Source organism: Microbispora sp. NPDC004025, from assembly GCF_053604425.1.
Genome location: NZ_JBSGHN010000015.1, coordinates 1 through 57671, shown reverse-complemented (window position 1 = coordinate 57671; position 57671 = coordinate 1). Strand labels below are relative to the sequence as shown.

49 protein-coding genes and 1 tRNA gene (1 of these 50 running past the window's edge) are annotated in these 57671 nt (G+C 70.6%); 5 read left to right on the top strand and 45 right to left on the bottom strand.

Annotated elements, in window-relative coordinates; translation table 11 throughout:
- The 9 genes from araB to ACWEQG_RS30660 all read right to left on the bottom strand — a co-directional run.
- Positions 1 to 1349, bottom strand: partial view of a ribulokinase gene (araB, locus tag ACWEQG_RS30700; RefSeq protein WP_452290033.1) — the 5' portion only. The gene continues 337 nt to the left of window position 1, outside the view; only the first 1349 of its 1686 coding nucleotides appear in the window; the start codon lies at positions 1347 to 1349; the stop codon falls past the left edge of the window.
- Positions 1350 to 1523: 174 nt separating this feature from the next.
- Positions 1524 to 2783: a multiple monosaccharide ABC transporter permease gene (gene mmsB / locus ACWEQG_RS30695; protein WP_363463244.1), complete on the bottom strand. Its 1260-nt coding sequence runs from the start codon at positions 2781 to 2783 to the stop codon at positions 1524 to 1526.
- Positions 2784 to 2788: 5 nt separating this feature from the next.
- Positions 2789 to 4318, bottom strand: coding sequence for a multiple monosaccharide ABC transporter ATP-binding protein (gene mmsA, locus ACWEQG_RS30690; RefSeq protein WP_452290031.1), 1530 nt, complete (start codon positions 4316 to 4318; stop codon positions 2789 to 2791).
- 53 nt (positions 4319 to 4371) lie between these two features.
- Positions 4372 to 5481, bottom strand: coding sequence for a multiple monosaccharide ABC transporter substrate-binding protein (gene chvE / locus ACWEQG_RS30685; protein ID WP_452290029.1), 1110 nt, complete (start codon positions 5479 to 5481; stop codon positions 4372 to 4374).
- A gap of 157 nt (positions 5482 to 5638) precedes the next feature.
- On the bottom strand, positions 5639 to 6628 hold the full coding sequence (gene yjfF / locus ACWEQG_RS30680) for a galactofuranose ABC transporter, permease protein YjfF (RefSeq protein ID WP_452290027.1): 990 nt from the start codon (positions 6626 to 6628) through the stop codon (positions 5639 to 5641).
- A complete protein-coding gene (locus tag ACWEQG_RS30675; protein WP_452290025.1) occupies positions 6625 to 7671 on the bottom strand; it encodes an ABC transporter permease in 1047 nt (348 codons plus the stop codon). Before ACWEQG_RS30675 ends, yjfF begins: the two co-directional genes overlap by 4 nt.
- The gene (locus ACWEQG_RS30670; RefSeq protein WP_363463235.1) at positions 7668 to 9179 is read right to left on the bottom strand and encodes a sugar ABC transporter ATP-binding protein; all 1512 of its coding nucleotides are present in this window, start codon (positions 9177 to 9179) and stop codon (positions 7668 to 7670) included. The genes ACWEQG_RS30675 and ACWEQG_RS30670 overlap by 4 nt, the downstream gene beginning before the upstream one ends.
- A gap of 348 nt (positions 9180 to 9527) precedes the next feature.
- The gene (locus ACWEQG_RS30665) at positions 9528 to 10532 is read right to left on the bottom strand and encodes an ABC transporter substrate-binding protein (RefSeq protein WP_363463234.1); all 1005 of its coding nucleotides are present in this window, start codon (positions 10530 to 10532) and stop codon (positions 9528 to 9530) included.
- A 76-nt stretch (positions 10533 to 10608) separates the two neighbouring features.
- Complete coding sequence (locus tag ACWEQG_RS30660) at positions 10609 to 11595, bottom strand: LacI family DNA-binding transcriptional regulator (protein WP_452290297.1); 987 nt, start codon at positions 11593 to 11595, stop codon at positions 10609 to 10611.
- Positions 11596 to 11850: 255 nt separating this feature from the next.
- Here ACWEQG_RS30660 and ACWEQG_RS30655 point away from each other — a divergent pair, with 255 nt between their 5' ends.
- Positions 11851 to 15621 (top strand): alpha-L-arabinofuranosidase C-terminal domain-containing protein, encoded by a 3771-nt coding sequence (locus ACWEQG_RS30655; protein ID WP_452290023.1) that lies wholly within the window; start codon positions 11851 to 11853, stop codon positions 15619 to 15621.
- A 237-nt stretch (positions 15622 to 15858) separates the two neighbouring features.
- Here ACWEQG_RS30655 and ACWEQG_RS30650 read toward each other — a convergent pair whose 3' ends face one another.
- The 8 genes from ACWEQG_RS30650 to ACWEQG_RS30615 all read right to left on the bottom strand — a co-directional run bounded on the left by ACWEQG_RS30650 (position 15859) and on the right by ACWEQG_RS30615 (position 23317).
- Entirely contained in the window at positions 15859 to 16893 is a 1035-nt protein-coding gene (locus tag ACWEQG_RS30650) for a LacI family DNA-binding transcriptional regulator (protein ID WP_452290021.1), read from the bottom strand.
- A 153-nt stretch (positions 16894 to 17046) separates the two neighbouring features.
- On the bottom strand, positions 17047 to 17937 hold the full coding sequence (locus ACWEQG_RS30645) for a DMT family transporter (protein WP_452290019.1): 891 nt from the start codon (positions 17935 to 17937) through the stop codon (positions 17047 to 17049).
- A gap of 220 nt (positions 17938 to 18157) precedes the next feature.
- Positions 18158 to 18967, bottom strand: a complete 810-nt coding sequence (locus tag ACWEQG_RS30640) for a dienelactone hydrolase family protein (RefSeq protein WP_452290017.1) — start codon at positions 18965 to 18967, stop codon at positions 18158 to 18160.
- A 151-nt stretch (positions 18968 to 19118) separates the two neighbouring features.
- Positions 19119 to 19781, bottom strand: a complete 663-nt coding sequence (locus ACWEQG_RS30635) for an SRPBCC family protein (RefSeq protein WP_452290015.1) — start codon at positions 19779 to 19781, stop codon at positions 19119 to 19121.
- A 74-nt stretch (positions 19782 to 19855) separates the two neighbouring features.
- The gene (locus ACWEQG_RS30630) at positions 19856 to 21229 is read right to left on the bottom strand and encodes a CynX/NimT family MFS transporter (RefSeq protein ID WP_452290014.1); all 1374 of its coding nucleotides are present in this window, start codon (positions 21227 to 21229) and stop codon (positions 19856 to 19858) included.
- 172 nt (positions 21230 to 21401) lie between these two features.
- The gene (locus ACWEQG_RS30625; protein WP_452290012.1) at positions 21402 to 21788 is read right to left on the bottom strand and encodes a hypothetical protein; all 387 of its coding nucleotides are present in this window, start codon (positions 21786 to 21788) and stop codon (positions 21402 to 21404) included.
- Complete coding sequence (locus ACWEQG_RS30620; RefSeq protein ID WP_452290010.1) at positions 21785 to 22138, bottom strand: hypothetical protein; 354 nt, start codon at positions 22136 to 22138, stop codon at positions 21785 to 21787. The genes ACWEQG_RS30625 and ACWEQG_RS30620 overlap by 4 nt, the downstream gene beginning before the upstream one ends.
- Positions 22139 to 22222: 84 nt before the next feature.
- The gene (locus tag ACWEQG_RS30615; RefSeq protein WP_452290008.1) at positions 22223 to 23317 is read right to left on the bottom strand and encodes a carboxylate-amine ligase; all 1095 of its coding nucleotides are present in this window, start codon (positions 23315 to 23317) and stop codon (positions 22223 to 22225) included.
- 145 nt (positions 23318 to 23462) lie between these two features.
- Between ACWEQG_RS30615 and ACWEQG_RS30610 the strand changes: the two genes are divergently transcribed.
- Complete coding sequence (locus ACWEQG_RS30610) at positions 23463 to 24848, top strand: Dyp-type peroxidase (protein ID WP_452290006.1); 1386 nt, start codon at positions 23463 to 23465, stop codon at positions 24846 to 24848.
- Positions 24849 to 24855: 7 nt separating this feature from the next.
- Here the strand turns inward: ACWEQG_RS30610 and ACWEQG_RS30605 are convergent, their stop codons facing one another.
- The 5 genes from ACWEQG_RS30605 to ACWEQG_RS30585 form a co-directional block, all read right to left on the bottom strand.
- Positions 24856 to 25650 carry a hypothetical protein gene (locus ACWEQG_RS30605; RefSeq protein WP_452290005.1) on the bottom strand — a complete coding sequence of 265 codons (795 nt, stop codon included), beginning with the start codon at positions 25648 to 25650 and terminating at the stop codon, positions 24856 to 24858.
- Positions 25651 to 25759: 109 nt separating this feature from the next.
- Positions 25760 to 25832: transfer RNA gene (locus ACWEQG_RS30600), tRNA-Ala, on the bottom strand.
- Positions 25833 to 25923: 91 nt separating this feature from the next.
- A complete protein-coding gene (locus ACWEQG_RS30595) occupies positions 25924 to 26559 on the bottom strand; it encodes a histidine phosphatase family protein (protein ID WP_363463222.1) in 636 nt (211 codons plus the stop codon).
- A 25-nt stretch (positions 26560 to 26584) separates the two neighbouring features.
- Positions 26585 to 26989, bottom strand: coding sequence for a ribosome silencing factor (gene rsfS, locus ACWEQG_RS30590; RefSeq protein WP_169984765.1), 405 nt, complete (start codon positions 26987 to 26989; stop codon positions 26585 to 26587).
- A 132-nt stretch (positions 26990 to 27121) separates the two neighbouring features.
- A complete protein-coding gene (locus ACWEQG_RS30585) occupies positions 27122 to 27643 on the bottom strand; it encodes an ArsR/SmtB family transcription factor (protein WP_363463221.1) in 522 nt (173 codons plus the stop codon).
- Between the two features lie 71 nt (positions 27644 to 27714).
- Here ACWEQG_RS30585 and ACWEQG_RS30580 point away from each other — a divergent pair, with 71 nt between their 5' ends.
- Complete coding sequence (locus tag ACWEQG_RS30580) at positions 27715 to 28944, top strand: MFS transporter (RefSeq protein WP_452290003.1); 1230 nt, start codon at positions 27715 to 27717, stop codon at positions 28942 to 28944.
- A 26-nt stretch (positions 28945 to 28970) separates the two neighbouring features.
- Here ACWEQG_RS30580 and ACWEQG_RS30575 read toward each other — a convergent pair whose 3' ends face one another.
- Together ACWEQG_RS30575 and nadD are read right to left on the bottom strand one after the other, a co-directional pair.
- Complete coding sequence (locus ACWEQG_RS30575; protein WP_452290001.1) at positions 28971 to 29438, bottom strand: hypothetical protein; 468 nt, start codon at positions 29436 to 29438, stop codon at positions 28971 to 28973.
- Between the two features lie 239 nt (positions 29439 to 29677).
- Positions 29678 to 30289 (bottom strand): nicotinate-nucleotide adenylyltransferase, encoded by a 612-nt coding sequence (gene nadD, locus ACWEQG_RS30570; protein WP_169984771.1) that lies wholly within the window; start codon positions 30287 to 30289, stop codon positions 29678 to 29680.
- A gap of 106 nt (positions 30290 to 30395) precedes the next feature.
- On the opposite strand from nadD, the gene ACWEQG_RS30565 reads away from it, so the two are divergent.
- Positions 30396 to 31415: a M48 family metallopeptidase gene (locus tag ACWEQG_RS30565; RefSeq protein ID WP_452290296.1), complete on the top strand. Its 1020-nt coding sequence runs from the start codon at positions 30396 to 30398 to the stop codon at positions 31413 to 31415.
- A gap of 47 nt (positions 31416 to 31462) precedes the next feature.
- On the opposite strand, the gene ACWEQG_RS30560 is transcribed toward ACWEQG_RS30565, so the two are convergent.
- Positions 31463 to 33031, bottom strand: coding sequence for a serine/threonine-protein kinase (locus ACWEQG_RS30560; RefSeq protein ID WP_452289999.1), 1569 nt, complete (start codon positions 33029 to 33031; stop codon positions 31463 to 31465).
- A gap of 170 nt (positions 33032 to 33201) precedes the next feature.
- Between ACWEQG_RS30560 and ACWEQG_RS30555 the strand changes: the two genes are divergently transcribed.
- Positions 33202 to 33870, top strand: coding sequence for a LuxR C-terminal-related transcriptional regulator (locus tag ACWEQG_RS30555; RefSeq protein ID WP_452289997.1), 669 nt, complete (start codon positions 33202 to 33204; stop codon positions 33868 to 33870).
- Between the two features lie 3 nt (positions 33871 to 33873).
- Here the strand turns inward: ACWEQG_RS30555 and ACWEQG_RS30550 are convergent, their stop codons facing one another.
- From ACWEQG_RS30550 to ACWEQG_RS30455, 20 genes are all read right to left on the bottom strand, one after another.
- On the bottom strand, positions 33874 to 35130 hold the full coding sequence (locus ACWEQG_RS30550) for a glutamate-5-semialdehyde dehydrogenase (protein ID WP_452289995.1): 1257 nt from the start codon (positions 35128 to 35130) through the stop codon (positions 33874 to 33876).
- 14 nt (positions 35131 to 35144) lie between these two features.
- Positions 35145 to 36275 (bottom strand): glutamate 5-kinase, encoded by a 1131-nt coding sequence (gene proB, locus ACWEQG_RS30545; RefSeq protein WP_452289993.1) that lies wholly within the window; start codon positions 36273 to 36275, stop codon positions 35145 to 35147.
- A 13-nt stretch (positions 36276 to 36288) separates the two neighbouring features.
- Positions 36289 to 37638 carry a GTPase ObgE gene (obgE, locus tag ACWEQG_RS30540; protein WP_452289991.1) on the bottom strand — a complete coding sequence of 450 codons (1350 nt, stop codon included), beginning with the start codon at positions 37636 to 37638 and terminating at the stop codon, positions 36289 to 36291.
- A 96-nt stretch (positions 37639 to 37734) separates the two neighbouring features.
- Positions 37735 to 37992 carry a 50S ribosomal protein L27 gene (rpmA, locus tag ACWEQG_RS30535; protein ID WP_030505847.1) on the bottom strand — a complete coding sequence of 86 codons (258 nt, stop codon included), beginning with the start codon at positions 37990 to 37992 and terminating at the stop codon, positions 37735 to 37737.
- A gap of 46 nt (positions 37993 to 38038) precedes the next feature.
- Positions 38039 to 38353, bottom strand: coding sequence for a 50S ribosomal protein L21 (gene rplU / locus ACWEQG_RS30530; RefSeq protein ID WP_030505848.1), 315 nt, complete (start codon positions 38351 to 38353; stop codon positions 38039 to 38041).
- A 188-nt stretch (positions 38354 to 38541) separates the two neighbouring features.
- A complete protein-coding gene (locus ACWEQG_RS30525; protein WP_452289989.1) occupies positions 38542 to 41430 on the bottom strand; it encodes an Rne/Rng family ribonuclease in 2889 nt (962 codons plus the stop codon).
- 103 nt (positions 41431 to 41533) lie between these two features.
- On the bottom strand, positions 41534 to 42262 hold the full coding sequence (locus tag ACWEQG_RS30520) for a TIGR03936 family radical SAM-associated protein (RefSeq protein WP_363472058.1): 729 nt from the start codon (positions 42260 to 42262) through the stop codon (positions 41534 to 41536).
- Positions 42263 to 42356: 94 nt separating this feature from the next.
- Entirely contained in the window at positions 42357 to 44279 is a 1923-nt protein-coding gene (locus tag ACWEQG_RS30515; protein ID WP_363472056.1) for a TIGR03960 family B12-binding radical SAM protein, read from the bottom strand.
- A 49-nt stretch (positions 44280 to 44328) separates the two neighbouring features.
- On the bottom strand, positions 44329 to 45210 hold the full coding sequence (locus tag ACWEQG_RS30510) for a phosphotransferase family protein (RefSeq protein WP_452289987.1): 882 nt from the start codon (positions 45208 to 45210) through the stop codon (positions 44329 to 44331).
- 55 nt (positions 45211 to 45265) lie between these two features.
- Positions 45266 to 46714 (bottom strand): hypothetical protein, encoded by a 1449-nt coding sequence (locus ACWEQG_RS30505; RefSeq protein ID WP_452289985.1) that lies wholly within the window; start codon positions 46712 to 46714, stop codon positions 45266 to 45268.
- Positions 46715 to 46768: 54 nt separating this feature from the next.
- The gene (locus ACWEQG_RS30500; RefSeq protein ID WP_452289984.1) at positions 46769 to 47017 is read right to left on the bottom strand and encodes a hypothetical protein; all 249 of its coding nucleotides are present in this window, start codon (positions 47015 to 47017) and stop codon (positions 46769 to 46771) included.
- A gap of 168 nt (positions 47018 to 47185) precedes the next feature.
- Positions 47186 to 48361 carry a rod shape-determining protein RodA gene (rodA, locus tag ACWEQG_RS30495; protein WP_452289982.1) on the bottom strand — a complete coding sequence of 392 codons (1176 nt, stop codon included), beginning with the start codon at positions 48359 to 48361 and terminating at the stop codon, positions 47186 to 47188.
- Between the two features lie 12 nt (positions 48362 to 48373).
- Complete coding sequence (gene mrdA / locus ACWEQG_RS30490) at positions 48374 to 50431, bottom strand: penicillin-binding protein 2 (protein ID WP_363473473.1); 2058 nt, start codon at positions 50429 to 50431, stop codon at positions 48374 to 48376.
- The gene (gene mreD / locus ACWEQG_RS30485; RefSeq protein WP_363473475.1) at positions 50428 to 50946 is read right to left on the bottom strand and encodes a rod shape-determining protein MreD; all 519 of its coding nucleotides are present in this window, start codon (positions 50944 to 50946) and stop codon (positions 50428 to 50430) included. The genes mrdA and mreD overlap by 4 nt, the downstream gene beginning before the upstream one ends.
- A gap of 3 nt (positions 50947 to 50949) precedes the next feature.
- Positions 50950 to 52170, bottom strand: a complete 1221-nt coding sequence (locus ACWEQG_RS30480; protein ID WP_452289981.1) for a rod shape-determining protein MreC — start codon at positions 52168 to 52170, stop codon at positions 50950 to 50952.
- 8 nt (positions 52171 to 52178) lie between these two features.
- Positions 52179 to 53210, bottom strand: coding sequence for a rod shape-determining protein (locus ACWEQG_RS30475; RefSeq protein WP_169984810.1), 1032 nt, complete (start codon positions 53208 to 53210; stop codon positions 52179 to 52181).
- A 219-nt stretch (positions 53211 to 53429) separates the two neighbouring features.
- Positions 53430 to 53840: a nucleoside-diphosphate kinase gene (gene ndk, locus ACWEQG_RS30470; protein WP_204055566.1), complete on the bottom strand. Its 411-nt coding sequence runs from the start codon at positions 53838 to 53840 to the stop codon at positions 53430 to 53432.
- 229 nt (positions 53841 to 54069) lie between these two features.
- Positions 54070 to 55593, bottom strand: coding sequence for a hypothetical protein (locus ACWEQG_RS30465; protein ID WP_452289979.1), 1524 nt, complete (start codon positions 55591 to 55593; stop codon positions 54070 to 54072).
- Positions 55594 to 55604: 11 nt separating this feature from the next.
- Entirely contained in the window at positions 55605 to 55955 is a 351-nt protein-coding gene (locus ACWEQG_RS30460; RefSeq protein ID WP_182907843.1) for a DUF4233 domain-containing protein, read from the bottom strand.
- Entirely contained in the window at positions 55952 to 57235 is a 1284-nt protein-coding gene (locus ACWEQG_RS30455; RefSeq protein ID WP_452290294.1) for a bifunctional folylpolyglutamate synthase/dihydrofolate synthase, read from the bottom strand. The genes ACWEQG_RS30460 and ACWEQG_RS30455 overlap by 4 nt, the downstream gene beginning before the upstream one ends.
- Between the last annotated feature and the right edge of the window lie 436 nt (positions 57236 to 57671).

Here is a 57671-nt window from a genome sequence, read left to right as displayed (position 1 = left end):
ACCGGCACCCCCGACGCCTCGAACGTCTCCACGATCGTCCGGGCGCCGAACGCGGTGGCCTCGATGAGCGCGCGGTAGACGTCCTCCGGGCGGGTGGCGAGCGTCTGCCCGACGATGACGCCGGACAGGGTGTGGTCGACCAGGACCGAGCGGTTGCCGCCGTGCCAGTCGAGCGCGACCAGCCCGTGCTGCCCGACCTTCTGCTCGGCGGCGAGGGAGGTCAGGTACTCGTGCAGGCCGATCCCCGCCTCCGCCGCCCGCTCCGCGTAGGAGGCGGGCACGCAGTTGTCCACGTACCAGGCGAAGATGTCGCCGACGGCGGACTGGCCCGCCTCGTAGCCCCACAGCCCGGGGACGATGCCGTCGCGTACGACGCCGCACATGCCGGGGACCTCGGCGAGCTGGTCGGAGCACATGACGTGGCAGGTCGAGGTGCCCATGATGGCCACCATCTGGCCCGGCCGCACGGCGTCGGCCGCCGCGGCGGTGACGTGGGCGTCGACGTTGCCGACCGCGACCGCGATGCCCTCGGGCAGCCCCGTCCACTCGGCGGCCCGCGCGGTCAGGTGACCGGCGAGGCCGCCGAGTGGAGCGAGATCCTGACCGAGCTTCCGGGTGAAACCGGAGAAGGCGGGATTGAGCGCGGCCAGGAAGTCCTCGGACGGGTAGCCGCCGTCCTGGTGGATGGCCTTGTACCCGGCGGTGCAGACGTTGCGGGTCTCCACCCCGGTGAGCTGCCAGATGATCCAGTCGGCCGCCTCGATCCAGCGGTCGGCCCGGTCGTACAGCTCCGGGTCCTCCTCCAGCAGCTGCAGGCCCTTGGCGAAGGCCCACTCGGAGGAGATCTTGCCGCCGTACCGCGGCAGCCACGACTCGCCGCGCTCGGCGGCCAGCGCGTTGATGCGGTCGGCGTGGGGCTGCGCCGCGTGGTGCTTCCAGAGCTTCGGCCAGGCGTGCGGCCGTTCGGGGAACTCCTCGCACAGCGGGTGGCCGTCGGCGGTGGCGGGCAGGATCGTGCAGGCCGTGAAATCCGTGCCGATGCCGATCACCTGCTCGGCCGGGACCTGGGCCGCGGCCAGCGCCTTCGGCACGGCGTGCCGCAGCACGTCGATCCAGTCGGCCGGCGACTGCAGGGCCCAGTCGGGGCCGAGACGGACGCCGGAGCCCGGCAGCGCGTCCTCGATCACGCGGTGGGCGTACTCGTGGACGGCGCCGCCCACCTCCTCGCCGTCGCTCACCCGCACGACGACCGCACGCCCGGACAGCGTGCCGTAGTCGACGCCGATGACATAGCGGTTGTTGTTAGCGTTCACATTGAACTCCAGGGACTTTGGGGGCGTCCGGATCATGTCCAGGGGCTTCGGCCTCACCACCAAGCCGGCTCTCAGGAGCAGGTGTTCTTCGCGGTGGGTCCCGCGCTGCTCCCACCAGCACCTCGATGCGATGACGACCTGCGTGCTGCAGAGCGGTGCTCCCGGCGTCGATCCTGCCCTCGATAGGTTTCCTGTCGGCGACTTATTCGATCAGCGTGAGGCACCTGCCCTGCGCTTGGTCCACACGTCGAACGCCACGGCGGCGAGCAGGACGGCGCCCTTGACGAGCATGACCCGCTCACTGGGCGAGCCGATCAGGGACATGCCGTTGTTGATGACCGCCATGATCAGACCACCTGTGATCGCACCCACGACCTTGCCGACGCCGCCCTGAACGGCCGCGCCGCCGATGAAGGCCGCCGCGATCGCGTCCAGCTCGAAGCTGTTGCCCGCCGTGGGACCCGCCTGATTGAGCCGGCCTGCGAAGATGACGCCGGCGATGGCCGAGAGCACGCCCATGTTGACGAAGATCCAGAAGACGACGGACTTGACCTTCACACCGGACATCACGGCCGCCTGCAGGTTGCCGCCGATCGCGTAGATCTGCCGGCCGAACACCGTGCGGTTGGCCATCAGCGAATACCCCAGCACGAGCACGGCCAGCAGCACCAGCACCCATGGCAGGTTCTTGAAGCGGGCGAGCTGCACCACGACGAAGAGGATCAGCGCGGCTCCGGCAGTCATCTTCAGCGCGAACAACACAACGGGCTCGACCGTCTGGCCGTAGCCCTTCCGGGCATTGCGTGTGCGCCACTGCGCCATGACCATGCCGGCGATCGCGACCAGGCCGATCAACAGGCTGAACAGGTCCGCGCCGCCGAGCGGACCGAGGCCGACGTTACCGAGGTAGCCGTCGGTGAAGCCGTTCGCCAACGTGCGGACCTGGTCAGGGAACGGGCCGATGCCCTGGTTGCCCAGCACGGTCAGGGTCAGCGCCCGGAACAGCAGCATTCCGGCCAGAGTCACGATGAACGCGGGGATGCCGAAGTAGGCGATCCAGTATCCCTGCCAGGCCCCGATCAGCCCACCGGCGACGAGCGTGATCAACAGGGCCAGCGGCCAGGGCGTGCCCATGTTCACCATGAGCACGGCGGCCAGCGCTCCGGTGACCGCGACCACCGAGCCGACCGACAGGTCGATGTGCCCGGCGATGATGATCAGGATCATCCCGATCGCGAGGATCAGGACGTAGGAGTTCTGAACGATGATGTTGGAGATGTTCTGCGGCTGGAGCAACGCGCCGTCGGTCAGCACCGAAAACAGCACAATGATCAACGCGAAGGCGATGTAGATACCGCTCGAGCGCAGGTTGATCGACAGTCCGCCGAGCGACACCCGTCCCGGCTGCCGTGGCGATCCCCCGTCGCCCTTGGCGCCGACCTGTACGTCGGCGGGCGTGATGCTGCTCATTCGAGCTACTCCTGTCCCTTGGTCATGAGATACATGAGGCGTTCCTGCGTGGCTTCCCCGCGCGGCACTTCCCCGGTGACGCGCCCCTCGGAGAGCGTGTAGATGCGGTCGCACAGGCCAAGCAGCTCAGGCAGCTCAGAAGAGATCACCAGTACGGCCTTGCCCTGGTCGGCCAGACGGTTGATGATCGTATAGATCTCGTACTTCGCGCCGACGTCGATGCCCCTCGTGGGCTCGTCGAGGATGAGCACGTCCGGCTCGGTCAGGATCCACTTGGAGAGCACGACCTTCTGCTGGTTGCCGCCGCTCAGCTTGCCGACGACGCTGTTGACGCCGGGCGCCTTGATGTTCATGCTCTTGCGGAACTGCTCGGCGACGCGGAATTCCTCGTTCTCGTTGACCCACCCGCGCCGGGACAGGCCCCTGAGCCCGGCGGCGCTGACGTTCCGCTTGATGTCCTCGATGAGGTTGAGGCCGTACCTTTTGCGGTCCTCGGTGGCGTAGGCGATGCCGTGCTTGATCGCGTCCTGGACGTTGCGGATCTCGATCGGCTTGCCGTCCTTGAAGATCCTGCCGGCGATATGGGTCCCATACGTCCGCCCGAACACGCTCATCGCCAGCTCGGTGCGTCCGGCGCCCATCAGCCCCGCCAGCCCCACGATCTCCCCGCGGCGCAGTCTGAGCGAGGCGCCGTCGACCACCTTCCTGCCGGGCTGGCTGGGGCTGTAGACCGTCCAGTCCTCGATCCGGAACGCCTCCTCGCCGATCGCCGGCTCCCGTGCGGGGAAGCGGTTGTCGAGAGCGCGGCCGACCATGCCCGAGATGATGCGGTCCTCGGTGACCTCGTCGCCGGCCATGTCGAGCGTCTCGATCGTGCGGCCGTCGCGGATGATCGTGACGGCGTCGGCGATGGCGATCACCTCGTTGAGCTTGTGCGAGATGATCACGCAGGTGATGCCCTCGTCCCTGAGCCCGCGCAGCAGGTCGAGCAGGTGCGCCGAGTCGTCGTCGTTGAGCGCCGCGGTCGGCTCGTCGAGGATGAGGAGCTTGACCTCCTTCGACAGCGCCTTGGCGATCTCCACGAGCTGCTGCTTGCCCACGCCGATGTCGGAGATGAGCGTCGTCGGATTCTCGCGCAGGCCGACCCGCTTCGTCAGCTCGCCGGCCTCGTAGTTGGTACGGTTCCAGTCGATCACGCCGCGTTTGGCGCGCTCGTTGCCCAGGAAGATGTTCTCGGCGATCGACAGCTGCGGGCTGAGCGCCAGCTCCTGGTGGATGATGACGATGCCCGCGTGCTCGCTGTCGCGGATGCCGCCGAACTCGCAACGCCTGCCCTCGAAGGTGATCTCACCTTCGTACTCGCCGTGCGGGTAGACCCCGGACAGCACCTTCATCAGCGTCGACTTGCCCGCGCCGTTCTCGCCGCAGATCGCGTGGATCTCGCCCCGCCGCACGGACAGGTTGACGTCCTGCAGCGCCTTCACTCCCGGGAACGTCTTGGTGATCCCGCTCATCCGCAAGATGTGCTCGGTCATATGCCCCTCGCTCAGGGAGGGCCCGGAAAGACGCCTCTCCGGGCCCTGATCCCCTACTTGAGCTGGTCCTCGGTGTAGTAGTTGCTGCCGACGAGGACATCCTTGTAGTTGCCCTTGTCCACGATCACCGGGTCCAGCAGGTACGACGGGACGACCTTGACGCCGTTGTTGTAGTCCTTCTCGTTGTTCACCTCGGGCTTCTCGCCCTTCAGCACCGCGTCGGCCATCTTCACGGTCTGCTCCGCGAGGTTGCGGGTGTCCTTGAAGATGGTGGAGTACTGCTCGTCGCCGATGATCGACTTGACCGACTGAAGCTCGGCGTCCTGGCCGGTGACGACCGGGTACGGCTTGCCGTACCCGGAGCTCTTCAGCGCCGACAGGATGCCGATGGACAGCCCGTCGTACGGGGAGAGCACGCCGTCGACCTTGGTGTCGCCGGTGTAGGTCTTGGTGAGGATGTCCTCCATGCGCTTCTGCGCGGTGGCAGGGTCCCAGCGCAGAATGGCGGCCTGCTTGAAGTCCGTCTGGCCGCTCTTGATCACCAGCGTGCCGTCGTCGATCTTCGGCTGCAGCACCGACATGGCGCCGTTCCAGAAGAAGGTCGCGTTGTTGTCGTCGGGCGAGCCGCCGAACAGTTCGACGTTGAACGGGCCCTTCTTGCCGTCCTCGACGCCGAGGCCCTTCAGCAGCGACGTCGCCTGCTGCACGCCGACCTTGAAGTTGTCGAAGGTGGCGTAGTAGTCGACGTTCGGGCTGTTGCGGATGAGCCGGTCGTAGGCGATGACCGGGATCTTGTTGTCCGCGGCCTGCTGCAGCTGCGAGGTGATCGCGGTACCGTCGATCGAGGCGATGATCAGGAGCTTGGCGCCCTTGGTGATCTGGTTCTCGATCTGGTTCGCCTGGGTCGGGATGTCGTTCTCCGCGTACTGGAGGTCGACCTGGTAGCCCAGCTTCTCGAGCTGCTGCTTGACGTTGTCGCCGTCGTGAATCCAACGCTCGGACGACTTCGTCGGCATGGTGACGCCGATCAGGGCGCCGGCGTTGCCGGCGGCGGTGGACGCCGAGGCCTGGGCATCCACCGTCTTCTGGCTGGAGCCGCAGGCCGTCATGGTCACGGCGACCGCGATGGCGGACACCACGCCCCCGATACGTGCCAATCTCATGCGCTTCTCCTTGTTGGTGAGGGCACGGCAGAGCTGGGTGTGGCTGCTGCCGATGGAGGGAGTGGGTTCACAGAACCTACCAAATCGACTCAAAGTTCACTGGTGTGACCTGCACCTTTGCCAAATCTATAGACGTATCGTCCGTGTGTCGCGGTGCTCACCGGCGTGAGCGGCCCAGGAACAGCCGTTGCAGCAGGATGAAGGCGAACAGCAGCACACCAATGAAGATCTTGGTCCACCACGAGCTCAGCGTGCCCTCGAAACTGATGATCGTTTGAATCAGGCCGAGCACGAGCACGCCGAGCACGGTGCCGAGCAGATAGCCGCTGCCGCCCGTGAGGAGCGTGCCGCCGATGACGACCGCCGCGATCGCGTCCAGTTCCATGCCGACGGCCCCGAGCCCGTAGCCCGACAGGGAGTAGAAGGCGAACAGCAGGCCGCCGAGGGCGGAGCAGAAGCCGCTGATCGTGTAGACGGCGATCTTCGTGCGGGCCACCGAAAGGCCCATCAGGAGGGCCGACTGCTCGCTGCCGCCGGTCGCGTAGACGCTGCGGCCGAGCCGGGTGTAGTGCAGCACGAACGCCGCGATCAGCACGACCACGACGGCGATCAGCGCGCTCGGGGAGACCGACAGGTCGCCGCCGAGGCCGACCCGCGTCTGGGCGATCGCGGTGAACGTCTCGTTCTCGATCGGGATCGAGTCGGTGCTGATCGTGTAGCACAGGCCGCGCGCGAGGAACATTCCGGCCAGCGTGACGATGAACGGCTGGATCTCGAAGTAGTGAATGATCGCGCCCATGCCCAGGCCCAGCACCGCGCCGATCACCAGCACCAGGACGATGACCCCCAGCGCCGGCCAGCCGTCCCTCAGCAGACTCGCCGCGACCATGGTGGAGAGCGCGACGACGGACCCGACCGACAGGTCGATGCCGCCGGTGAGAATGACGAACGTCATCCCGACCGCGACCACCAGCAGGAAGGCGTTGTCGATGAAGACGTTGAGGATGATCTGCCCGGTCGCGAAGTTCTCGTAGCGGATGCCTCCCGCCACGAACATCGCCACGAACAGGCCCGCGGTCACCAGGACCGGGATGTACTTCTGCGGGACCGTGCGATGCAGGCCCGGCAGGCCGGTGATGCTCGTCACGCCGAGACCCTCACCTTCTCTTCGGTCGCCGGGCGCGCCTCGACCGTGCGCATGCGGCGTTGGAAGACCTTCGCGCGGAAGGCCGGGGACTGGATCAGGCAGACCACGGTCACCACGAGCGCCTTGAACAGCAGCGTGGTCTCCGGCGGAACGCCGATCGAGTAGATCGTGGTGGTCAGCGTCTGGATGATGAGGGCGCCCAGCACGGTGCCGCTCAGGGAGAACCGGCCGCCGGCCAGCGAGGTGCCTCCGATGACGACGGCGAGGATGGCGTCCAGCTCGATCCACAAACCGGCGTTGTTGCCGTCGGCGCTGGAGACGTTCGAGCTGATCATCAGGCCCGCGATGCCGGCGCAGAGCCCGCAGAAGGTGTAGACCGTGATCAGCACGCCGCGGGCGCTGATGCCGGCCAGCCGGCTCGCCTCGGCGTTGCCGCCGACGGACTCGATCAGCAGGCCCAGCGCCAGCCGCCGGGTGAGGAACGCGGTGAGGGCGAGGACCACCGCCACGATGATGATGCCGAACGGCAGCGTCAGCCAGTAACCACCGCCGATCAGCTTGTACGGCGAGCTGTTCACCGTGGTGATCTGGCCGTCGGTGATGAGCTGCGCCAGACCGCGCCCGGCGACCATCAGGATCAGCGTCGCGATGATCGGCTGGATCCCGATGCCCGCGACGAGGAAGCCGTTCCACGCGCCGAGGACCACCGACAGCACGAGCGCGAGGCCCACGGCCCCGAGCACGCCGGCCACCGAGTTCTGGTCCGACAGATCGCTGATGCGCAAACAGGCCAGGGCTCCGGCGATCGCCACGACGGAACCGACCGACAGGTCGATGCCGCTGGTGGCGATGACGAGCGTCATGCCGAGCGACACCAGGATCAGCGGAGCGCCGAACCGGACGATGTCGATCAGGCTGCCGTAGAGGTGCCCGTCCTTCATCTGGACCTTGAAGAAGTTGTCGGTGAAGAACAGGTTCAGCGCCAGCAGCGCGACCAGGATCACCAAGGGCCAGAACAGGCGATGTTTGAGGAACCCTCTCATGACCGAGCTCCGCTCGCGATCGTCTCCGTCAGGCTGTCGGTGGTCAGGCGTTCGTCGTTGTCGATCTGGGCGACCAGCTTGCGGTCGCGCAGCACGCCGACCTTGTGGCTGAGCCGCAGCACCTCCTCCAGTTCGGCGGAGATGAACAGCACGGCCATCCCGCCGTCGGAGAGCTCGGCGACCAGGCGCTGGATCTCGGCCTTGGCGCCGACGTCGATGCCGCGGGTCGGCTCGTCGAGGATGAGCAGGCGGGGCTCCAGGATGAGCCAGCGGGCCAGCAGCACCTTCTGCTGGTTGCCGCCGCTGAGATTCCTGATGAGCTGGTCGGGGTTGGCCGGGCGGATGTTCAGCGCGGCGATGTACTTGTCGACCAGCTCGTCCTGCTTGCGCCGCGGGATCGGCCGGGTCCAGCCGCGCGCGGCCTGCAGGGCGAGGATGAGGTTCTCGCGGACGGTGAGGTCGGGGACGAGCCCCTCCGCCCGCCGGTTCTCCGAGCAGAAGGCCAGCTTCCGGGAGACCGCGGCTCGGGGCGTGCGCAAGCTGACCTGCTCACCGCCGATCTTCAACGTGCCCGTGCCCGCGTGGTCGGCCCCGAACAGCAGCCGGGCGATCTCCGTACGGCCCGAGCCGAGCAGTCCGGCCAGGCCGACGACCTCGCCCTCGTGGATGGTGAGCGTGAACGGCTCGATCGCCCCGGAGCGGCCCAGCTCGGCGGCCTCCACCAGCGGCGCGGCCTCGCGGGCCGGCGGGCGGCCCTCCAGCTTCTCCAGGTCGGCCAGCTCACGGCCGATCATCTTGCCGACCAGCTCGACCTGGCTCAGCTCACTGGTGAGGTACTCCCCCACGAGCTTGCCGTTGCGCAGGATCGTCATCCGGTCGGAGATCTCGTAGATCTGGTCGAGGAAGTGCGAGACGAACAGGATCGCGATGCCCTGATCCTTGAGCCGGCGCATCACCCGGAAGAGCTGGGCGACCTCCCCGGCGTCGAGGCTGGAGGTCGGCTCGTCGAGGATGAGCACCTTCGCGTCGATGTCCACCGCGCGTGCGATCGCCACCATCTGCTGGATCGCCAGCGAGTACGACGACAGAGGGGCCGACACGTCGAGGTCGAGTTCGAGGCGGGCGAGGATCTCCGCCGCCCGGCGGCGCATCTTCTGCCACTGGATCCGGCCGAAACGGCGCGGCTCGCGGCCGATGAAGATGTTCTCCGCCACCGACAGGTTGGTGCAGAGGTTGACCTCTTGGTAGACGGTGCTGATGCCCGCCTGCTGGGCGGCGAGCGGGCTGTGGAAGACGACGCGCCTGCCCTCCAGCTCGATCTCGCCGGCGTCGATGTCGTACACGCCGGTCAGCACCTTGATCAGGGTCGACTTACCGGCGCCGTTCTCCCCCATCAGCGCGTGGACCTCGCCCGGCAGCAGCCGGAAGTCGACGCCGTCCAGTGCCTTCACGCCGGGGAACTGCTTGCCGATCCCGCTCATCCGCAGGATCGGCGCGGGTGCGGCCATGCGGCGCCCCTCTCTGCTCTGTGTTTCCCGCTCACCATCGGGGCGCTCACTTCCGCCGTCTTCCCTCGTCGCGCTTGGTCGCTTCGCTCCCGCGCACTCCTCAGTCCAGATCGGCGGCGCACCCCTCAAGATCGCTCGGTCCTGTTTCCCGCTCACCGTCGGGGCGCTCACTTCCGCCTGGTCGTGCCGGAGGCGCGCATTCGAACGCCTCCCTCGTCGCGCTTGGTCGCTTCGCTCCCGCGCACTCCTCAGTCCAGATCGGCGGCGCACCCCTCAAGATCGCGCGATTCTCGTGACTTGTCCTCGCGGGGAAGGGCCGTCCCCGCGTGGGGACGGCCCGGAACCCGATCAGTACTTGCGGTTGGGCAGGGCCTCCTTGGCCTGCTCCTGGGTGAAGGTGGTCTCCTCGGTCACCACCCGCTGGGGCACCTGCTCACCCTTGACGACCTTCTTGGCGAGGTCCATGAGCTGGGTGCCGAGCAGCGGGGAGCACTCGACGATGTAGTTGATCTTGCCGTCGGCGAGGGCCTGCATGCCGTCGTGGACCGCGTCGACCGTGATGATCTTGATGTCCTTACCAGGCACCTTGCCCGCACCCTCGATCGCCTCGATGGCGCCGAGGCCCATGTCGTCGTTGTGCGCGTACAGCACGTCGATCTTGGGGTTGGACTTGAGGAAGGCCTCCATGACCTCCTTGCCCTTGGCGCGGGTGAAGTCGCCGCTCTGCGAAGCGATGATCTTGAACTTCGGATCGGCGGAGATGATCTCCTGGAAACCGGACTTGCGGTCGTTGGCGGGCGCGGAGCCGGTGGTGCCCTCAAGCTGGACGATGTTCACCTCGTCCTTGCTGTCCTTGTACTGGTCCACCAGCCACTGGCCGGCCTTCTTGCCCTCCTCGACGAAGTCGGACCCGAGGAAGGTTTTGTACAGGCTGGTGTCCTTGGAGTCCACGGCCCGGTCGGTGAGGATGACCGGGATCTTCGCGTTCTGCGCCTCCTTGAGGACGGTGTCCCAGCCCGACTCCACCACCGGCGAGAAGGCGATCACGTCGACCTTCTGCTGGATGTAGGAGCGGATGGCCTTGATCTGGTTCTCCTGCTTCTGCTGAGCGTCGGAGAACTTCAGCTCGACGCCGGCGGTCTTGGCCGACTCCTGGATGTCCTTGGTGTTGGCGGTACGCCAGCCACTCTCCGCGCCGACCTGGGCGAAGCCCATTACGATCTTGTCGTCGCCACCGGACGAGCCGCCGGCCGAGCCACCGGCCGTCGTCGAGCCGTCGTCGCTGCTACCGCAACCGGCCATCGTCAGGGCCGTGGCGCCGGCCAGGATCAGTGCCGAGATCCTCTTCAACACTGTGGGATCCTTTCATTTCTGTTAGCGCTAACACCTCAGGTGGGCGCAGCGCTGATCATTCGTTGTCTCCGTACGGCTAGCGCGCGGCTGTGCTTCCCCTGAACACGAACTGGGGAGGCACGACGAGACGCTCATGGGGGAGCGGCTCGCCCGACTCGATCTGCCTGAGCAGCACGTCGATGCTGCGCCTGCCGACGGCCCCGAAGTCCTGTCTGATGGTGGTGAGCGGCGGGGAGAAGAACTCCGACTCAGGGATGTCGTCGAAGCCCACGATGCTGATCTGCTCGGGGACCTTCACCCCCTCCTCCGTGAACGCGCGCAGGAGCCCGAGCGCCATCTGGTCGTTGGCGACGAACACCGCGGTGACGTCGCCGGCCATGGCGGCGAGCTGCTTGCCGGCCCGGTAACCCGAGCGCGGGCTCCAGTCGCCGGTCAACGAGCCGGGGACGGGCCGGCCCGCGGCGGTCAGGACCCCGCGCCAGCCCTCGATCCGGCCCTCGGCCTCCAACCAGTCGGCCGGGCCGCTGACATGCCAGACGGTCTCGTGTCCGAGGTCGAGCAGGTGCGAGGTCGCCAGCCTGGCGCCCTCGACCTGGTCGACGCTGACCACGGAGACGTCGCCCTGATGCCAGCCCTCGACGGCCACGGCGGGCATGCCCGCCGGCAGGTCGTCGAGCGCCCGGGCCGCCGAACGCTGCGGGGCGACGACGACGATGCCGTCCACCCCCTGCTCGGCGAGGTAGCCGATCGCGTCGTTCACACCGGCCCTGTCGATGGTTCGCAGGCTCACGATGCTGACGAAGTAGCCCGCGTCCCTCGCGGCCTGTTCGATTCCGTATACCGTGCTCGCGGGGCCGTACAGCGTCGTGTCGAAGCTGACCACGCCCAGCGTGCGCGAGTGCTTGGTGACCAGTGCCCGGGCGACGAGGTTGCGGCGGTAACCGAGCTGGTCGATGGCCCGCATGACCCGGGTGCGGGTCTCGGCGCGGACGTTCGGATGGTCGTTGAGCACCCGCGAGACCGTCTGGTGCGACACCCCGGCCAGCCTGGCCACGTCGGCCATGACGGGCGGGCGGCGGTCGACGTTCGGTCTCACTGGCGCTCCTCTCAACTGCTTGGGAAGACTGTGAGCGTTAACACGACCTCCCGTCAAGGAGGCGGCCGGTTACGGTCCGGTCACACCGAAACATCGCGTTAACCTCCTATTGACGGACATGCCATAGGGCTCTTAACTGGGGGCCGAATCCAGCTTGTTAGCGCTCACTATGCGATCACCCGGCAATGTTAGCGCTAACAGATTCGCGGAGGAGCCCCCCATATGATCAGAAAGGCCTGGTCACTGGCCTTATCGGCGGCCCTGTTGAGTGGCACGGTGAGCGGCGTGCTCTTCACCACGCCCGCTCAGGCCGAAACCGCCGACCCGGTTCCCGCGGGCGCGGCCGTCGACCAGTTCGACGCCGCCGCGCTCGGTCCCGACTGGCAGGTTCTCAACCCCGACGACACGCAGTGGTCGCTGCGCGAGCAGCCCGGCAGCCTGCGACTCCACTCGCTGAAAGGCGACACCTACCAGACCGACAACTCGGCAAAGAACATCTTCCTCATGGACGTCCCCGCCGGGGACTTCGAAGTCGTCACGAAGTTCAGCGCCCCGGTGGCGCTCGACTACCAGAGCGCCGGCATCTTCGCCTGGCAGGACTGGGACAACTACGTCCGCACCGGCCTCGCCCACGTCGGATCTTCCGGCGGCAACGTGATCGAGACCGACACCGAGGTCAAGGCCGCCTTCACCGCGGCGTTCGCGAGCCGCCCCGGCTCGACCGGGGAGATCCTGAAGCTGACCAGGTCGGGGAACGAGTTCACCAGCGCCTACTGGGACGGCTCCGGTTGGGTGCAGGCGTCCAAAGTAACCGCCACGCTCGACGTCAAGCAGGTCGGCCTGTTCGCGCTGTCCGCGCAGAACGGCACGCCCGTCACGGCCGACTTCGACTACTTCGCCGTCAAGACGGCCGAGGGCAGGACGGTCGTGCCGTCCGGGCCGTTCACGCTGCGCGCGGCCGGCGCCACGCCGTACCTGTCGGTTGCCGAGGACGGGCGGGTCGCCGCCTCCGGCGCCCAGGGCATGACGAGCCTCGCGCTCACGGCCCAGGACAAGGGCGACGGCACGGTGACGCTCGAGGACCTGAACGGCAAGGGCTACCTGCGCGTCGCCGGCGACTCCACGCTGCGCCTCGGCTCCGCGGCCGGAGCGTTCCAGCTGCGTGACGCGGGCGGCGGCAAGGTGTACCTGTCCGCCGGGGGCAAGCAGGTCGCGGTGCGCGACGGCACGCTCGTCGCCACGGCCCAGGACTCAGCGGCACAGGGAACGAAATTCCAGGTCGAGGGTTACGCCGAGGACGTCGGCGAACTCAAGGTGGACACCACCGCGGCCGGCACCAAGGTCGGCCCCAACCTGTACGGCATCTTCTACGAGGACATCAACCACGCGGCCGACGGCGGCCTGTACGCCGAGCTCGTACAGAACCGGTCCTTCGAGTTCGACTCCGTCGACAACCGGAGCTACAACGGCCTGACCGCGTGGACCAAGGTCGAGCGCGGGGGCGCGACCGGTACGGCCGCGGTCACCGGCGACCAGCCGCTGAACAGCAACAACCGCAACTTCCTGCGGCTCGACATCGCCACACCCGGCACCGGCGTCGGCGTGCGCAACGCCGGCTTCAACAGAGGCATCGCCGTGCAGGCCGGCAAGGAGTACGACCTGTCGCTGTTCGCCCGGCGCACCAGTGGCGGCCCGATCACCGCGACGATCGAGAACGCCGACGGCTCGAAGGTGTACGGCACCGCCACGATCGACGCGCAGTCGGCCGAGTGGAAGAAGTACACCGCGACGATCACCGCGAGCGGGACCAGCGACGCGGCACGCCTGGTCGTGCTGGCCGGCGGTGCCGGCCGGGTCGACCTCGACATGATCTCGCTGTTCCCGAAGGACACCTTCAAGGGCCGCCCGAACGGCATGCGCAAGGACCTCGCCGAGACGATCGCGGCGCTCAAGCCGCGCTTCCTGCGCTTCCCCGGCGGCTGCGTGACCAACGTCGGCACCTACGACCCGTACTCGCTCAACCAGGACCGGCGCCGCATCTACCAGTGGAAGGAGACGCTCGGCCCGGTCGAGGAGCGACCGACCAACTTCAACTTCTGGGGCTACAACCAGACGTACGGCATCGGCTACTACGAGTACTTCCAGTTCGCCGAGGACCTGGGCGCCGAGGCGCTGCCGGTCCTGTCGGTGGGCGTCAACGGCTGCAACGAGAATCGGCCGCTGACCGACGAGGCCAAGCTGCGGCGCTGGGTTCAGGACACGCTCGACCTCATCGAGTTCGCCAACGGCCCGGCCGACTCCACCTGGGGCTCCAAGCGGGCGGCCATGGGACACCCCAAGCCGTTCGGCCTGAAGTACATCGGCCTCGGCAACGAGGAGATCTACAACGAGTTCTTCACGAACTATCCCAAGTTCGCGAACGCGATCCGGGCCGAGTACCCGGACATCAAGATCCTCTCGAACTCCGGCCAGACCTCCCAGGGCGCCTGGTTCGACCGCATGTGGCAGTTCGCGCGTGACCAGAAGGCCGACCTGGTCGACGAGCACTACTACAACGACCCGAGCTGGTTCCTGGCCAACAACCACCGCTACGACACCTACGACCGCAACGGCCCGCACGTGTTCGTCGGGGAGTACGCCTCGAAGGGCAACACGTACTGGAACGCGCTGACCGAGGCGTCGTACCTGACCGGCATCGAGCGCAACTCCGACGTCGTCGAGCTCGCGTCGTACGCGCCGCTGCTGTCCAACGTCGACTACGTCAACTGGACGCCGGACCTCATCTGGTTCGACAACGACCAGGTGTACGGCTCGCCCAGCTACTACGTGCAGCGCATGTTCTCCCGCAACGTGGGCGACACCGTGTTGCCGAGCACGTACAAGGCGAGCCCCCTGCCGGTGGACGACATCAAGGGCGCCATCGGCCTCGGCTCCTGGAGCACCCAGGTCCGCTACGACGACGTCAAGGTGACCGGAGCCGACGGCACGGTTCTGTTCAGCGACGACTTCTCGAACGGCGCGGGCAAGTGGACTCCCGGTCAGGGGACGTGGGGCGTGCAGGACGGCGCGTACGTCCAGACGGCCAACGTGACCGACGCCCGGTCCACAGCCGGCTCGGCGGACTGGTCCAACTACACACTGGAGGTCACGGCCCGCAAGACCGGCGGCGCCGAGGGCTTCCTGGTGATGTTCGGCGCGAAGGACACCGGCGACTTCTACTGGTGGAACATCGGCGGCTGGAACAACACCCAGTCGGCCATCGAGAAGGCCACCAACGGCGCCAAGTCGTCGATCGCGACCTCCGGCACGACCGTCCAGACCGGCCGCGACTACACGATCAAGATTCAGGTCGCCGGGCGGCGCATCACCACCTGGCTGGACGGCCAGAAAATCAACGACTTCATCGACAACGCCTCCGTCGAGCCGCTCTACCAGGTGGTCTCGAAGGACAGCGACACCGGCGACGTCGTGATCAAGGCCGTCAACGTCCAGGACACCGCCGTGCGCAGCACGGTCGGCCTCGGCAACGCCAAGATCGCCCCGAAGGCCGTCGTCACCTCGCTCACCGGTGACCCCGCCGCCGTGAACTCGCTCACCGAGCCCACGAAGATCGCCCCCGTCGAGCGGGAGGTGAGCGGCTTCTCCGAGTCGTTCACCTACGACTTCCCCGCCCACTCGGTGACGTTCATCCGCCTCGGTGAAGACACACGGGCCGACACCACCGTCACCGCCCACGCCTCGCCCAAGCAGGTGAAGCAGGGCAAGAAGGTCCAGGTTCACTACAGCGTCAGCCCGAAGGGCGCGACCGGCGAGGTGACCGTGTCCGAGGGCGCGACCATCCTCGGTGAAGGCACGCTCAACCCGGGCGGCCAGGGCAAGACCGAGCTCGGCCTCGACCTGCCGGCCGGCACGCACGAGCTCACCGTCTCCTACTCCGGTGACGCCCGCTTCCGGCCCTCGACCACCACCCTCACCCTGCAGGTGAAGCCGTAGGACCCGCAGGTGAAGCCGTAGGACCCGCCACCCGGCGGCCTCCACCCGCGAGCGGCGGCAGGCGTGTCCACGCCTGCCGCCGTTCCTCGCTGTGTCCGATCACCGCAGCGGGCGGTCCAGCCGACAGCCCGCTAATGGGATATCCGGAGGAAGGCGTGTTCCACGCGTCCCGCCGGGGGCCTAGACCGGCGGGACGCGGTTTTCCGCCCGGCTCGCTCGCGAGCCGGGCGGAAGCTCTCAGGGGCTCACGCCGGTGCTCTCCCTCACCACGAGTTCGGGTTCCACCATGCGTCTCGCCTCGCCTTCCGCGCCCGCGATGCGGTCCAGCAGGAGCTGGAACGCCTGCCGTCCGACCTCGCCGAAGTTCTGCCGTACGGTCGTCAGGGGCGGCCAGAAGTAGGCCGCCTCGGGGACGTCGTCGAACCCGACGACGCTCACGTCCTCGGGAACCCGCCGGCCCGCCTCCCGCAGGGCCCGCAGCACGCCCATCGCCATGTGGTCGTTGGCCACGAAGATCGCCGTCACGTCGGGCTCGCGGGCGAGCCGCTTGCCGATCTCGTAACCGGAGTGGGCGGTCCAGTCGCCGACCAGCGGCTCGGGAACCTCTCTGCCCTCCGCCTCCAGCGCCGACCGCCAGCCTGCCACCCGGCCGTTCGCGTCGATCCAGTTGGGCGGGCCCGACAGGTGCCACACCGTGCGGTGACCGAGACTGAGCAGGTGGCGGGTGGCGCGGGCGGCGCCGGCGCACTGGTCCACCGCCGCCACCGGCACCGGCAGGTCCGATCCCCCGCCGACGTCGACCACCGGGAGCCCCGGGGGAAGATTCCGCAGCCCCTCGGCGGCCGACTCGTGCGGCGCGACGACGATGACGCCGTCCACCGACTGGGACCGCAGACGGTCGATCCCCCTGGTGATCCACCTGCGGTTGAGCGCGGGCAGGCTGGCGATGCTGACGAGGTAGTCGCTGTCCCTGGCCGCCTGCTCGATGCCGAACAACGTGGAGGCCGGGCCGTACAACGTGGTGTCGAAGCAGACGACCCCCAGCACGCCCGAGCGGCCGGTCACCAGGACCCGCGCCGCCGAATTGGGCCGGTAGTCCAGCTCGCGGACCGCCGCGAGAACACGCGCGCGGGTCTCCGGGCGCACCTTCTCCGGGGCGTTCAGCACTCTCGACACCGTCATCGCCGACACCCCCGCCAGCTCCGCGACGTCCTCCATGACCGCCGCCCTGGGGCGTTCGGCCGGCTTCTCTCCAGGCCGGACTTTCGTCATCCGCCGCGTCCCCGCTCGTTCGTCAGGTTTCCTGAGTGTTTGCGGTAACAGCGAGCCCTGTCAATACTGACATGACCACTGTTGCGTCACGAGCCTTGCGAAACACGTTCCGCCTGGTGACCGCGTATTCGTACCACTCACGAGATGGTATCGCTAACAGCTCGCTTCGCCCTGCTGTGACGCTCCCGCCGGTTCGCCGCGCAGCTCACCGCGGGCGAGCCAGGCGAGGGCGCACAGGAGCACGACCGCGCCACCAGCCTGTACGGCGGACACGCGCTCCCCGAGCAGCACGACGCCGATGACGGCGGCGACGAGCGGTTCGATCAGGGACAGGACCGACGCCGTGGTGCCGCCCACGACGCGCAGCCCCGCGAAGAACAGCCCGTACGCGAGGGCCGTCGGCACGGCCGCCAGGTAGCCGAGCAGCAGCACGTTGGTCACGGCGTGCCCGGCGGGCAGGAGCCCTCCGGCGGCGGCGAGCGGGAGCAGGCAGGCCGCGCCCCCGGCGAACCCCCACACGGCCACGCCGTCGGCGGGCATCCGGCGGGTCGTGAGGGTGACGAGGGAGTAGGCCGCCGCCGACAGCAGCGAGTAGCCGGCGCCGGCCGGAGTGACCGCGTCCGCCCCTCCCACGAGCATGGCGAGGCCGCAGACGGCGAGCGCGGCGCACCCGAGGCCGGTGCGGCGCAGCGGTTCGCCCAGGAAGACCCGGCCACCGGCCGCCACCAGGAGCGGGGTCGCGCCCATCGTGATCATCGTGGCGACCGCGACCCCGGCCTGGGCGATCGCCGCGAAGTAGGCGGCCTGGCAGATTGCCATCGCGGGGCCGACGAGCAGCACCGCCCGCCAGGAGGGGCGGCTGCGGGCGACGGCGAGCAGGAGCACCGCGCCGCAGGCGAAGCGCCAGAACGACACGGCGACGGGACTCAGCTGTCCCGCGCCGTGCAGCAACGCCCCCGCCGGTCCCCCGGTTCCCCAGGCGATCGCGGCGGTGGACACGTAGACGAGGCCCTGCCGTACGGACAGGGCTGGAGCATGGTTCATCGACGTCTCTCCAGTGAGGTGGGCCCGATTCCCGTACGCGGGCAGGAGCCACCGGCCGGGCCGCCCGGGCCCGGCTCACCGGAGGACGCCGCCCGCTAGCGGGCGGGCGGCGGAGAGACGATCAATGTCACGCGGGCACCGTAACGCGCCCAAGCGGCTCGCCGCATCACCATTTAGGCACTTTCGGGGGTGCCGGTGCGCGCGGCCGGAGCAGGAAGGCTTAGTCTTGCATCGTGGCAGCCCGAGGCGAGGTCAGGTCGCCTCGGGCTGTCCGTTCTCCCGGACGCTCCCCGGTGAGGAATCCCAGGATCCGCGCCCAGGCGTCGCCGCAGGCCTCGGCCAGCTCCGGGCGGCCCAGCTCGAAGAAGCCGTGCGGCGCCCCCGGATAGGTGACGAACTCGCGCGCCACCCCGGCACCGTCGAGCGCCTCGCCGAACGCGCTCACCACTTCGGGGGAGATGCCCTCGTCGGCGCCGCCGAACAGCCCCAGGATCGGCCCGCGCAGCTCGCCGGCCATCTGCGTCGGGCCGGGGTTGCCGAACAGCACGTCCGGATAGCCGTACAGGCCGATCGTGCCGGCGAGCCCGAAGCCGGGCCGGGCCGCCATGAACGCTAGCCTGCCCCCGAAGCAGAAACCGAGCGAGACGATCTCCTCGCACCCCTCGGCGCGCAGATGCGCGGCGCCCGCGGCGATGTCGGCGAAAAGCCCGTCCTTGTGCGCCCTGCCCAGGTGCTCCATGAAGGGGAAGTCCTCGGGCCGGGGGCCGGTGCCGGCCGTACGCCCGAAATAGTCGATGGCGAGAGCGGTGTGGCCCTGCTCCGCGAGCCGCTCGGTAAGACGCTCGTAGAACCCCGACAGCCCCCGGTTGTCCGGCAGGACGAGCACCGCCGCGCCGGACGGACGGCCGGGCCGGGACAGGAAGGCCGCGAATCCCGCTCCGTCGGCCGAGGTGAGAACGGCACGCCCGGAGGTCACGGTCGTACGCGGAGAGCCGTGGACGGGCGGCACGGCATCGGGTTCGTAGCACACGGGCGGCATCCCTATCGATCGATCCAATGGATACGCCCGTGAGGCTATAGGAACGTTTTGCCATCATATCATGGCTGAATAAATTTTCGATCTCCTGCAAATAACAAGCCCATCTCCCGAATATCGGGAGATGGGCTTGCCGATGCCTGGATCAGATCACCGGACCGGGCGTGTCGCGCGGCGGCAGCGGGCCGGTGCCGGGGACGGGACCCGTGCCGGGAGCGGGCGGGATCGGGCCGGTGCCGGGCGGCGGCAGCGGCGTCTCGCGCGGATACCCGGGGTTCACGGTCTGGGGCGGCATCGGCTCGCCGATGTCATACCCCGTGCCGGACCCGCCGGTCCCCGTGCCGCCCTGCTGGTGCGGGCCGGGAACCTCACCACGCCAGCCGCCGGTCTCGCTGCCGCGCGACTCGATGAAGGTCTTGAAACGCTCCAGGTCGCCCTTGACCCGCATGCGGACGATCTGCAGGGCGTCCGCGGCCTTCTCCAGGAAGCCCTCGGGGTCGTACTCCATCTGCAGAGTGACGCGGGTGGTGTCGTCGTCGATCCGGTGGAAGGTGACGACGCCGGCCTGCCGCGGCGTGTCCACCGAGCGCCAGGCCACCCGCTCGTCAGGGTGCTGCTCGGTGATCTCCGCCTCGAACTCCCGGCGGACACCCGCGATCTCGACGACCCAGTCGGTGCGCGTGTCGCCGATCTGCTTGACCGACTCCACGCCCTCCATGAACTCCGGGAAGCTCTCGAACTGCGTCCACTGGTTGTACGCGGTGCGGATCGGGACATTCACGTCGATTGACTGCTCGATCGAGCTCATGCCTTCTCCTTCTCTCGTGGGTTTCTGCACCTACGCCTGCCCCGAGAGGGAGAGGTAAACCCGGATGAGCGGCCTCAGCGGGAGGCCGACCTGCGGCGATCATCTCCTCGGCCCGCACCGCGCCGCCCGGCCGGACGGGTCAGGCGCGGCCGGGCCGCGGTGACGCCGTCACCCGACCGCGCACGCCGCGCCTTGTCGGCGGACCGGCGCATCCGCCCCACCACGAGGTCGCGCACGCCCCGCGAGACGTGGTCGTCGCGCCGCCCGCCGGGCGCGGACCCGGGCGTGGACGGAGTCTCGTCTTCCAGCACGCGGTCGGCCGCGGCGTACCAGCCGGTGACCACCTGCACGGCGAGCGCGGCGAACAGCAGGCCGAACGGCAGCACCCATCCACCGCTCATCTGGTGCAGCAGGCCGAACGTGATCGGCCCCGCACCCGCGATGAGGTATCCGGCGCTCTGCCCGAAGGCCGACAGCGCGGCGGTGCCCGCCGCGGTGCGGGTCCGCATGGCCAGCATCGCCAGCGCGAGCGGGAACGTGCCCCCGCCGACGGCCACGAGGATCGACCACGCCCACAGCGCCTGCCCGGTGAGCAGGCCCGCGAAGCCCACCGCGTACAGGGCGGCGAAGGCGATCACCATCGGGCGCTGGCCGGACAGCCGAGTCGCCAGCGCGGGCACCGCCATGGAGACGGGAATGCCGAGCCCGGTGAACACGGCGAGGACCAGACCGGCCTGCCCGGCGGTGTAGCCGTTGTCCCGTAGCAGCAGCGGCAGCCAGCCGAACATCACATACGCGATGAGCGACTGCGAGCCGAAATAACCGGCCACGGCCCAGGCGAGCCTGCTGCGCAGGAGGCCGTCGGCTCCGGCCCTCACGGAGGTGTCGCGCCGCTCCGGCTCACCGCGCCTGAGCGCGAGCCACGGAATCGCGGCAACGGCGGCCAGGACCGCCCACACCCCGAGTGCCACATGCCAGTTGCCTCCCGCGGCCTGCTGCACGGGAACGGTCGCGGCGGCGGCGACCATCGTCCCGGCCGCGAGGGCCGTCGAGTAGACGGTGGTCATCGCACCCGCCCGCCGGGGGAAGTGCCTCTTGATCAGCGCGGGGATGACGACGTTGCCGACCGCGCCGCCCGCCAGCGCGACCGTGCTGGCCGCCATGAACGGCACGGCCGAGTCGACGAGGGAGCGCACGGCCTGCCCGGCCGCGAGCAGGACGATCGCGGCCAGCAGCAGCCTGTGCTCCCCCATCCTGCGGGACATCACCGGCGTCAGGGCGCCGAACAGGGCGAAGCTCATCACCGGCAGCGTGGTGAGGAGCCCCGTCATCGCCCCCGACAAGCCGAGACCCGTGCTCACCTCGTCGAGAACGGTCCCAACGCTGGTCACCGCGGTGCGCAGGTTCAGCGCGGCGAGGGCGATACCTCCGGCGATCAGCCACGCCATCGATCCGCGCCGTGCTCCCCATGGTGCCCTCCATGGTGCTCGCAGCACGCCCCTTCGCGTCTCGACGGCACTCATCGCCGCAACATCTCCCCTCATCCAGTCATCCTACGATTTGCACCATACCAAAGCCCCCATCGCTCTCGTTTGTTCCCTTGCTTCCCGAGAAGCCGTTTTACGAGCGGCGGACGCCGCGCAGCAGCCAGAGCAGACCGACGACGGGCAGCACGAGCGGCACGAACAAGTACCCGCTGCCGTACCCGGACCACACGGTCGCGTGCGGGAACGCGGCGGGGTCGGCCAGGCTCAGCGTGCCGATCACCAGCACCCCGGCCAGCTCGACCAGGCAGGCGGCCACCGCCAGGCGCCGGGCGCCCCGGGCCAGCGCCACCGTGAGCACGATGTAGACCACTCCGGCGAACGCCGACAGCGCGTACGCCAGCGGCGCCTCGGCGAACCGCGTGGCGATCTGCACGGCGGCGCGGGACGTCGCGGCCAGCGCGAAGATCCCGTACACGGCCACGAGCACGCGCCCCGGCCCGGCACCGGAAGGAGCGCTCATGCGCCCGCGTTCCAGAGCTGCAGCAGCCGCCCGGTCATCACGGCCACGGTGAAGGCGGCCACGGCGATGACCCCCGGGCCCCAGCGCGTACGCTCCGCACGGCCCCACCACATGGCGGCGGGCGGGATAACCGCGGTGCCCGCAAGGTAGCCGATGAAGGTCGCCTTCTCGGCGACGTGGCCGAGCCCGGCCAGCGCGAAACCCGCCTGCGCGAGCACGGCCAGCTCCAGCAGTCCCAGCCCGGCCAGCAGCACCGGCCCCATCGGCCGGTCCCGCACGGCGGTGACGACGGCGGCCAGCGCCAGCAGCAGGGCGGCGCCGATCAGCCAGCCGGAATACGCGCCGTTCACGCCGCGCTCGGGGCGGGGATCGCAGATGTGGCCAGTGACATGGCCAGTAGATTATCGGTCCGATCTCCCGCCCCGTCACGGGCACTAGCGCTGCCGGGTCTCGGCGAGCAGCAGGTCGACCGCGTCCTCCGGCTTCCCGTCGACCGCGTACGCCCCCCGCTGACGGGAGGCGGAGCTGCCCCGGCGCAGGGCGGCGTCGGCGAGCTCCGAGACGGTCTCCCAGTCGCCGAGATCCTCCAGGGTCGGCCGCAGTTCCTCCAGCATCCAGGCGATGAGCCGCGGGGCCGGCTCCGGCCGGCTCGTCACCGGTGACAGCAGGTCGCCCTCCAGCCCGTCCCGCGCCGCCCGCCAGTTGGCCGCCCGCAGCAGCGCCAGGCGCTGCTCGCCGACCGGCGGCTCGCCCCGCTCCACGGCCTCCATCTCCCTCGTCATGAGGGCGCGGAAGAACCCGGCGAGCAGCACCACGTCGTCGGCGAGCGGGCAGGAGTCGCAGATGCGCATCTCCACGGTCGGCACGTGGGCGCTGAGCCGCAGGTCGAAGTAGACCATGCCCCGATCCTCGATGACGCCGGAGGCCACCAGGTCCTCGGCCGTCCTGTCGTACTCGGCCGCGTCCGCGAACGGGCCCAGGGGCCCGGCCGTCGGCCAGCGCTGCCAGGTCAGCGCCCGGCTGCTGGCGTACCCGCTGTCCTCGTCCATCCAGTACGGCGAGCTGGCGCTGAGCGCGAGCAGCGGGGGAAGCCACGCCTCGACGCGCTGGGCGGCGAGCACCGCGACGTCCCTGTCGTCGATCTCCACGTGCACCTGCGCCCCGCAGATGAGCTGCTCCTCGGCGAGGAACCGGTAGGACTCCGACAGGTAGCGGTAGCGCTCCCCGGGAGTGAACGTGTAGCCCTCGATGCCGGTGATCGGGGTCGTGCCGGAGGCGATGACGCCCACCCCCAGCGGCTCGCCGGCCGCCACGAGCGCCTGGCGCAGCCGTACGATCTCGGCCCGTACGTCGGCCAAATCTTCCATCGGGGTGCTGTTGGTCTCCACCACCGACCGCTGCAGTTCGGCCGCGAACCCCTCGTCCGGCAGCCGCTCCAGCATCGACTCCGCCAGCGGCGTCAGCCGCCGGGTCTCGAGATCGACGACAAGGAACTCCTCTTCAACGCCGACAGGCCGTCTCTTCGTCATGACCGATCACTACCCCCGTGGTGCGGAATAGGCCTGACCTGGCGAGTCCCCGCACAGGGAAAGTCAGAGCACACCGAACCTTTTCCGTGGATGATGACTCTTATCGGTGGGGGCCCGACATTTCCACTACGGGGAAGGAATCGACATGCCTGTCGACCTGTCCAACGGGAAGCCGCTCGCATGGGATTCGGCGAAACTCGACGCCGACACCAAGGCGATGCTCGACAACCTGCAGCCGAACATTCTGCAGGGGCACGTACGGGAGAGCCTGTCCCTGCTGCTGGTGCGCTTCGGCGACGGCCCAGACGGCAGGCGCTTCCTGCGCTCCCTCGTGCCGCTGATGAAATCGGCCAGGAAGCATCTGGAGGAGGTCCGCGACTTCAACCGCTCGAAGAAGCCCGGCACGCCGTACGTGGGCGTGGGAATCAGCAAGCTCGGCTATCTCAAACTGGGCGAATCCACCACGAAATTCACCGACAACGCGTTCAAATCGGGAATGAAACGGCGTAAGGACACGCTGAGCGACCCCGCGGTCGGCGCCTGGGAGAAGCACTACCAGGAGGAGATCCACGCGATCGTGCTGATCGGCGACGCCACATCCGAGCCGGTCGCCGCCACCCGCACGCGGGTGCTCGCGCTGCTGCCGAAGACCGCGAAGATCGTCGGGGAGGAGAAGGGCGAGGGCCTGCGCGACGCCCAGGGCCGGGGCATCGAGCACTTCGGCTACGTGGACGGCCGCAGCCAGCCGCTGTTCCTCGCCGACCAGGTGGCCGCCGAGTCCGGCACCAACTGGAATCCGTTCTTCCCGCTGAGCCACGTGCTCGTCGCCGACCCGCTCGCCCCGCACCCGAGCCGGCACTTCGGCAGTTATCTCGTCCTGCGCAAGCTGGAGCAGAACGTCCGCGCGTTCCGCGAGGCCGAGGAGTCCCTCGCCGACGCGCTGGGGCTGAAGGGCGACGACCGGCCGCTCGCGGGCGCGATGCTGGTGGGCCGGTTCCGCAACGGCACCCCGCTGCGGCTGCACGGCAAGCCGAGCTCCGAGGGCCACCCGGTGCAAAACGACTTCAGCTACCGCGACGACCCCGGGCCGAAGTGCCCGGTGAGCGCGCACATCCGCAAGGCCAACCCGCGCGACTCTCGGGACGGCGGGCTGGAGCGCGCGCTCGGCGTCATGATGGCCCGGCGCGGCCAGACGTACGGCAGGCGCACCGACAGGCCGTGGGACGACGCGCCCCCGAAGACCAGGCCGACGGGCGGGGTGGGCCTGCTGTTCATGGCCTTCAACTCCAGCCTGCAGGCTCAGTTCGAGTTCACCCAGCAGACCTGGGCCGACAATCCCGATTTCCCGGCCGAGGGCACCGGCCACGACCCGGTGATCGGCCAGGGCAAGCGGGACGTCAAGGTGCGCTACCCGAAGGCATGGGGCGACACGAAACTCAGCGCGCCCCAGCGGCAGATCCCCCAGACCGTGACGATGAAGGGCGGCGAGTACTTCTTCATGCCGTCGCTCGCCTATCTCAAGAGCCTGTGACCCTCCGTCAGGCGCGGGAGCGGCCGACGTAGACGTTGCGGGCGCGGTAGTAGGTGGTGGCTCTCGGGCCCGGGGAGCCGGACGAGCCCTCCATCTGCAGGTTGATGATCAGCCACATCGGCTTGCCGACGAAGCCACGGGCGTGGTGGACGGCCTTCCACTGGCCGTCCACGTAGTAGTGGATGTCCACGTCCGTGGCGCTCACCTTGGTGATCCAGGCCCGGTAGGTGTGCCAGGAACCGGGCGACGACACGCCCACGATCGTGCTGTCCACGTCGGACGAGGTCCGGAACGTGTTGAACCAGTTGCGGCTGTCGCCCTTGAACTCCAGGATGTCGCTCTCGGGCGGCCAGCTGTTCACCCCGGTGAGCCAGAACGCCGGCCAGGTCCCCCGAGACGACGGCGCCTGGAAGTCTCCCTTGACCTCCCAGTTGGGGAACTGGTCGTTCACCACGACCTGGTCGCGGGCGTGGATCGCGCCCGAGTGGTAGTGGATCGCCGGATGCGGGTCGGCCGTGCTCGTGCCCTCGTCCCAGGTGATCCTGGTGGCCGTCAGCGTCAGCACCCCGCCGGACAGCGAGATGTGGTTGTGGTCGCTCGGCGAGCCGTACATCCGGGCGGAGCCGTTGTGGTCGGACCCCCAGGGATACAGGTACTTCCACTCCGACTCCAGAGCGGAGTAGCCGGCGAACGAGCCGGTGTCGACGACCGTCTCCCACGCCGCCGCGTGCGCCGGGGCCGGGGCCGTGAGGGCCGAGCCCGCCACGGCGGCCGCGAGGAGGAGGGCACTGTGACGTCTCACGCCGGAAGAGTCGGACAGCGGCCGGAGGCGAGTCAACGTCCGCGGCGAGGCCCTGCGCGGGCCCGCAGGTCATGCGAGAGACGAGCGTGAAAGTTCCAGTCGTCGTGGGTGGAGCTATGGGGATTCGAACCCCAGACCCCTTCCATGCCATGGAAGTGCGCTACCAGCTGCGCTATAGCCCCTTGCCACCGCTCCGGGTGCTCCCGGCGCGGCGCTCGGAGAGCATATAGGTATGCCCGTCCGTTTACCTAATCGTCACCGGTCACACCCGTATCAGGCGTCGGCGGTGGCGGCCGGGCTGTCGTCGCTGCTGATCGGCTCCGGCAGCGTGCCGGCGTTGTGCTCCAGCAGGCGCCAGCCGCGGCGGCCCTCCTCCAGGACCGACCACGAGCAGTTGCCCAGGCTGCCGAGCGCGGACCACAGCTCCTGCGGCAGCCCGAGCAGCCGGCAGATGCCGAGCCGCAGCGCGGCGCCGTGCGAGGCGACGACCAGCAGGCCGTTCTCGTCGAGGCGGGACGCCCAGCGCCCGATCGCGTCGGCGACGCGGTCGGCGACGTGCGCCACGTCCTCGCCGCCCGGGGCCTCCCACGCCTCGTACTCGACCGGCCAGCCCGCCCTGATCTCGTCGCGGGTCAGGCCCTCCCACTCACCGCCGCCGCGTTCGCGCAGGTCCTTGTCCACGGCGACGTCGAGTCCGGTGAGCCGGCCGAGGGCCGACGCGGTGTCGTACGCGCGTCGCAGGTCGGAGGAGACGAGCATGGTGGGCCGCAGCGCCGCGAGCAGGGAGGCCGCCCTGGCCGCCTGCGCGACGCCGGTCTCGTCCAACGCGATGTCGGTGTGCCCCTGGAAGCGTTTCTCGACGTTCCACAGCGTCTGCCCGTGCCGCAGGCAGACGACGCGACGGCTCATCGCGCCGCCCCGATGATGGCGTTCGTCACCGGGCCGCTCCGTGCCCGCGCTGCTCGGCCACGCGCTTGACGCTCTCCGGCAGTTCGATGGACGGGCAGTCCTTCCACAGGCGCTCCAGCGCGTAGAAGTTGCGGTCCTCCTCGTGCTGCACGTGCACCACGATGTCGAGGTAGTCGAGCAGGACCCACCGCCCCTCCCGCTCGCCCTCACGGCGTACGGGCTTGGCGTCGGCCTCGACGCGCAGGCGCTCCTCGATCTCGTCGACGACCGCGCGGACCTGGCGGTCGTTGGAGGCGGAGCAGAGAAGGAAGGCGTCGGTGATGACGAGCTGTTCGCTCACGTCGTAGGCGATGATGTCGTCGGCCAGCTTCTCGGCGGCGGCCTCGGCCGCCACCCGCACGAGCTGGATCGATCTCTCGGATGCTGTCACGATTCGGTTCTGTCCTCCGTTGACGGGCTCTTACCAGGGTGCACAGTTCGCGTGTCCCCTACAACCGGCTTTCCCGGGGAGACCCTACCGGCACACCTCGGCGATTCCGGAGTTATGCCCGGGATCAGGAATTCAACGTCCTTCGGAGCCCGTGGATTCCAGCAGAGGAAAGGCCGCGACAGTGGCGCCGACCCGGATGGTGCCCGGCGTGCGGGGGGCCGCCGCGCCCTCGTGCAGGTCGACGATCGCGGCGAGGATCCTGGCGCGGACGTCGTGCCACAACTCGGGCTCGACCCACAGCTCGGCGTCGGCCGTCACTCCCTCCTCGTCCGCGCGCCGCCGCCCGGCCCGCTCGCGCAGCGCCCTGGCCAGTGCCTCGGCCAGCAGCGGGAAGCCGTCCAGTTGCTCGGTCAGCGGTGTGCCCCGCGTCGCCCGGTAACGGCGCTCACGGCCGCCGCGCCGGACGCGTACGTCGGCCAGCTCGGCCAGCCCGGCGTCGTCCAGGCAGCGCAGGTGATGGCTGGCGAGGGCGTGGGAGATGCCCAGCTCACGGGACAGCTCGGCCGCCGACATGGGCGTGCCCCACATCAGCGAGAGCATGCGCAGCCGCACCGGATGCGCGAGCGCCCTGAGCTTGGGATCCGCCTCCGTCATGGCGGAAAGTAAACACCATCACAACCCCCAAGCATTGACTTGGGGGTTGTCTGCGGCGATCATCGATCGTCGTGAAAGCCGCTCTCGCCGACCGCAACGCCCGTCGTTACCTGAGCGCCGTCGTGGTCTCCGGTTTCGGCACCATGGCCCTGTCCCTCGTCGCGGGCATCTGGGTGAAGTCGCTGACCGGGTCCGACAGTCTCGCCGGTCTCACCGCCTTCTGTTTCTGGGCGCCGACGGCGGCCGGGCCGGCCCTCGGCGCGCTGGTCGACCTCCTCGGCGCCCGGCCCGTGCTGATCTGGACCAACGTCGTGATGGGCGCGGCGCTCTGCCTGCTCTTCCTGGTCCGCTCCCCCGGGCAGGTCTGGCTGCTGTTCGCGGTGCTGGTGCTCTACGGCGTGAGTTTCGTCCTGCTCGACGCCGCGGAGGCGGCCGTCCTGCCCGCGGCCGTGCCGGAGGCGCTGCTGCCCGCGGTCAACGGGCTGCGCATGAGCGCGTCGGAGGGCACCCGCCTCGCCGCGCCCCTGCTCGGCGCCGGGCTTTTCACCGTCGCGGGCGGCGACGCGGTGGTCGCGCTCGACGCGGCCACCTTCGCGGCCGGCGCCTGGCTGCTCGGCTCACTGCGCCTGCCCGCCGCCCCCGCCCGGCGCGCGCGTGTGACGCGCGGCTGGGCGGCCCGGACCGCGGACGGGGCGCGATTCCTGTTCGGCGACCCGCTCCTGCGCCGCCTCGTGCTGTCCGGGGCGGCGCTGATGCTGGTCTCCGGCGTCAACGGGGCGGTGGTTTTCGCCGTGGTCGACCAGGGTCTCCACCGGGAGCCGGGCTTCACCGGCGTGCTGTCCGCGATCCAGGGCGGCGGCACGATCCTCGGCGGCCTGATCGCGGGGCCGGTGCTGCGCCGGATCGGGGAGGCGCGGCTGTCCGCCGCCGGAGGGCTCCTCTTCACCGTCTCGGTGGCACTGCGCGCCACCCCCTGGGAGCCCGTTGTGGCGGTGGCGAGCCTGCTGTCGGGGCTGGGCCTGCCCTGGGTGCTGATCGCCGCCTTCACCGCCGTACAGCGGATCACACCCCGCGACCTGCTCGCCACGGTGTCCGCCACCGCCAACACCGTGCTGTTCGTCCCGACCGCTGTGGGGATGGCGCTCGGCGCCGGGCTCCTCGCGCTGACCTCCTACCGTCCGGTGCTGTACGCGGCGGCGATCGGCGGCGCGCTCGCCGCGGCGTGCTGCCTGCGCCCCGGGCTCCCGCGTTCCGACGGTGCGCAGCGATCACCCCGCGATGGCCGATCCGACCTCGCCTGACTCTCCCGAGCCCTGCCGAGCGGACATCAGACACAGATCACGTAGACGCTGCCCTTGGCCTTCCTGGCGACGGCAAGCCAGCCTATCGGCTTGTCCTTGGACACGACAGGAGCACTCGCGATGATCTCCCGGCCGTTCTCCGCGGGCTCGTCGAGAAAGAATCCTCCGCCCGTCGCGATCTTCCCGCCGGGACAGGAGACGATCTTGTTCCCCCCGCCGGGGAAGTTGAAGTCCGCACGCTCGACGCTCGCCTTGACCGAGTCGGCCGGTCCCTGGGGAAGGCTCTCGTTCCACGAGAGCTTGCGTTCGCCGGCTTTGCACGTGGTCGTCTCGACGACGATGCGCACGTCGCCCGATCTGTTCTTGACGCAAGCGTGGATGACGTCCGCGTCCGAGGACGCGGCGGCGATGCCGCCCGCCGCGAAGAGGAACCCGGCGAGCACCCCGACCGTCAAAGCGGCGATCGTGCGTCCACCCGAAGACTTGATGAGCATGGGATACACCCCTCCCGAGAGAACGCGCCTCGACGCGTCAGGACAAGCCGGTGTCTCTGCCCTGCCGTCCGCGGCGGCCACGGCGGCCAGGCGTTGTTCACCGGCGAGCGCAGTCTGGGACAGGCCTCTTGCAACCGGCTTTCAGGACGGTTGCCCCACGCGGAGCGGCGGAGAGGGAGGGTCGAGCCCGGTGCTTCCCCGTGGTCGCGGCGCCCGAGCCGCGGTGGACGAGGGGTCGGTCAGGACTCCGGATCGCGGTACAGGTGGCGCTTGTTGATGTACTGCACGATGCCGTCGGGGACGAGGTACCAGATGGGCTCCCCGGCGGCCACCCGGTCACGGCACTCCGAGGAGGAGATCGCGAGGGCCGGGATCTCGACCAGGCTGACCTTGCCCGCCGGCAGACCGGGGTCCTTCAGGGTGTGCCCGGGCCGCGTGCAGCCGACGAAGTGCGCGATGGTGAACAGCTCGTCGACGTCGCGCCAGCTGAGGATCTGCGCGAGCGCGTCGGCGCCGGTGATGAAGTACAGCTCCACCTCCGGGCCGTAGACCGCGGCGATGTCCCGCAGCGTGTCGATCGTGTACGTCGGGCCGGGCCGGTCGATGTCCACCCGGCTGACCGAGAAGCGGGGGTTCGAGGCGGTGGCGATGACCGTCATCAGGTAGCGGTCCTCGGTCGAGGACACGGTCTGCTCGGCCTTCTGCCAGGGCCGGCCGGTCGGGACGAACACCACCTCGTCGAGATCGAAATGGTGGGCCACCTCGCTTGCCGCCACCAGGTGGCCGTGGTGGATCGGGTCGAAGGTCCCGCCCATCACGCCCAGTCGCCGGATCGCCGTCCCGTTTCGCATGCACGGACGATAACGCGCCTACCGGACCACACCCGAAACCGGCCCCTACCCGGACGGCCCGGGCTCCTCACGGCGTCCCGCGCGCGTCCGGCCCGTGAGACATAGCATGCGGGACATGACCACTCCCGATCGCAATCGCGTGCAGCTGACCGGCATCAGCTCACGAGCCTACGAACATCCCGCCGACCGTTCCGCCCTGGTCGCGATGCGTTCGCTGTCCGGCTTCGACGCCGTGCTCAAGCGCACGTCGGGCCTGTTCAGCGAGCGCCGGCTCCGGCTGATGTTCCTGGCCTCCGCGGTGCGCACCACCGACACCCAGTTCCGCGCCCTGCACGACATCGGCCGCGACAGCGCCTACATCCTCGACCTGCACAGGATCCCCGAGATCTACGTGCAGCAGGACCCCAAGGCGTACGCGATGGCGATCGGTTTCGACGAGCCGTTCATCATCGTCTCGACGGGGCTGCTCGACCTGATGGACGAGGAGGAGCTGCGCTTCGTCATCGGCCACGAGACCTCGCACATCCTGTCGGGCCACGCCGTCTACGGCACGATGCTCGCGATCCTGACCCGCCTGGCCACGCGGGTCGCCTGGATCCCGCTCGGCTACATCGGTCTGCGGGTCATCGTCGCCGCGCTGGAGGAGTGGCAGCGCAAGGCGGAGATGTCCGCCGACCGCGGCGGCCTGCTCGCCGGGCAGGACCCCGACGCCGCGCTGCGGGCGCTCATGAAGCTCGCCGGCGGCTCGCGCCTGCACGAGATGAACATCGAGGCGTTCCTCGACCAGGCCAGGGAGTACGACACCGCCGGCGACGTGCGGGACGGCCTGCTGAAGGTCCTCAACATGCTCGGCACGACCCACCCCTTCGCGGTGACCCGGGTCGCCGAGCTCGACCGGTGGCGTCGCAGCGGCGAGTACGAGCGCATCATCGCGGGCGACTACCCCCGTCGGGAGGACGACGCCAACGCCAAGATCACCGAAGAGATCAAGGCGGCGGCCAACTCCTACCGCGAGTCCTGGGCCCAGTCGCAGGACCCGTTCATCGGCGTGCTGCGCGACGTCGCCGAGGGCGCGGTCAACGCCGGCGAGCGTATCTTCAACCGCTTCGCCCGCCGCGAGAACTGACCCCGGGACGCGCCCGCGGGCTGCCCGCGGCCGTCAGAGGAAGGCCGTCAGAAGAAGAAGGCCACGGCGCGCACGGCCGCCGCGCAGAGCGCGACGAAGCCGCCCAGGACGGCGAGCGCGCGCAGGCCCTCCCGCCGCAGGCCGGGAATGGCCGCTCCCGCGCGCTCGATCTCGCGGCCGATGATCGCGCCGCTGACGACACCGAACGCGACGCCGGCGATGGTGACGGGCACCGGCCTCGTCCACCACTCCGGCTCCAGTCGCGCCCCCGAGCCCGCCCACAGCGCCGCGAACGCCGCCGCGGCGGCGGGCAGTCCCGGCCACGCGGCGGCCGACAGCAGCGAGCCCGCCAGCGTGAGCGGGAACGCCAGCGCGCGCAGGAGTGCGCGGGCGCGGCCGGGCCGGCGGCCGCGCACCAGCCAGTGGCTGGTCCACACGGCCCTGGTCACCACGGCGAAGGCCGCCGTGATCGCGAAGGTCGCGAGCGGGTAGATCACCGACGCCACCACGCACGGGACGGCCAGCAGGGCCACCAGGACCAGGGCCGCGTTCCCGGTGGGGATGCCGAGCGCCCCCTCGGGCGCGTGGGTGTCCGCGCGGCCGCCGGTGGACCGGGCCTGTGCGCCCGTCCCGCCGCGTCCACGTGGACGTTCCGCGGCCTGGCCCTTCACCGCCGGCTCCGCGGTCTTCCCCGCCGCCGTACGCGGGGGCGCCTCGGCACGGACCCGCGCGACCGCCTCCGCTCCCACCCTGTCGGTGGCGCGGTCGGCGGCCCTGTCGGTGGCGCGGTCGGCGACACAGTCGGCCGCGGACGTCTCGCTGGCCCGGGCGAGCCGGGACAGGCGGTCGGCCAGCAGGGCGGCGGTGGGACGGCGCGCCGGGTCGCGGTGCAGCGCCGCGCGCACCAGCGGCAGCAGGGCCGCGGGAACCCCCACGAGATCGGCCTTTCCGTTCAGCACGGCGTACATCTGCGACTCCGCCGTGCCCCGCCCGAAGGTCGGCCGTCCGGTGGCGGCGAACGCCACGGTGGCGGCCCAGCCGTGGACGTCGGCAGGCTCCCCCACCGTCTCGTCCGAGAACACCTCGGGAGCGCAGTAGCCGGGCGTGCCGAGGAACGTGCCGGTCATCGTGACCCGCGTCGCGTCGAGCACCTGGGCGATGCCGAAATCGATCAGCACCGGCCCGTCCTCGCCCAGCAGGACGTTGGCCGGCTTGACGTCGCGGTGCACGACCCCGGCCGCGTGGATTATCGCCAGCGCGGCCGCGAGGCCCTGCGCCAGCATGATGAGCCGGGACTCCTGCAGCGGCCCGCGCCGCCGTACGGCGTCGAGGAGGTTCTCCCCCTCGATGTACTCCATCACGAGGTACGGCCGGTCGCCGGACAGGTCGGCGTCGAGCACCTGGGCGACGTACGGGCTCTCGACCCGGCGCAGCGCCCGGACCTCGCGTTCGAGGCGTAACCGGGCGTCCGGGTCGTTCTCTATGGGGTCGCGGAGCATCTTCACCGCGACGCTGTCGCCCCGGCGGCCGACGGCGAGGTACACCTCACCCATGCCACCCCGGCCCAGCCGCTCCTGCAGCGCATAGGGGCCGACCCGACCAAGACGTCCAGCCATAGGAGCGCCAACCATAGCGGTCCGGCCGCCCGAATCGGCGGAGGCGCGCCGTAGAGCCGCATACAAGCCGTTGCCAACCGGCTCACAAGCCCGCCCCGGCAGTCTGTCCACGACGACGGCCGGACCGCAGGGCCCGCGCTCCCCATCGGCGAGACGAAGACAGATGAACGATGACTGAATCCTCCGGCGCGATCACCGTCGTGATCGCCGACGATCACCCCCTGTTCGTCGAGGGGATCCGGTCCGCCCTGCAGCAGGAAGCCGCGCAGGCGGACGGTCTCTCCGTCGCCGGGACCGCCTGTGACGACCTCGACGCCCTCCGTCTGTGCGTACGGCTGTCGCCGCGGGTGCTGCTGGCCGACCTGGCCATGCTGGACGGGCTCGACTCCCTGCGCCGTCGCTGCCCCGCCGTACGGGTGCTCGCGCTGGGCGACGACGACGGGGAGGCGGGCTTCTTGGGCGCGCTGCGCGCCGGCGCGCACGGCTACCTGCTGAAGGACTCGAAGCCCGCGGAGATCGCGGCGGCGGTCCGGTCCGTGGCGCTCGGGCAGGTGGTCTTCGGCGGCGGGCTGGCGCCCCGGCTCCTCGACCGGCTCACCACTCCGCCGTCCCGCAGCCCGTTTCCCGGCCTCACCCAGAGGGAGCACGAGATCCTGGAGCGGCTGGCCGACGGCAGGTCCAACGCCGAGATCGCCCGCGAGCTGTGCCTGGCCACCAAGACCGTGCGCAACCACGTGAGCAACGTGCTGGCGAAGCTGGAGGCGCCGAGCCGGGTGGACGCCGCCCTGCGGGCCAGGGACGCGGGCCTCGGCTCGCGTCCCGTGCTCACGCGCGTCTGAGCGTCACCCGCGGACGTGACCCTCGCCGGTGTAGATCCACTTCGTGGAGGTGAGCTCCGGCAGCCCCATCGGGCCACGGGCGTGCAGCTTCTGGGTGGAGATGCCGATCTCCGCCCCGAAGCCGAACTCCCCGCCGTCGGTGAAGCGGGTCGAGGCGTTGACCGCGACCGCCGCCGAGTCCACGGTCGCCACGAACCTGCGGGCGGCCTGCTGGGACCGGGTCACGATGGCGTCGGTGTGGGCCGAGCCGTACCTGCGGATGTGCGCGACCGCGTCGTCCAGCGAGTCCACAACGGCGGCGGCGATGTCGAGGGAGAGGTACTCGGTGGTGAAGTCCTCCTCGGTGGCGGCCACGACGTCGGCGCCGTAGGCCCGCACCCGCTCGTCCCCGTGGACGGTGACGCCCGCGTCCTTGAGCGCCGTCAGCGCCTTCGGGACGAACTCGTCGGCGATGGCGGAGTGCACGAGGAGCGTCTCGGCCGCGTTGCACACCGAGGGCCGCTGCGCCTTGGCGTTCACCAGGATCTTGAGGGCGGTGTCGATGTCGGCGTCGGCGTCCACGTACACGTGGCAGTTGCCCACGCCGGTCTCGATCACCGGCACGGTCGACTCCTCGACCACGCTGTTGATCAGCGAGGCGCCGCCGCGCGGGATCAGCACGTCGACCAGGCCGCGGGCGCGCATCAGGTGCTTGACCGACTCGCGGGTCTGGCCCGGCACGAGCTGCACGGCGTCCGCCGGCACCTCGGTCGCCGCCAGCGCCTGCTGCATGACGCGCACCAGCGCCGTGTTGGAGGAGTACGCGCTGGACGAGCCGCGCAGCAGCACGCCGTTGCCGCTCTTGAGGCACAGCGCGGCCGCGTCCACGGTCACGTTGGGCCGGCCCTCGTAGATGATGCCGATGACGCCGAGGGGCACCCGCACCTGGCGCAACTCCAGGCCGTTGGGCAGGGTGCCGCCGCGCACGACCTCGCCGACCGGGTCGGGCAGGTCCGCCACCTGGCGGACGGCCGCCGCGATCGTGGCGATCCGGCCGGCGTCGAGCCGCAGCCGGTCGATCATCGCCTCCGAGGTGCCGTTCTCCCTGGCCCGGTCCACGTCCGCGGCGTTGGCCGCGACGATCTCGTCCGTGGCGGCCACGAGGGCGTCGGCCACGGCCCGCAGCGCCGCGTCCTTCGGCGCGCGCGGCATCGGCGCGAGCACCGTCGCGGCGTCCCTCGCCGCCCGCGCGACCTTCAGAAATTCCTCTGCCTCAGACATTGCCTCGCGCTCCGTCACTTGTGGTGGTGGACAGGCTCCAATATCACGATGTCGTCCCGGTGGATCAGCTCGCGCTCGTACTCCGGGCCGAGTGTGCTGGCCAGCTCCCGGGTGGAGCGGCCGAGCAGGTCGGGGATCTCCCCCGCGTCATAGTTGACCAGACCCCGGGCGACGACGGCTCCCGACGGCGCGCACAGGTCGACCGGGTCGCCCGCGGCGAAGTCGCCTTCGACCTTCTCGACGCCCGCGGGCAGCAGCGACTTGCGCCGCCCGACCACGGCCTCGACCGCGCCGGCGTCCAGGTGCAGGCGGCCCCGGCCGGTCGTTGCGTGGGCGAGCCACAGCAGCCGGGTGCCGGGGTGCCGGCCCCCCGGGTGGAAGCAGGTGCCGATATCGGCCCCCGCGAGCGCCTGCGCCGCGTGCGCCGCCGCCGTGAGCACGACCGGGACCCCCGCCCCGGTCGCGATGCGGGCCGCCTCCACTTTGGTGATCATGCCGCCGGTGCCGACCCGGCCGGAGGTGCCCAGCTCGACGCCTTCCAGGTCCTCGGGCCCCCGGACCTCGGCGATGCGGGTGGCGCCGTCCTTGCGCGGGTCTCCGTCGTACAACGCGTCGACGTCCGACAGCAGCACCAGCCCGTCGGCGTGGGTGAGGTGGGCCACCAGCGCCGCGAGCCGGTCGTTGTCCCCGAACCGGATCTCGTCGGTGGCCACGGTGTCGTTCTCGTTCACGACGGGCACGATGCCGAGCTCCAGCAGCCGGGCCAGCGCCCGCTGGGCGTTGCGGTGGTGGATGCGGCGCATCATGTCGTCGGCCGTCAGCAGCACCTGCCCCACCCGCAGGCCGTACCTGGCGAAGGAGGAGGTGTAGCGGGCGACCAGCACGCCCTGCCCGACCGAGGCGGCCGCCTGCTGGGTCGCCAGGTCCTTGGGCCGGTCGCGCAGCCCCAGCGGCCCGAGCCCGGCGGCGATCGCGCCGGACGACACGAGCACGATCTGCGTGCCCGCAGTGCGCCGGGCCGCCAGCACGTCGACCAGCGCGTCCACCCGGTCGACGTCGATCGTGCCGCGGGGCGTCGTCAGCGACGACGACCCCACCTTGACCACCAGCCGCGCGGCCTCGCGGATCCGTTCCCTGCCTGTCACGCCGTCTCCCCGATCAGCCGAGCCTCGCGTCGCTGCCACGCGGGCCCATGGTCGCCTCCGTGCCCTGCGACGGCTGCCAGTCGAAGACGTAGCCGCCCTCCATCGAGCCGATGATCACCTCGGCGCCGGCCGTCGCGCCGGCCTTGATCAGCTCCCCCTCGACCCCGAGCCGTTCGAGGCGGTCGGCCAGGTAGCCGACGGCCTCGTCGTTGGAGAAGTCGGTCTGCCGGATCCACCGCTCGGGCTTCTCTCCGGTCACCTGGAAGCGGTTCTCGTCGACGCGCCGCACCGAGAACCCGGTCTCGCCGAGCTGCCTGGGCCGGATGACCAGCCGTGTGGGCTCCTCGACCGGGGCCTGCGCCCGGGCCGCCGCCACCATCTCCGCCATCGCGAACGCCAGGGGCCGCAGGCCCTCGTGGCTGGCCGCGGAGATCTCGAAGACGCGCAGGCCGCGCTCCTCCAGCATGGGCGTGACGATGTCGGCCAGGTCCCGGCCGTCGGGCACGTCCACCTTGTTCAGCGCGACCAGCCGCGGCCGGTCCTGCAGCGACCCGTACGCCGCGAGCTCGGCCTCGATCGCCTCGTAGTCGGTGACCGGGTCACGCCCGGGCTCGATCGTCGCGCAGTCGAGCACGTGCACGATCGTCGAGCAGCGCTCGACGTGCCGCAGGAACTCGTGGCCGAGACCCCGGCCCTCGGAGGCCCCCGGGATGAGCCCCGGCACGTCGGCGACCGTGAAGACGGTCTCGCCCGCCGTCACCACGCCGAGGTTGGGGATGAGCGTCGTGAACGGATAGTCGGCGATCTTGGGCCGGGCCGCGGAGAGCGCCGCGATCAGGGACGACTTGCCCGCGTTGGGGAACCCGACCAGCGCCACGTCGGCGACCGTCTTGAGTTCGAGCACGATCTCGGCCTCGTCGCCCGGCTCACCCAGAAGGGCGAACCCCGGCGCCTTGCGCTTGGCGTTGGCCAGCGCGGCGTTGCCGAGGCCGCCGAAGCCGCCCTGCGCGGCGACGTACCGGGTGCCGGCGCCGACCAGATCGACCAGCACCTCGCCGGTCCTGGCGTCCTTCACGACCGTGCCGTTGGGCACCGGAAGGACGATGTCCTCCCCGTTGGCGCCGTCCCGGTTGGAGCCCATGCCCTGCTTGCCGTTGCCCGCGCGGCGGTGCGGCCGGTGGTGGTACTCCAGCAGGGTGGCCGTGTTGGGATCCACCTCCAGGACGACGTCGCCGCCGCGTCCGCCGTTGCCGCCGTCGGGCCCGCCCAGCGGCTTGAACTTCTCCCGGTGGATGGAGGCGCAGCCGTTGCCCCCGTCACCCGCCTTGATGTGCAGGACGACGTGGTCCACGAAGTCGGCCATCAGCCGCTCCCCCTAACTGCCGTATGAAAAAACGAATGAGGCGGACCGAATGCTCGATCCGCCTCATCGCGCTGCTTGTTGGTGTCCGGGGCGGATCTACTCCGCGGCCGGGACGATGCTCACCGCGCGGCGACCGCGCTTGGTGCCGAACTGCACCCGGCCGGTGGCCAGGGCGAACAGCGTGTCGTCGCCACCACGGCCGACGTTGTCGCCGGGGTGGAAGTGCGTGCCGCGCTGACGGACGATGATCTCGCCCGCGTTCACCAGCTGACCGCCGAAACGCTTCACACCGAGGCGCTGAGCGTTCGAGTCACGGCCGTTCCGGGTGGACGAGGCGCCCTTCTTGTGTGCCATGATTCACTCCCTTTTCGGGGGTAAGCGGGGGTCGTCCCCCGGGAAACTACTGTCCGGGGTTGATGCCGGTGACCTTGACCTGGGTGTACCGCTGGCGGTGACCCTGGCGCTTCTTGTATCCGGTCTTGTTCTTGTACTTCAGAATCCGGATCTTCGGGCCCTTGGTCTCGCCGAGGATCTCGGCGGTCACCTGGAACCGGGAAAGCGTGGCTGCGTCGGTGGTGACATCGCCGTCGTTGACGACGAGCACCGCCGGCAGCGACACCGAGGAGCCAACCTCTCCGGCGACCTTGTCCACCTCGAGGACGTCCCCGACGGAGACCTTCTGCTGCCTGCCGCCGCAACGAACGATCGCGTACACCGCGGAACCCTTCTACTGGCTAAATGCTGAGATGCCGCGCCCCGCATCCAGCTGCTGTCGATAACACGACCGGCGATCCGGGCAGGCGCGCGAAGCCAGGCACGCCGACACCGGGCGCACCGGTTGCCTAGGGTACCGGATATCCGGCACCCAGGTCGAACCGAGCGGATCGCCGGGTGACGAAGTCGTTACTCCGCCGTCTTCCTGCGGGAACGTCGCCGTCCCCGGGAAGCCGGCGCGGAGCCGTCGCCCTCGTCGGAATTGCCGGGATCGGCGTCGATGGCGTCGGTGACGCTCTCGCGTGCCGAGCCCGACGCCGCGGCCACCGATCCCTCGCCGGCCGCCAGCTTCTCGGCCACCGTCTTCTCGATGGCCATCTTGCCCTGCGTGCCACGCGGCTCGGGCTTCGCCTCGACCGGCTCGGTCGACACGATGATCCCGCGCCCGTGACAGCAGTCGCACGGCGTGGAGAACGCCTCAAGCAGGCCTTGACCGACCCGCTTACGCGTCATCTGCACCAGACCCAGCGAGGTGACCTCGGCCACCTGGTGCTTGGTCCGGTCCCGCGCCAGGCACTCCAGCAGTCGCCGGAGCACCAGGTCGCGGTTGCTCTCGAGCACCATGTCGATGAAGTCGATCACGATGATGCCGCCGATGTCCCGCAGCCTGAGCTGACGGACGATCTCCTCGGCCGCCTCCAGGTTGTTGCGGGTGACGGTCTCCTCGAGGTTGCCGCCCTGCCCGGTGAACTTACCGGTGTTGACGTCGACGACCGTCATCGCCTCGGTCCGGTCGATCACCAGCGAGCCGCCGGACGGGAGCCACACCTTGCGCTCCATCGCCTTGGCGATCTGCTCGTCGATCCGGTAGGCGGAGAAGGCGTCGGTCTCGTCCTCCCACTTCGTCAGGCGCTCGGCCAGGTGCGGAGCGACATAGCGGACGTACTCGTCCACCGTCGTCCACGCCTCGTCGCCCTCGACGACCAGGGAGCTGAAGTCCTCGTTGAAGACGTCGCGGACCACCCGGACGGTCAGGTCGGGCTCCCCGGACAGCAGTTCCGGCGGGCTGGCCGACTTCGCCTTGCGCTGGATGTTCTCCCACTGGGCCGACAGCCGGGCCACGTCGCGGCTGAGCTCCTCCTCCGAGGCGCCCTCCGCCGCGGTGCGCACGATGACGCCCGCGTTCTCCGGCATGACCTTGCGCAGGATTTGCTTGAGCCGGGCCCGCTCCTTGTCGGGGAGCTTGCGGCTGATCCCGGTCATCGAACCGTCCGGCACGTAGACCAGGTAGCGGCCGGGGAGGCTGACCTGGGAGGTCAGCCTGGCGCCCTTGTGGCCGATCGGGTCCTTGGTGACCTGGACGAGCACCGACTGCCCGGACTTCAGCGCCGCCTCGATCCGCTTGGGCTGGCCCTCCAGCCCCGCGGTGTCGAAGTTCACCTCGCCGGCGTACAGCACGGCGTTGCGGCCCTTGCCGATGTCCACGAACGCCGCCTCCATGGAGGGCAGCACGTTCTGGACCTTGCCGAGGTAGACGTTGCCGACGTACGACTGGCTCGACTCACGGTCGACGTAGTGCTCGACGAGGACGCCGTCCTCGAGCACCGCGATCTGAGTGCGGCCGCCCTGGCGGCGCACGACCATGATGCGCTCGACCGACTCGCGCCGGGCCAGGAACTCCGACTCGGTGATGATCGGCGGACGACGGCGGCCCAGCTCGCGGCCCTCACGGCGGCGCTGCTTCTTCGCCTCCAGCCGGGTCGATCCCCGTACGCCCTGGACCTCGTCGACCGAGGTGGACCTGGTGGCGCGGGGCGCCCGGATGCGGACGACGGTGTTCGGCGGGTCGTCGGGGGCCAGCTCGGCCTCCTCGGTACCGCGGCGGCGACGGCGGCGACGGCGCCGGGTGCCGGTCTGGCCCTCGGAATCGTCGTCCCCCTGCTCGCGGTCCTCCTCGTCGCCCGAGGCGGCCTGCGGCTCCTCGCCCTCGCCCTCGGACTCCTCGCCGTCCTCGGTGTCCCTGGCGCGGGCGCCCCGGCCGCGTCCGCCGCGACGGCGGCGACGCCTGCGGGCGCCGCCGTCGGCCTCGGACTCGTCGTCGCCGGACTCGGTCGCCTCCTCCGGCTCCTCGGCTTCCTCGTCCTCCGCCGGCGCCGGCTCGGCGACCGGCGACGCGGGCCTCTGCGCGGGCACCGCGAACGGGTCGGGAGCCTGGAAGATCGGCTGGAACAGCGCCGACGGCGCCTGGAAGGTCACCGAGGGCACGGACGGCTGAGGCGCCGACAGCCCGAAGGGATCGGCCACGACGTCCGGCCGTCCGCCGTCCTCCTCGATGTCGATGTCCTCGATGTCGAGCGGCTCGTCGTCCAGCGGTTCCTCGTCGGGGAGGTTGAGCCCGAGCGCGGCGGCGACCTCGGCCTCGGCGGCGCTCATCGCCCTGGATCGTTCCGGCGCCGGCTCCTCCGCGCGGGCACGGCGGCGCCGCCGCGGCGCGGCGGGCTCCTCGGCCTGCGGCGTGTCCCCGGCCTGCGCCGTCTGCTCCGCCTGCTCCGGCTGGGGAGACGGCTCGGTCTCCTCGGTCCTCTTGCGGGTGCGGCGACGCCGGGCCGGCGCGGCCGGCTCGTCGTCCCCGGTCGCCGCCGCCTCCGGAACGGCCGTCTCGGCGGCCGGTGTCTCGGCGGCAGGCTCGGTGACCTGTGCCTCGGCGACCTGTGTCTCCGCGACCTGGGCCTCGGCGACCTGGGCCTCGGCGGTCTTGGTGCGGCGGCGGGTGACCCGCTTGGGCCGCTCCTTCGCTACCGGCTCCTCCTGCACCGCCGACCCGTCCTGCGCGGAGGTCTCGCCGGCGGGCGCGGCGGCCACCGGGACGTCGGCGGCGACCACCGTGGTCACCGGTGGCGGCACGTCGTCCGGCTCGGGCGGGGGCCCTGCCGGACGGCTCGCCGACCGGCGGCGCGGCGTCGCGGAAACGCCGGACGGACCGGAGGAAACCGCGTCTCCCCCGGCCTGGCCGCGTTCTTCTGTTGTCGTGTCACCGTCAAGGCTCACAGCCCCGTCAGTGGGCTCGTTGTCGAGCATGCGGGCGCTCTCCCGTCAGCCTCCGGGCACGTTGCCGCGCCGCGCGAAGGCTCTCGTCTCTCGCGGTCCGCCGGGCTTCCTGTCGGCGCCTCGGCGGCAAGTCTTATCGGTCTCCGCCTGCCCGGTCGAAGGCGAACGGGTCGGCGGGCTCACCGGTCGCGTCGAGCGGCCCCTGCGCCAGCCTGGTCACCGCTGCGGGTGACGGCGGCGCGAAGCCTGCCACGAGACGCAGACCCATGAGCACGTCATCGGGCCGTACGGCAGGTGTTTCGTGCCGAACAACCATACGAAGTATGACACACGGTTGAACGGTCTCCTGACCTGCCGTAATTCCCGGCCCGTCCACTACGGCGAGCGAACGCACCGCCTGGCGGGCGTCGAATCGCCGCATCCCCTTCTTGGTCAGGCGCTCGACCTCCACCTGGCCGGCCGCCAGGAACTCCTTGACCGCCCGCTCGGCCTCGCCCGGATCGGCCCCGGGGAGCCGTAGCTCCCACATCGAGCCCTCCAGCCGGTCGGCCAGGTTCCCGTCCCGCGCCTCCACCACGTCGAGCACGTCCAGCCCCGGCGGCAGCGAGGCGTCGAGGTCGTCGCGAACCCGCCGCGGGTCACACGGCCGGTTCACCCCGATCTCGAGGTACTCGGCCTCGCTCGCCACTCCGGTGGGGGCGGCGCCGGCGTAGGAGATCTTCGGGTGGGGGCTGAAGCCCGCGCTGTAGGCCACCGGGATGCCGGCTCGCCGCACCGCCCTTTCGACGGCACGGGAGATGTCGCGGTGGCTGGTGAAGCGCAGGCGGCCCCGCTTGGCGTAGCGCACACGCAGTCGCTGCACCGTGGGTTCGGGCGCGGGCCCGTCGGGAACGGGTTTCAGAGTTCCGTCGTCCTTCCGGTGTCGGTCGATCGTCTTTCAGGATAGGCCGTGAGCGTCAGATCACGGTGAGTGGCAGCAGTTTTCTGCCCGTGGGGCCGATCTGGATCTCGGTCCCCATGGTGGGGCAGACGCCGCAGTCGTAGCAGGGCGTCCAGCGGCAGTCCTCGACCTCGACCGTGTTCAGCGCGTCCTGCCAGTCCTGCCACAACCACTCGCGGTCGAGGCCGGCGTCGAGGTGGTCCCAGGGAAGCACCTCGTGCTCGTCCCGCTCGCGCGTCGTGTACCAGTCCACGTCGACCGGCTCGTCGGCGAGGGCGCCGTCCGCCGCCGCCATCCACCGTTCGAACGAGAAGTGCTCGCTCCAGCCGTCGAACCGGCCGCCGTCCTCCCAGACGGCGCGGATGACCCTGCCCACGCGGCGGTCGCCCCGCGACAGCAGCCCCTCCACGATCGACGGCTTGCCGTCGTGGTAGCGGTAGCCGATGGCCCTGCCGTACTCCTTGTCGGAGCGCAGGGCGTCGCGCAGCGCGCGCAGCCGGCGGTCCACCGTCTCGTGGTCGCACTGGGCGGCCCACTGGAACGGCGTGTGCGGCTTGGGCACGAACCCGCCGATGGAGACCGTGCAGCGGATGTCCCGCGAACCCGTCGCGTCACGGCCCGCCTTGATGACCTTCTTGGCCAGGTCGGCGATGCCGAGGACGTCCTCGTCCTCCTCGGTCGGGAGCCCGCACATGAAGTAGAGCTTCACCTGCCGCCATCCGTTGGAGTAGGCGGTGGTGACCGTGCGGATCAGGTCCTCCTCGGTGACCATCTTGTTGATCACCTTGCGCATCCGCTCGGATCCGCCCTCCGGCGCGAACGTGAGCCCGGAACGGCGGCCGTTGCGGGACAACTCGTTCGCCAGGTCGATGTTGAACGCGTCGACCCTGGTGGACGGCAGGGACAGGCCGACCTGGCTGCCCTCGTAGCGGTCGGCGAGACCCCTGGTGACGTCGGCGATCTCGGAGTGGTCCGCGCTGGACAGCGACAGCAGCCCGACCTCGCTGAAGCCCGACTCCTTGATCCCCGCCTCGACCATGTCGCCGATCGTGGTGATCGACCGCTCCCGGACCGGACGGGTGATCATCCCCGCCTGGCAGAAGCGGCAGCCCCGGGTGCACCCCCGGAAGATCTCGACGCTGAACCGCTCGTGCACGGTCTCGGCGAGCGGGACCAGCGGTTTCTTCGGGTACGGCCACTCGTCGAGGTCCATGACCGTGTGCTTGAACACCCGCGTCGGCACGCCGTCGCGGTTGGGGACGACGCGCTTGATGCGGCCGTCCGGGTGGTACTCGACGTCATAGAACTTCGGGACGTACACCCCGCCCGTTGAGGCGAGGCGCAGCAGCAACTCGTCGCGGCCGCCGGGCGAGCCCTCGGCCTTCCACTCGCGCAACACCTCGGAGATCGCGATGGCGATCTGCTCGCCGTCGCCGAGCACGGCGGCGTCGAGGAAGTCGGCGATGGGCTCCGGGTTGAACGCGGCATGGCCGCCCGCCAGCACGATCGGGTCCTCGTCGGTGCGGTCCACCGCCTCCAGCGGGATCCCCGCGAGGTCGAGCGCGGTGAGGAGGTTGGTGTAGCCGAGCTCGGTGGCGAACGACACCCCGAGGACGTCGAACGCGCGAACCGGCCGGTGGCCGTCCACGGTGAACTGCGGGACGCCCTCGGACCGCATGAGCGCCTCGAGGTCGGGCCACACCGCGTAGGTGCGCTCCGCCAGCGTCTCGGGCAGCTCGTTGAGGATCTCGTAGAGGATCTGCACCCCCTGGTTGGGCAGGCCGACCTCGTAGGCGTCCGGATACATCAGGGCCCACCGGACGGTCGCCTCGTCCCAGTCCTTGACCGTCGAGTTCAGCTCGCCCCCGACGTACTGGATCGGCTTCTGCACCTTGGGCAGCAGCGGCTCCAGGCGGGGAAACAACGACTCGACAGACATGCCTCCAGGGTATCGGCTCCCGGGAGTGTCCCCTGCGGATCTTCCGGCCTCAGAAGGGGTGCCAGATCCGGTCGTCGCCCGCGCGCAGCGAGGCCAGGCGGTGGCGCAGCTCCGCGTGCGCGCGGTCGTCGCGGTGCCCGATGCGCAGCACGGCCGTCAGCGTCTGGAGCTCCCGGATGTCGCGCAGCACCGGATAACCCGGCCAGTCCCTGACGTCGCATCCGTACGCGCGGGCGAAACCGTCCCGCTGGGCGTCGGACAGGCCGAACCGGGCGCCCTGCAGGGTGGGCACCAGGTCGACCTCGCGCGGCCCGGCGCTGGCCGAGTCCCAGTCGCACAGCAGGATCCGGTCCGCGGTGCGGATCACGTTCCCCCGGTGCGCGTCCCCGTGGACCAGCCCGTACGGCAGGGCGAACTCGACCCGCTCGTAGTACGCCTCCTCCAGCGCCGCGCACCGGTCCAGCAGCCACTCCCGCTCCTCGCCGTCCAGCACGAGGCTGGCCCGTACGGCCCGCCGTACGCGGCCGAAGGGATCGTAGGTCGGCAGCGCGAACGGGACCGGCGGCAGGGAGTGCAGCCACCTCAGCAGCAGGCCGAGCGGGACCGGGTCGCCGTCGTCCGCGCCGTCCTCGTAGTGCCAGAAGGTCGCCAGGCAGCCCTCGACGGCCAGCGGCTGGCGCACGTCGAGCGGCAGCGTGACGGGGAAGCCCTGCTCGTGCAGCCAGCGCGTGACCTTGAGCGAGGTGGCCAGCCTGTCGTACTTGCCGGGGGTGCCGGCCTCCGCCAGGCGGACGACGGCCCCCTCGCCCGGCAGGTGGTAGACCACGTTGGCGAAACTGCGCAGCAACCGTGCTCCGTCGGCGCTGAGCCCGGCCTGTCGGCACGCCTCCGCGAGCGCGGGCGGGGTGCCGGCGACGGTGGAGACACTCATGCCTCCTCCTCGCCTGGCGGCTCGGAGTCGCAATCGATTCGCTCGCTCCGCTCGCTCATCGCAAATCCCCCTCGCCGCCCGGTGCCTCGGAGGAAGCCTCGGGCAGCGCCCGGGCGGCCGACTGGGGCAGGCCGGTCGCGCAGAACGCCTCCAGCCGCCCGGCGAGCTCTCCCCGCACCATCGGCCTGGTGGACTGCAGGGTCTCGGCCAGGCTGTCGATCCTGCGCTCCGGCGGCAGGGCCAGCAGCGGCGTCAGGGCCTGCTCGGCCCCGCCGGGGTCGTCCTCCATCAGGTGGGCGACGGCCAGGTGCGCCCCGGCCATGGCCTCGCAGCCGTACGAGCGGTTCTGGCGGTCCTCCCGCGCGTACAGGCCGAGCGCGGCGCGGGCCTGCTCGATCGCCCGGCCCGCCTGTCCGAGGTGCAGGTGCGTGACCGCCGTGTAGTAGGCGTGCTTGGCGGGCCGGAAGGCGAACTCCCCGGCGAACCCGTCGTGCAGCTCGTCCCCGGTGCCCGCCTCGCGGGCGTCCGCCGCCTTGAGCAGGTCGTCCTCCGCCTCGCGGATCCGGCCGAGCATCGCGCCCGCCCGCGCCCGCAGCATGTGCAGCCGCGCGCCGCCCTGACCCTGGTGCAGGTGGGCGAGGCCGTCCTCGGCGTAGCCCGCCGCGTCCTCGTACCGCCGGTCCCACAGCGCGACCGACGCCTGCATGCCGCGGGCCCAGCCCATGAGGGACCGGTGCCCGGCGATCCTGCCGTACGTCCACGCCGCGCGGGCGAGGTCGTCGGCGGGCACCCGGCGGCCCATGTCCATGCTCGCGTTGGCCATCAGCCCGCACAGCGTCCCGGCCAGGAAGAACAGCTCGCCGGCCTGGGCCGGGTGGACGCGCCGCTCCAGCGCCCGGCGGGTCTGCTCCTGCAGCGCCCGCATCTCCACGAACAGCGGCAGCGGCGCCTCCCAGACGTACCGGCGGGACAGCCATATCACCTGCGTGCGCAGCCGTTCCAGCGCGCTGTCGCCGATCTCGCTCGTCTCCGCCCGCTCGGCGTGCTCGCTCGCCTCCCGGGCGGCGGCGCTGATCAGGTCGGGCGCGGTACGCCGCCGCCAGGTCCCGGGATCGCGCATCTCCGGCGGCGTGTAGTCCTTGGCGAACCCGAGCTGCACCGGGCCCGTCTCGAACAGGCGGCACAGCAGGTCGGTGTAGTCGCGGTCGGGCCGCGCCCCGGCCTCCCACTCCCGCCAGGACCGCTCGCTCAGCCCCCTGCGTTTGATCTGCTCGCGGTCGCACATCGCGTGGAAGCGCTCGATCGCCTCCTCCACCGTCCACCCGTACGCCAGACGCAGGCACTTGAAACGGGCCAGCCGCGGGCAGCACAGGTGGATCTCGTCGGCGATCTGATGGAAGACCGCGGTCGTCGGCGGCTCCCGGAGAGCGGCGAGAGTGCGCTCGCGGATGCCGCCGGCGATCTGGATGGCGGACCGGTCCCCGCCGCGTGAGGGTGTCGTCATCGGCTCTCCCAGTGGTGACACCCGCACGCTAACGCCGTACGTGTCACGAACCGGTCACCTCGCGCACTGCGAGTCCCTCTCCATCGAGCGGAGAGGAATGATGGTGCCGCCGCTGCGCAGCTGGGCCGTGAAGAGCTGGCCGCACAGGCTCGCCGGCGTCTCGGCGAACCACACCGTCGGCGGGTCGCCCGCGGCCGCGGCGGCCCACCTCCCGCCGCCGTACACGATCCGGTAGTCGGGGAAGGCCGTGCGCAGCAGGTCAAGGGCGCGCTGGCGTTCCCGCGCCTCGTCGTCCGGAGTCACCGTTCCTCCGTAAGGGTTCGTTCAGCCCCCGAACCTGTTCCGTTCCCATGATGTTCGCCGCGTGGTGCGGGCACCAGTGAGAGCCGGGATCCGGCACCCTGCGGACGGCTCTCATGCGAGACCGCGAGAACACGGGGAACACGGGGAACACGGAGAGCACGGCGAACGTCAGACCGGTCGCGATCTCAGATGGATCGCCTGCAGGATGGCGATCGCCGTCATGTTCGCGAACGTCGCGGTGCCGCCGTAGGAGACGAACGGCAGCGGCACGCCGGTGATCGGCATGATGCCGATCGTCATGCCGACGTTGACGAGCGTCTGGAAGGCCAGCCACGCGACGATGCCGGCCGAGACGAGCGCGCTGAACCGGTCGCCGCACATCCGCGCGATCCGCGCGCCGCGCAACAGCACCACGCCGAGCAGGGCGACCACGGTGACCGACCCGACGAAGCCGAGTTCCTCACCCGCGACGGTGAAGATGAAGTCGGTGTGCTGCTCGGGCACGAACCGTCCCGTGGTCTGGCCGCCGTGGAACAGGCCCTTGCCGAACACCTCGCCCGACCCGATCGCCACCAGCGCCTGCGTGCTGTTGTATCCCACGCCGCGCGGGTCGCTGGACGGGTCGATGAGCGCGGTGAACCGGGCCACCTGGTACGGCTTGAGCAGCCCCAGCGACCACACCGCCACCGCCGCGAGGCCCGTGAGCAGCACCCCGGCCACGACCCAGCGCTTGCGTATCCCGGAGAAGACGATGATCGCGCCGGTGGTCGCCATCAGCACCATGGTGGTGCCGAGGTCGGGCTGCAGCATGACCAGCGCCGCCGCGGCGCCCGCCGCCGCGAGGGACAGCGCGAGACCGGCGGCTCTCGGCCGGTCCTTGGTCTTCTTCCCCTTCTCCGACGTCGGGGCCAGCAGCCGCGCCAGCATCACCACCAGCGCCGGCTTCATCAGCTCGGCCGGCTGCAGGGCGAAGCCCCCGCCCAGCAGGATCCACGAGTGGTGGCCGTTGATCGTCGACCCCATCGGGCTGATGACCAGGATCAGCCCGAGGACGGCGATGCCGTACAGGACCGGCGCGTACGTGCGCAGCCAGCGGTAGTCGGTCACCGCGACCGCGCTGTAGAGAGCCACACCGATGAGCAGGTTGAGCACGTGCTTCTTGGCCATGCCCGTCGGCTCGATCGACGACCAGGTGCGGGTGGCCGACCACACCAGGAGCGTGCCGACCGCGCTGAGCGCGACCACCGCCCCGAACAGGAGCCAGTCCATCCGCCAGACGACCGATCCCCGCCCGACGACCCGGCTCGCGAACGACCTCCGCCGTATTCCGATGGCCTCAGTCATGGCAGGCCCGCCTCACTGCGTGTTGTCGCGGCTGATGGCCGGCAGCCGCGTCACCGGTTTGCCGTCCGGAAGCGCCGGCTTGACCGGCTTGCCGTTGTCCCCCTTGCCCAGGCCGAAGATGCCCTCCCAGATGCGCCGCACGGCGGGCGCGGCGGTCGAGGCGCCGAAGCCGCCCTGCGCGACCATGACCACGGTGACCAGCCGCGGATTGTCCGCGGGCGCGAAGGACGCGAACCACGACGTGTCCTCCTTGCCGTAGACCTCCGCCGTACCGGTCTTGCCGCCGATCTTGACGACGTTGAACGGGAAGCCGCGGAACGCGCCCGCCGCCGTGCCGTCCGAGGGCACCTCGCTGAGCGCCTTGCGGATGTACTCCCGCGTCTCGTCGTTGATCGGCAGGTGTGCCTCGACCGGGACCGGGATCTCCTGCTTCAGCGTGCCGTCCGGACGCATCAGCGCCCAGCCGATCCGCGGGCTGCGCACGTTGCCGTCGCCCAGCAGCGCCGCGTACGCCCGGGCGAGCTGGAGGGGGGTGACGAGCACGTCACCCTGGCCGATCGAGAGGTTGACCGCCTCGTAGGCGTGGAAGATCGCGCCCTCCACGCAGTTCTCGTGGGCCAGCCGCTTGGCGAACGAGGCCCGGCTCTGGTCCTTCATCTCCGGATAGCCGGTCTTGGCCCGCTTGCACATCTCGTCCTTCGTCGAGCTCCACAGGTCGCGCTTCCAGCCCCGGGTGGGGATGCGTCCGGCGGACTCGCCCGGCAGGTCGACGCCCGTACGGCGGCCGAAGCCGTAGGCCTTCGCCATGTTCGGCATCGGCTCCTTGACCTTGGACTTGGGCGTCTTGCCGCCGTCTCGCAGCCACTCCTCGTACCCGGCCCGGTAGAACACGGTGTCGCACGACTTGACCAGCGCCTCGTGCAGCGAGATCGCGCCGAGACTCATGCCGCCCGCGTTGGGGTACGCCCGGCCCTCGACCGTGTAGGCGCCCGGGCACTGGTAGGTGCCGTGCAGCGGCTGACCATCCGCGACCATCGCCGACACCGAGCTGATCTTGAACGTGGAACCCGGGGCGTACTCGCCGGCGATCGCCCGCGACACCAGTGGCTTGCCCGACTTGTCCGACAACAGCCGGCGGTAGTCCTTCTCCGCGATGCCGCCCGTCCAGACCCTGGGGTCGTACGTCGGCCGGCTGGCCATCGCGACCACGCGGCCGGTCTTCACGTCGAGCACCACGCCGGCGGCGCCGTCCGAGTTCGGCACCTCCTGCATGGCCTGGTCGAGCGACTTCTCGACGATGCGCTGCACGTTGGCGTCGATGCTGGTCACCAGGATGTCGCCGGGAACCGGATTGGACTGCTGGTTGACCGTGATGACCTTGCCCATCCGGTCGACCTGCACGTTGCGCAGGCCCGGTGCGCCGCGCAGGGCCGAGTCGTAGGTTCGCTCCAGCCCGTCGCGGCCGGTGAGGTCGACACCCGAGTAGTTGGCCTTGAGACCCTCCCGTTTCTCCAGCTCGCTCTGTGTCACCGGCTGCAGATAGCCGAGGAGCTGGGCGGCGTCCTTGCCGTTCGGATAGTCGCGAATCGCCTGGATGTCGGCCGTGACGCCCGGGAAGTCCTCCTGGCGTTCCAGGATCTGCAGCGCCGCCCGCGGGTTGACGTTGTTGGCCACCGGGATCGGCGTGTACGGCGAGCCGGGCCAGCACGGACGGCTGACGCCGGGCCCGCATGCCCGGATCTCCTGCTTCAGCTTCGACAGCGGCACCTTCAGCACGGCGGACAGGCGACGGAGCACCGCGTCGCCGCCGTCCCGCATCCGCTCCAGCCGGCCGCGGTCCACGGAGACCACCAGCGTCGTGCGGTTACGCACGAGCGGGCGGCCGGCGGAGTCGAGGATCGCCCCCCGCAGGGCGGGGACCCGCACCTCGCGGGTGCGCGTCTCCGTCGCGACCGTGACGAAGCGCGACCCCTGCACCACCTGGACCTGCCACAGCCGGACGACGAGCACCACGATCATGGCGATGACCAGCACCTGCAGGACGAGCAGGCGCCCCCGCAAACGTGTCATGCCGTCCCCCGTCTCCAGCTCGGCACGAGCTCGCCACCGCCCGCGCGCCTCCGGTGGCCGCCGTGCATGACCTTGACCGCCCGGAGCACCAGCGGAGCGGCCACGAGATTGCAGATCGCGGCCCGGGGCCAGGCCGCGGCCAGCACCGGCCACGTGATCCCCGGGGCGCCGAGCAGCGCGCCCAGACCGGCCACCATGCCGGGCGCGATCACGGCGCACGCCGCCACCGCGGGCAGCGGCAGGCGCTCTCCCACACGGCCCGCCGCGTAGCCCAGGAAGCACAGGACCAGCGCGTACTGGCCCAGTGTGTGGTTGGAGGGCGGCAGCAGGTCGTAGGCGAGCCCTCCGCAGAAGCCGATCACCGCGCCGGGTACGGCTCCGCGCCTGGTGGCGAGTGCGGCGACCGTCAGGAGCACCAGGTCCGGCGCCCACGAGAACAGCAGCCGGTTCACCACGCTGACCTGCAGCACCAGAGCGACGAAGAGCAGCAGCGCGGCGACGAGGTTGCGGGCCATCGTTCAGTTCCTCCCGCCGCGGCCGTCGTCCGCCCGGGTGCCGTCGTCTTCCACGGTGCCGTCGTGCTCCCGGGGCGCGCGCCGAGGCGCCGTCCCGGCGGAGTCGGTCTCCCGCCCCGCGCGCGGCTCCTGCATGGGCGGCTCCTGTACGGGCGGCTCCTGCGCCTCCCCGTCCACGGCCTGCGTACCGTGCCGGCCGCGCCGCTCCTGCGCCGCCTCGGGCCGGCCCTCGCCCGTGCCGCGGCCCCGGTCGCCGAGCCCCCACTCGGCCTCCAGCGACGCGCGCCCCTGCCCGCGGCCGTCGTCGCCGCGCCGCTGCCGGTCCTCACGCGCCGGCTTCGGCGGCTGCGGCTTCGGCGGCAGCACCGCGTCGCGCGGATCACGCTTCGGCGCCGCGACCACCACGCCGACGACGTCCAGCGCGGAGAAGTCGGTGAAGGGCCGCGCGTACGCCGTCCGGGTCACCTCACCCGGCGTGTTGTCCACCCGCTCGACCACGCCGATCGGCACGCCCGGGGCGTACGGCCTGCTCTGCTGCGAACCGAACGAGACGATCCGGCGGCCCACGCCGATCGGAACGGTGGAGTCGAGCAGGCGGAACCTGACGAGGTTGCCGCCTCCGCCCGCCTCGCCGAGGCCGCTCACGACGCCGAGCTCGTTGCCGCCTTCCAGCCGCGCCCCCGCCGAAAGGGCAGGGTCGGTCAGCAGGGCCACCGTCGAGCTGACCGGGCCCGCCTGGACGACGCGGCCGACCAGCCCCACGTCGCTCAGCACCGTCATGTCGGGCCGGATCCCGTCGCCGGTGCCGGCGTCGATCTCGACCGTGTCCTCGAAACCCGCCACCGTACGCCGCGCGACGACCTGGGCCCCGACGACGCGGTAGCGGCCGAGCCCCGCCAGCCCGAGCATGCGGTCCAGTTTCTCGGCCCGCGCCCGGTCGAGCCGCTGCGCCGACACCTCGTCCCGCAGCTGCGCGTTCTCCTTGCGCAGGTCGGTGATGACGCGCCGGGCCGAGGGCGCGTCACGCAGCATGCCGACGAAGCCGGTGATCGGGCGGGTCACGGCGGCGCCGACGCGTTCGGCCTTCCCGAACACGGCGCCCACGGTGTCGCGCACCGGGCCGAGGACGTGGTCGTTCCCGGCCCGGTGATCCACGGTGATGAGGATCAGCGCCACGGCGAGGAGGAGTCCGAGAATCAGACGGGCGCGGCGGGTGTCTCTCATGACGCTCCTTAGTTGCGGGGCTCCGGCACGAGCACCTGCTGGAGGGCTTCAAAGTCCTCCACGCACCGCCCGGAGCCGAGCGCGACCGAGTCGAGCGCGTTCTCGGCCAGATGGACCGGCATGCCGGTCTCCTCGCGCAACCGGTCGACCATGCCGCGCAGCAGGGCGCCGCCACCGGTCACGGCGATGCCCCGGTCCATGAGGTCGCCGGAGAGCTCCGGCGGGCACTTGTCCAGCGTGGACTTCACCGCGTCCACTACCGCGTTGACCGGCTCGGCGATCGACCGGCGGATCTCCTCGGCGCTGATGACGACCGTCTTCGGCAGGCCGCTGACCAGATCGCGGCCGCGCACCTCGGCGTGGAAGTCCTCCCCCGTGACGCACGCGGACCCAACGGCGATCTTGACCTCCTCCGCCGTGCGCTCCCCGAGCATCAAGGAGTACTCCTTCTTCGCGAAGGCGATGACCGCCTGGTCGAGTTCGTCGCCCCCGACGCGGATCGACTGGCTGGTCACGATGCCGCCCATCGAGATGATGGCCACCTCGGTGGTGCCGCCGCCGATGTCGACGACCATGTTCCCGGTCGGCTCGTGGACCGGCAGGCCGGCGCCGATCGCGGCCGCCATCGGTTCCTCGATGATGTACACGCGGCGGGCCCCTGCCTGATAGCCCGCTTCCTTCACCGCGCGTTGCTCCACCGCGGTGATGCCACTCGGCACGGCCACGATGATGCGCGGGCGCACGAAGTGGCGGCGTTTGTGAATCTTCTGGATGAAGTACCGCAGCATCCGCTCGGTCACATCGAAATCCGCGATGACACCGTCCCTCAGGGGACGGATCGCGACGATGTTTCCGGGCGTCCGCCCGATCATCCGCTTCGCTTCTATTCCAACTGCCACGATCTTTCCAGTCGTGACGTTGATGGCGACGACGGACGGCTCGTTCAGGACGATGCCGCGCCCTCGGACGTAGACGAGAGTGTTCGCCGTGCCAAGGTCGACAGCCATGTCACGGCCCAGGAATGTCAGCTTGCTGCCCATGCGGAAGGAAGCCTTCCTTCAGGTGGTTAGCGGTTACCGGGTTCAGCGGGTGTGCGGGATGACGCATCGCATTCGAATCGTAACGGCACGTGCTCATCACTGGGCACATCGCGCTCTCAAGCCCCCGGAAAAACCGGCGTCCCCCCGCCTAAGCTCGGTCACCACCTGGAAAAACACGAGAGGCCCCGGTTTAAACCGGGGCCTCTCGTGCGGCAAGGACTAGAAACGGTCCGGAAAGAAAATCTTGATTTCCCGGGCGGCGGACTCCGGCGAATCGGAGCCGTGGACGACGTTCTCGCCGATCTCCAGGGCGTGGTCGCCGCGGATGGTGCCGGGCGCGGACTTCACCGGGTCGGTCAGGCCGGCCAGGGCGCGGAACGCCTCGACCGCCCGCGGGCCCTCGAGCACCAGCGCGACCAGCGGGCCGCCGGTGATGAACTCCACCAGCTCGCCGAAGAACGGGCGCTCGGAGTGCTCGGCGTAGTGGGCCTTGGCCGTCTCGGCGTCGAGCGTGCGCAGGTCCATCGCCACGATCTTGAGGCCCTTGCGCTCGATGCGGCCGATGACGTCCCCGATGAGACCGCGACGGACCCCGTCGGGCTTGATCAGGACAAGCGTACGCTCGGACACGGTCTGTTCTCCTAAGGTCGTTGCTGAGGCTCACGTGGCGTCGTGCTCGCCGTACGGTGACCCGTGCAGGTCGCGGGCGCACCCGTCAAGCATCTGGAGCTCCGGCTGGGGAACTCCGTACGCAACGGCAGCTTACCGGTCCGCGAACGCCGCTCCGATCGGGCGAGGCCGGGTGTCGCCGGCACGACGGGCCCGGCCGGCGAGGTCGACCGGCGAGGTCGACCGGCGTTCAGTAGGCGGGCCTCTCGTCCCCACGGGCGCCGTCGTCCTCCTCCGGGGACGGCGTCGGCGCGGGGATCACCACCTGGTCGTTCCCCGGCGCGGCGGCGGCCCTCCGGGTCAGGACGGCGGAGAGCACGATCACACCGACCACGACGAAACCGCCGATCTGCGCCCACATGTGCAGCGCGTCGATGAACCCCTCGACCAGGGCGTTCCCGTTGCCTCGCGCGGTCTCGGCGGCGTCACGCAGCCGGTTCACCTGGATGCCGGTACCGAGCAGGAAGCCCGCGAGCACGGCCGGGAAGCACAGGGACAGGCCCAGCATCGCCGAGCCCAGACCCGCCGTGCGGAACGCGCCGACCAACGCGACCGCCGATCCCACGGCCAGCAGCACGAACGGCACCACCAGCGGCGTGCCGGACGGCGCCGGCACCAGCAGCCAGGTCGCGCACAGGCCCGCGACGACGGCCGCGAGACCGAGGGCCGTCATCCGGTCCGTGAACGCATCCGGCGCCCGGCCTGCGAGGACGGCGGCCGCGAGCGCGGCAAGCGCGGCCACCAGGAACGGCACCCACAGGCCCTTGAGGCCGGGACCGCCCAGTGGGCCGCCGAGCTCGATGTAGGTCATCTGCGCGGCCGTCGGCAGCACCACCAGCCCGACCGCGACGTTCACGAACGCGAGCGTACGGCCGCCCTGCCCCTCGAACGTGCCGAGCGCCGCGAGGCCCAGCATCGCCACGACGGCGAGCGCCGCGGCGGCGACGACCAGGCGCGGCGGCCAGTCGAAGGTGATCCCGACGCCCAGCACCGCGATGGCCGCCGCCGGCACGATGGCCAGCGCGAGCCGCCCGCGCTCGGCCGACGTCGGCCGGTTCGCGGGCAGGATCTCCCCCTCGGCCCGCGTCCCGCCGTCACCGGAGATCATCCAGAGCACCAGGTACGCCGCGGCGAGGGCCAGCGCCACTCCGGTGAGCAGCGGGTACGGCTGGAGGGTGACCTGCCACGAGGTCACGTCGCGGATCGCCCACAGGGCGAGCGCCTGGGCCGTCAGCAACGAGGCGGCGAGCGCGCCCGCCCAGATCGGCAGCAGCACCCGGCGCCGGGAACGCTCGGCGACCGCGACCAGGGTGGCCGGCACGAGCATGCCCGCGCCGACCCCGTGGAGCACGCGCAGCACGCCGACCAGCGCGACGGTGTCGGTGTACCCCCCGGCGACGTCGGCGAGCGCGAGCAGCGTGAGCCCCGCCACGAGGATCGGCGCCGCGCGGAACCTGCGCACCGCGACCGCGGCGAGCGGCACGGTCACCAGCATGGCGGGCAACGCCAGGCCGTGCGCGCGGATCATGTCGACCTGCGACACGCCCGGCGGCAGCAGCGCCGCCACGACGGAGATCGTGTTCGGGATGGCGACGAGCGCCAGAGGAAGGGCCACCAGGGTGAGCAGCCCGATGACGACGTCGACCAGCAGAGGGACGCGCACGGCACGGACCGGCGCGGCGGTCCGAGCCTGCGGTACGGGAGGGACGGCCATGGTTGCCGACTTTAGCGCTTCGTCGTCCCTTCGACACGGCGAGCGACGAAGATGGCAGTTATCCACAGGGCGGCGAAGATCACCCCGAGGAAGAACATGACCGGGACGAGGAATCCTGTGGCGATTGTCAGGACCTCAAGCACAGTGCCCGCGATGTACGCGGAAGGGCGTTTCAGCATGCCGACGACCACCACGCACAGGACGGCGAGCCCGAGCCCGACGGTCAGCGCGAGCGGTGCGGACACATGGTTGATGGTGATCGCGACCGGACTGATGAGCGCCACGACGATCGCCTGCATCCCGAGGACGCTCGCGCAGAGCCGGCGCATACCCGGGGTGACCTCGAACACGCCGCTGCTCATTTCGCGACCTTGAGGAGGATGCGCGCGTCTCCCGCCGTCACGACCGAGCCGGTGATGAGGACGCCGGAGCCGAACTCGTCACCCTGGTCCGCCAGCGCGACGCCGGTGTCGATGGCGTCGTCGAGCCGGTCCTCCACATGGACGCGATCCGGGCCGAAGACCGCCTCCGCGCGGGCCGCCAGGTCGTCCGGGCTCAGCGACCGCGAAGAGGAGTTACAGGTGACCACGATCTCCTCGGCCACCGGTTCCAGCAGGTCCAGGATCGTGTCCACGTCCTTGTCCGCCATCACGGCCACCACCGCGACGAGCCGGGTGAACCCGAACGCCTCGGTCATGGCCTCGATCGTCGCCTCCATGCCCGCGGGATTGTGCGCCGCGTCGACCAGGACGGTCGGGCCACGCCGCACGACCTCCAGCCGTCCAGGGCTCTTCACCTGGGCGAACCCCTGCCGTACGACCTCATCGCCCAGCGGGTCGTCACCGGCCGTCAGCGCCTCCACCGCGGCCAGGGCCCCGGCCGCGTTGCCCGCCTGGTGTGCGCCGTACAGCGGCAGGAACACCTCCTCGTACACACCCTTCAAGCCCTTGAGCTGGAGCATCTGGCCGCCCATGGCCAGCTCGCGATGCAGCACGCCGAACTCCAGCCCCTCGCGGGCCACCACCGCGCCGACCTCCGCCGCCCGCCGCATCAGCACCTCGGCGGCGGGCAGCGGCTGCTGCGCCAGCACGGCCGTCGCCTTGGGCTTGATGATGCCGGCCTTCTCACCGGCGATGGTCGCGACGTCCGGTCCCAAGTAGTCGGTGTGGTCGAGCGAAACAGGCGTGACGACCGCGACAGTCCCGTCCGCGACGTTCGTCGCGTCCCAGGTGCCGCCCATTCCGGTCTCGATCACCGCGACGTCCACGGGAGCGTCCGCGAACGCCGCGTACGCCATCCCCGTCAGCACCTCGAAGAAGCTCAGCCTGCCCACCTTGGCGTCGATCATCTCCAGGTAGGGGGCGATGTCCTCGTACACCTCGGCGAACCGCTCCTCCGACAAGGGCTCGCCGTCGATCACGATCCGCTCGCGCATCGACTGCAGATGAGGGCTCGTATAGCGGCCCACCCGCAGGTTACGCTCGCGCAGGAGAGCCTCGACCATCCGCGCGGTGCTCGTCTTCCCGTTGGTGCCCGCGATGTGAACGACCTTGTACGAGTTCTGGGGATCGCCGAGGATCTCCATCAACGCGGTGATCCGGTCAAGAGTGGGGCTGAAATCCCACTCCACTCCCCGTGCCATGATCGCTTGCTCGACGGCTCGATATTCCACGACCCTCAGCGTACGGGACCCCGCACCCGCCCTTTCACAAGGCAGTAGGCCACGTGACCGCCGATGTGAGCGCCAATCCGCGCGGTCCTGTCGCGGCGTGTTCATGCGCTGTGCGGCGCAGAACCTGGGACGCGGGGGGCCTGGCCGTGAGGGACACAGGGCAGCTGCGAGACGTGGGACCAGGGATCGGGGGGGACTGTCGTGAGGGTGACGATGATCTGGGCGTGCTGAGGCTCGGTGACGGATCCGGGTGTGGTGAGGGTGAGTGACGATGATCCGGGTGTGGTGAGGGTGAGTGACGGTTATCTGGCTGGGGGTTGGTCACTGCGCCGGCCGGAAGGTCCGGTCCTCGCGAAGCCCGCTTCGCTGGGCCTTCGCTGCGGTCCTCCCTCCCGCCCGCTCCGCT

Excerpts from the sequence above, each read along its gene's own strand:
- mmsB (WP_363463244.1), bottom strand. The coding sequence starts at position 2,783 with ATGAGCAGCATCACGCCCGCCGACGTACAGGTCGGCGCCAAGGGCGAC.
- mmsA (WP_452290031.1), bottom strand. The coding sequence starts at position 4,318 with ATGACCGAGCACATCTTGCGGATGAGCGGGATCACCAAGACGTTCCCG.
- chvE (WP_452290029.1), bottom strand. The coding sequence starts at position 5,481 with ATGAGATTGGCACGTATCGGGGGCGTGGTGTCCGCCATCGCGGTCGCC.
- ACWEQG_RS30675 (WP_452290025.1), bottom strand. The coding sequence starts at position 7,671 with ATGAGAGGGTTCCTCAAACATCGCCTGTTCTGGCCCTTGGTGATCCTG.
- ACWEQG_RS30670 (WP_363463235.1), bottom strand. The coding sequence starts at position 9,179 with ATGGCCGCACCCGCGCCGATCCTGCGGATGAGCGGGATCGGCAAGCAG.
- ACWEQG_RS30660 (WP_452290297.1), bottom strand. The coding sequence starts at position 11,595 with ATGGCCGACGTGGCCAGGCTGGCCGGGGTGTCGCACCAGACGGTCTCG.
- ACWEQG_RS30655 (WP_452290023.1), top strand. The coding sequence starts at position 11,851 with ATGATCAGAAAGGCCTGGTCACTGGCCTTATCGGCGGCCCTGTTGAGT.
- ACWEQG_RS30650 (WP_452290021.1), bottom strand. The coding sequence starts at position 16,893 with ATGACGAAAGTCCGGCCTGGAGAGAAGCCGGCCGAACGCCCCAGGGCG.
- ACWEQG_RS30645 (WP_452290019.1), bottom strand. The coding sequence starts at position 17,937 with ATGAACCATGCTCCAGCCCTGTCCGTACGGCAGGGCCTCGTCTACGTG.
- ACWEQG_RS30635 (WP_452290015.1), bottom strand. The coding sequence starts at position 19,781 with ATGAGCTCGATCGAGCAGTCAATCGACGTGAATGTCCCGATCCGCACC.
- ACWEQG_RS30630 (WP_452290014.1), bottom strand. The coding sequence starts at position 21,229 with ATGGCGTGGCTGATCGCCGGAGGTATCGCCCTCGCCGCGCTGAACCTG.
- ACWEQG_RS30625 (WP_452290012.1), bottom strand. The coding sequence starts at position 21,788 with ATGAGCGCTCCTTCCGGTGCCGGGCCGGGGCGCGTGCTCGTGGCCGTG.
- ACWEQG_RS30615 (WP_452290008.1), bottom strand. The coding sequence starts at position 23,317 with ATGACGAAGAGACGGCCTGTCGGCGTTGAAGAGGAGTTCCTTGTCGTC.
- ACWEQG_RS30610 (WP_452290006.1), top strand. The coding sequence starts at position 23,463 with ATGCCTGTCGACCTGTCCAACGGGAAGCCGCTCGCATGGGATTCGGCG.
- ACWEQG_RS30595 (WP_363463222.1), bottom strand. The coding sequence starts at position 26,559 with ATGAGCCGTCGCGTCGTCTGCCTGCGGCACGGGCAGACGCTGTGGAAC.
- ACWEQG_RS30585 (WP_363463221.1), bottom strand. The coding sequence starts at position 27,643 with ATGACGGAGGCGGATCCCAAGCTCAGGGCGCTCGCGCATCCGGTGCGG.
- ACWEQG_RS30575 (WP_452290001.1), bottom strand. The coding sequence starts at position 29,438 with ATGCTCATCAAGTCTTCGGGTGGACGCACGATCGCCGCTTTGACGGTC.
- nadD (WP_169984771.1), bottom strand. The coding sequence starts at position 30,289 with ATGCGAAACGGGACGGCGATCCGGCGACTGGGCGTGATGGGCGGGACC.
- ACWEQG_RS30565 (WP_452290296.1), top strand. The coding sequence starts at position 30,396 with ATGCGGGACATGACCACTCCCGATCGCAATCGCGTGCAGCTGACCGGC.
- ACWEQG_RS30560 (WP_452289999.1), bottom strand. The coding sequence starts at position 33,031 with ATGGCTGGACGTCTTGGTCGGGTCGGCCCCTATGCGCTGCAGGAGCGG.
- ACWEQG_RS30555 (WP_452289997.1), top strand. The coding sequence starts at position 33,202 with ATGACTGAATCCTCCGGCGCGATCACCGTCGTGATCGCCGACGATCAC.
- ACWEQG_RS30550 (WP_452289995.1), bottom strand. The coding sequence starts at position 35,130 with ATGTCTGAGGCAGAGGAATTTCTGAAGGTCGCGCGGGCGGCGAGGGAC.
- obgE (WP_452289991.1), bottom strand. The coding sequence starts at position 37,638 with ATGGCCGACTTCGTGGACCACGTCGTCCTGCACATCAAGGCGGGTGAC.
- rpmA (WP_030505847.1), bottom strand. The coding sequence starts at position 37,992 with ATGGCACACAAGAAGGGCGCCTCGTCCACCCGGAACGGCCGTGACTCG.
- ACWEQG_RS30525 (WP_452289989.1), bottom strand. The coding sequence starts at position 41,430 with ATGCTCGACAACGAGCCCACTGACGGGGCTGTGAGCCTTGACGGTGAC.
- ACWEQG_RS30515 (WP_363472056.1), bottom strand. The coding sequence starts at position 44,279 with ATGTCTGTCGAGTCGTTGTTTCCCCGCCTGGAGCCGCTGCTGCCCAAG.
- ACWEQG_RS30510 (WP_452289987.1), bottom strand. The coding sequence starts at position 45,210 with ATGAGTGTCTCCACCGTCGCCGGCACCCCGCCCGCGCTCGCGGAGGCG.
- ACWEQG_RS30505 (WP_452289985.1), bottom strand. The coding sequence starts at position 46,714 with ATGACGACACCCTCACGCGGCGGGGACCGGTCCGCCATCCAGATCGCC.
- rodA (WP_452289982.1), bottom strand. The coding sequence starts at position 48,361 with ATGACTGAGGCCATCGGAATACGGCGGAGGTCGTTCGCGAGCCGGGTC.
- mrdA (WP_363473473.1), bottom strand. The coding sequence starts at position 50,431 with ATGACACGTTTGCGGGGGCGCCTGCTCGTCCTGCAGGTGCTGGTCATC.
- mreD (WP_363473475.1), bottom strand. The coding sequence starts at position 50,946 with ATGGCCCGCAACCTCGTCGCCGCGCTGCTGCTCTTCGTCGCTCTGGTG.
- ACWEQG_RS30480 (WP_452289981.1), bottom strand. The coding sequence starts at position 52,170 with ATGAGAGACACCCGCCGCGCCCGTCTGATTCTCGGACTCCTCCTCGCC.
- ACWEQG_RS30475 (WP_169984810.1), bottom strand. The coding sequence starts at position 53,210 with ATGGGCAGCAAGCTGACATTCCTGGGCCGTGACATGGCTGTCGACCTT.
- ACWEQG_RS30465 (WP_452289979.1), bottom strand. The coding sequence starts at position 55,593 with ATGGCCGTCCCTCCCGTACCGCAGGCTCGGACCGCCGCGCCGGTCCGT.
- ACWEQG_RS30460 (WP_182907843.1), bottom strand. The coding sequence starts at position 55,955 with ATGAGCAGCGGCGTGTTCGAGGTCACCCCGGGTATGCGCCGGCTCTGC.
- ACWEQG_RS30455 (WP_452290294.1), bottom strand. The coding sequence starts at position 57,235 with ATGGCACGGGGAGTGGAGTGGGATTTCAGCCCCACTCTTGACCGGATC.